Raw genomic sequence first — 57,671 nt, forward strand, 5'->3', positions numbered from 1 at the left:
GAGAACCTCCATCTGCCCTCGCCCAATACCTGCAAGCACATTGCTCAGCCGATAATTGTAGCCGATCTCACTGTGCTGATAGTGCTTAGCTTGATCTCTGGCCTGTGTCGCCCAAAAACGAGCTTTATTTAATGCTGCTTGATCCTCTGAAACCAGCATTCCACCACCAGAAGTGGTAATAATTTTGTTTCCATTAAACGAAAAGATACCAAATCGCCCAATTGTACCACTCATTTTCCCCTTATATGTAGCTCCCAAGGATTCTGCAGCATCTTCAATGATTGGCACTTCATATTCATCACAAATGTGCTTAATTGGATCATAGTCCGCACTTTGACCATACAAATTGACAACGATCACTGCTTTTGGTTTCTTGCCTTTATCTGCGTACTCCTTCATTGCACGCTCCAAAGCAAACGAAGACATGTTCAAACTTTCAGGCTCTGAATCAATAAATACAGGTGTCGCCTTTTGATACAGTATAGGGTTAGCGCTGGCAACAAAGGTTAATGAAGAGCAAAATACAATATCGCCTTCTTGTACATTCAACATCAGCAATGCCAAATGGATTGCCGCCGTCCCTGAATTTAAAGCAACAGCCCCCGCACTCCCAACGTACTCGGCCACTTCCTTCTCAAAAGCATCAACATTCGGCCCCAGAGGGGCAACCCAATTTGTTAGAAAAGCATCATTAACATATTTCTGTTCCAAACCGCTCATATGAGGAGAAGCTAAATAAATACGCTTATGTTCAGTCATCTGTTTTTTCATTCCCTACTCAATTGGAATTGTTTGATCACTTTAGCTGGACAGCCAACTGCCAAAACGTAGTCCGGAATATTACGAATCACACAGGCCCCCCCACCAATCACAGCTTCTCTTCCAACCTTAACTTGTGGAATTAAACATGCTGCAATTCCAACATGTGTGGAGGGACCGATCTCAACGCCTCCCGCCAAATGAACACCTGGTGACAGATGAACATAATCTTTTATACTACAGTCATGATCAACTGTCGCTGCCGTATTAATAATGGCATGTCTTCCTATAAAAGCATCCGCATTGACTACTGAGTTGGCCATAATTACGGTTCCTTCTCCGACGTGTGCATCACCACTAACTACGGCACTTGCGTGTATCGCCTTTCCGAAACGAACATTTCTTTGTTCAAACAATGTAGCTATTTTTTTTCTCACAGCATTTTGACCAATAGCTATAATATACAAGGAATCTGGATACTGCCTGATAATCTGGTCGAGTTGATCCAAACCGCCAAGAAACGGAACCCCCCTCCACAGTTTTTCAGACCATCGATCATCCATAATCCCAATAATATCATCACCGTTTGATCGCAGGTTATCTAGTATTACTTTTCCGTGTCCACCTGCCCCAAAGATAATATATCCCAAACAAAAGCCCCCTCATTTTCGTATCAAGGCTACCGACGCAAATTCCACAGATCAATACGTTATCGTTTTTTGAATCAACTTTTCACTATTCTTTATTTTTTTTAGAATATCAACAATTAAACGACTCGTATTATTCTTTGCGTAAACATTTTGAGTTGAGGACACAACCTTCTGGAAATGAGGAGAAGTCGCTTCTTCCAATGCCCTTTGAAGTTCTTCAGCACTTTCATCGATGTCTATTACATTAGAAGAGCGTTCCCTGCGACCTTGTCGTGTACCGATGTTAATAACAGGAATCTGGAAGGAAGCAGCCTCAATAACTCCTGAGGATGAATTTCCAACTAGGACTTCAGCATTTTTCAACATGACCAGATAATCAAATGGCTCAAAATTAGTCACCAATTGAACACCCTCTGTTTTAGCGAATTGATTGTACACCCCTATAAGTGCATCCGAACCCGCATCGGAGTTAGGCATAATACATATAATATCGTATTCGCTATTTGCCAATACATTTAACATATTATTCATCATCTGCATATCCGCAGACTCCGTAGTAACCGAATGATAAGCGAATAGAATGTAACCTTTAGAATGAATCCGGATACTATATTTATCCATTGTTTTTTGTATATCTGGGAGAACGGTATTCATTATCGTCTCAAGTCTTGGAGCACCTACGACATGAATTCTCCATGGATCTTCACCCAGTTTAAGCAGCCTTTTTTCACTTTGTACAGTGGCCACGAGATGAATATGAGCCAATTTACTGATTGCATGGCGAACAGACTCATCTATCGTTCCTGTAACTTCTCCACCGTGTAGGTGTACAAGTGGAATATTCATATGTGCGGCAACCACTGCTGCTGCGAGCATTTCTCCTCGATCCCCCAATACGACCACTATATCAGGCTGAAGGGATTCCAGCGCCTGTGTCATGCCCAATATAGCTAATCCTATTGAACGGGACATGTTCCCATGCGTCGCGCCTTGCAAAAGGCAATCCACCTGCGCAGATATTCGGAATCCATCCTTTCGTATTAATTCCATGGTATTACCGAATTGAGGGGATAGGTGCATTCCCGTTGCAAAAAGATGCAATTCTAGCGTCTTGTCTTCTTCAATTGCTTTCAGAACAGGATAGTATATCCCATAATCTGCACGAGTCCCGGTGACAACAGCTATCTTTTTCATTGAAAGTCTTCCCTTGACAAAAGTTGGTCCTCTTCTACATCTCTTGAAAGTATTTTGCCAACAACTTCGAAATAATATTTGGGTGGAATCCCTGTTCCAGGACGCTTGATGACTACATCCTGCTCTTGTATTTGTTCACCAGCTTGCATCGCTCGTCCGGCAACAAGGCTTTTTCTAGCAACTGACTTTGTGCTTTCTTCGGAAGGCATACAGCGTTTAACCCCATCCCCCATTGATTGTTCAATTGTACGAATCGCCTTCACAAGAGCAGCAAATTCATCTGGCTCCAGGGACGCCTGATGATCCGGGCCGGGAAGAGAACGATCCAGGGTGAAGTGTTTTTCTATAATCTGGGCACCTACTGCTACAGCAGCAATGGAGACTTCGATTCCCTTTGTATGATCTGAATAACCAATATTTTTTTTGAATTCAGATGCCATAGTATGGATTGCAAGGAGATTCACGTCCTCAACAGGAGCAGGGTAATTTGAAGTACAGTGAAGCAAAGAAACATCACTTTTAGTAATAACCTCTAACGACTCTCTGATCTCGTTCAAATCCGCCATTCCCGTTGAAAGAATAATCGGACGTTCATATTGATCAATCTTTTGTAGAAAAGGGATGTTATTCATATCTCCAGAGCTTATTTTAAACGCATTAACTTGGATCGAATTGAGAAAATCGGCACTCTCGTCATCAAAAGGAGTGGATAAAAAGTCAATCTCTCTCTTGTCGCAATAACGCTTAATCTCTATAAAATCCGAATAACTTAGCTCAAGCTGCTGTAACATTTCCAGTTGACTCCCGCAATCACCAGTGTTTTCTGTTTGATATTCTGCTTTTTGAGCATGCTTGGTTACTAGCTTCTTGCTGTTAAACGTTTGAAATTTGACTGCATCTGCTCCGCATAAAACAGCCTCGTCTACACATTCGAGTGCTCGATCTAATGAGCCATTATGGTTAACTCCTACTTCAGCAATAATGTAAACAGCGCCTCCGCTGATTCTCGAATGAAACTTGCTCATTTCTCTTGTTTCCCCCTCAACAGGATTTTCCGCGCTATTTTGAGATCTGTATAAGAAATTCAGCCCATTTTAAATCCAGTTCGTTATCTATATCAACAGATCGTTCTTGTGGCATAAGATATCCGTAATTATTCGAACCGGTCATCGTATTCTGGATCATTAATAAATCTCTTTTAACAATATAAATCGCACCGTTCAGTACATATAACTCAGACAAGTCCTGTCTCCTAAGATTATCGGTCTGTTCCTTCAAATACGACTCAAGCTTCCCAAAATTCCACTCTCTTAGTAAATAAGGATGAGTATCAGCTACAGTAATACTTTGTAATGAATCTCCCTCATTATTTATAAACATTTGATAAGCCTCATCAATATCATTAGCATTTCGCAATGGAGAAGTTGGTTGAAGCAACATAACATGTTCAAAAGAGGTGTTCCTCTCCTGTTCATAATATAGGACGACATGCTTTAGAACATCAATGCTTGCAGCTTGGTCTGTTGCCAACTCAACGGGACGGATAAAAGGTACTTCAGCACCAGCCGACTTAGCAACACGGGCTATTTCTTCACTATCCGTAGAGACAACTACCTCATCAATATAATGACTGTTCAGAGCCGCTTCAATCGTGTAATTAATTAACGGTTTAAGATTCAACAATCTTATATTTTTATGAAGCAAGCCCTTTGATCCTCCTCTAGCAGGGATCACAGCCAAACATTTCGTTGACTCCTTCATATCAACACCTTAGAGAAACCTAACCTGTTAACCTCAATTAGGTCCCTAATTTCAGATGTATGCATTTGCCTCGCTGTTCTTGAAGAATATTCCTGATGTATGGCTTTTTTGAATCCAGTGTAATCATATTCTTGTGTATTAAACACGGACGGAATAATGTACATTTGCTCGTTTTCCTGAGCCCTCTCTGATTCTTCAAGTGTCATAAGTTCCTCATATAATTTCTCTCCAGGTCGAATCCCCGTCTCAATGACTTTACCTGAGAAACTTCTGCCCTCAGACTGTTCATAAGAATCAATAAGGCACTTGGCCAAGTCTGTAATTTTGAGGATCGGCATCTTCAGGACAAATACTTCTCCACCTTGAGAGTATTTTGCGGCATCAATTACCAATTGGGCAGCCTGTGGAATCGACATCATAAAGCGAGTCATTTCCGAATGTGTAACCGTTACAGATTTCCCCTCTGCAATTTGATTTCTGAACAGTGGAATTACGGATCCCCTTGAACCCATCACATTCCCAAACCGTACACATGCAAATATCGTGCGTTTGCTACCTTTATAAAAACCTGCGGCCGAAATCAACTTTTCAGACAGCAATTTAGTAGCTCCCATTGTATTAGTTGGATTGACCACTTTATCCGTGCTTATGGCTATGACCTTCTCAACATTATGCTCAATGGCTGTTTCAATAAGATTCTGTACACCAATAACATTGGTTTTTACCGCTTCCATGGGATTATATTCGCATGAAGGGACATGTTTTAAAGCTGCTGCATGAAAAATAACATCCACATCCTCCATAGCATATCCAAGTCTCTGTTTATCTCTTATATCCCCTATTAAATACCTGATATTATCATATTCTTTGAGTTCTTGTTGCAATTCAAATTGCTTACTTTCATCACGGCTGAAAATTCGAATTGCTTTTGGCCGATAGGTTAATAGATTTCGTACAATCTCACTTCCAATAGACCCGGTGCCACCCGTAACCAGCACAACTTTATCGGTAAACATATATTCAAACCTCCGGTTCAAAAAGATTGATTAATTATTTTGTTTTTATGAACCTAGGCATCCATTATATTGTGAATAATATCCATTCTTCTCCCACTTTCCAACAATAGCTCTTCCAAGTGAGAAAGTTGTGCTTCCAACTCCTCCAAAATTCCACCAAGATATTCCCTTATATAGCTTGCTTTGAGAATAATATTCTGTTCAACAACAATTGTAGGCAGCATCCGATCAAAACGTGCAAGCTGTAGCGGAATCAAAGATTCAAAAATTGGTGCAAACCATTCTCTGTTTACTATGCTTCCCCACTTTTGTTCTATATCGAATATCACATTATGACATTTTAATGGCTTAGTTCTACTAAGTCCTTCAATATTGTTTATTAATTTACGAATAGCTCTGATCTCTGGTTTTAAATGGACTACATCTGTTACTACGAGTTCTATCCTCGCCTTTACACTTGCGAATTGTTCATGGTTTACTGCTACTGGATGATCGTTCATCCAGTTTTCTATTATATCTTTCTCTATCATTTTGTCCTTAAGACCTTCATAAATTTCTTCTATAGGTTGGAAAGGGGCTCCTTCAATAACTGCTCCAAGGCGAGTCGAGTTATAGAAATCAATATGATCGAAGTACTTGATCAAACTTTCAATTGATTCCTTCATGGACATAAAACTTGCGTCGGTCGAATTCATACCACCCTGTACGTTCTCGATTTGTCTAACAGCCCTTTGCAGCATTTCAACTTTAGTATCCTGGGAAAAGTGCTCCACTCCATCGCTATACACCTTCTGTCCTGGATAAGATAAATCTTGTCCGGCAAACACAACCTGTGTCGCCCCCAAAAATATGGCAGTCTGAATCGCCGTTCCGGCTACAGTTGGTGTAGGCCTCATTAAGACATTGCTTTTATTTATTTGCAGAAAGTATTGAGAAACCTGGTCATTTTCCATAATGCTATAAATTTTATTTTTCTCTTTTCGCTCAGAAATTCCATAATATGACGATGAAGTGAATAATAACGTAGGATGGAGTGTTTCTTCATTAGAGAAAATTTTATTATTTACTTCATGGCCATCCATGATAACACATAAATGAGGCTCAATTCCGTATTTGACCAGAGCCTGAACACTCGAACCAGCTGCAATAATCAATGCATGTTTTGAGACTTTCCTAATCCATTCTATATCCTCTGTCAAGGAGGGACCTGACGATACAATAATAGCCGTTATCCCTTTAAATGCTCCATACATTTTTTCAATAGATTGTGTTGTCAGAGACTCATGCAAATGATAAAGATAGTTTTGTGTCCACTCGTTCCTAAACCGATTTTCTACATATTTATTGGAGTGGTAGTCATTTTTGTAGGTCAGAAACTCTTTTTTCACATCATGAAGCACTTCAATCTGATCTTCCAAAAACCTGCGCAGTCCAATAAAAGCGAGCTTCTCTTGCATGTAACTGCACAATAAATGAAACAGCATTCTCAGTTGGTCATCACCAACAGAAATCCAATATAGATTAGGATGACTTAATAATAGGCTAATATCATATTCTGTCATAGCCGTTTTAAAGGAGGCTTCATCCGGTTCATACACAAACAGCCACCGGTCAGGGAATTCCTCTAAAAGGTCAGCGATACTTAATCCCTGCCCAAAACCATATATAAATATAATTTTGGATTCTTCTACAAGTTCCCTTATGGCTTGCAACCACACCTCATCTTTGTCAAATATCTCATACGTAACTCGATCTTGTCCTATTTCTGATGGATTGGCATACTTCATTTTTTCCGCTATATGCGGAAACCTGTGCTCCAATACTTCAAGATTAGCCTCATTCATAACTCATCCACCCATCTGCTTTTTCTTCATATTTATTATTATCGGCCTATCTTTGTCAATAATGAAGCAAAATAGAAAAAGCATCGGTCTTTAACCGACGCTCTACTCTACCTATTTTCGATAATCTATAAAGACGCTGTCTGCAGAATAGGATTGCTGATATGCAGTTTGTTGCGATCGAATATTTCCTCTTTTCTCCAGCCATTCCGCTGCTTCTTTTTTAATTTCTAGCATTCGTTCAAAAATAACTCTTTCCTCAACAATCAACTCATTAATCCGGATCTTTATTTCATCGGTTATCAGCGAGCGATAGGCTTTCATTTCGTTAACAATATATTCTCTTTGCTCAGCATAATTCAGCAATTGATCTTCATCCAATTCCGAAATATTCGCTATGGCGGAATGGGATAATTGACTATATTCATTAACGAAGAGCTGTAATTTTTCTTGATCCGTCATAAAGCAAATCCTGCTCCCAAAGATTTACTTGCTTCCACCCATGCTTCTCTTAACTCTTTCAAGTATTCCAACACTTCTATCGCTGGAATAGCAATTTTATTTACATTGGACTCAATTAAACGGTGCAACATATATTCATATACTGAAACTAAATTATTGGCCAATGAATACTCAAAATCTAATGATGAGATCAGTTCGTGAACTATTGCTTGGGCCTTACACAAATTACGATTTGCCATCTCATAATTTTTTTGCTCAATCCCCTCAATACCTGCTTGGACAAATCGAATAGCTCCATCGTATAACATAATCAATAATTTCGGTTTTGAGGCAGTTTGAGTCTGAGCCTGTTGATATTTCTGGTATGGAGAATTAATCAATTTGCTGTCCTCCTCACATAAAACTGGACAAACTTGATGAAGTATTATTGTACTTGTTAATGGCTGTTTCCATTGCTGTGAACTTTTTAAAATAGTTAGTTTCTTTCATATTTAATCTGGATGTGAAATCGCTTATGCGGATATCAAGCAGCCTCAATGACTCCCCCATGCTGCTACTGACATTAAATGAAGCAGTAAGTTCAGTACTGACTCTAGAAGTACCTGCTGTATTTGCTAGACTATCCAACGTTTTATTGGATATTTTACGTAGTCGGGAAAATATTCCGTCAGAAGCACTATATTCGTTATTGAGATATGAAGAAGAATAATTATTCCCCAAGTAACTACTAACAATATCAGGATTCTCTTCTAGTGCGGATCTCAATTTATCAGTATCCAGAATCAATTTCCCCTTAGTTTCATAGGTGCCTGTAGTAATTCCAATGTGAGTCATGTTAATTTCACTTGTTGTCTTAGTCCCATTTTCTAATGTAATTGGGCTATCCAACTTGACTGTCTGGACAAGCGCAGTACGCATTTGCGAGATAGCCCCTTCTAAAAGACTATCGCGCTTTAGCATACCACTTTTAGCTTTTCCTTCCCACAGTTTAACCTCATCATCTGACATGTCGCTTTTTTGATCGCTTGTTAATGGAGTATACTTCGAGTAACGTTCTTCATTGACTTTACCATTCAAGAAAGATATAAGTTCGTTGTAGGAATCCACAAAGTTTTGAACCGTCTCCACGATTTTGTCAATATCTTTTGTAACCGCAACACGTGTAGTTTCGCCGTTACTCAACGTATTAAGTGTGATATCAACACCATTCATCGTGAAACTATTGGAAGCTTTAGTCACTTCAAGACCATTGATGTTAACTTTCGCATCAACACCCCCAGAAAGTTGGCTAGTTAGCTTAAAAGCTGTGAAAACATCTCCATTAAGAGTTATGTTATTGGAATCAACACCTGTTGTTTTGCTAGTGATCGACATATTTCCCGTTGCTGAATCATATATAGCTGTTACACCAGCTTTGGTATTGGCATTAATTTTTTTTGCGAAAGAATCCAGAGTCTCTGTTGCGCCATCAATCGCAATATCAACTCCATTAATTTGAACGTTTAAAGTTCCGCTACTAGGTACCCCCGACCCACTAATATCAGATAGTAGTACCTTGCCCCAATCGGTCTCTGAACCCGCCTTTGTTGGTACTGATGAAGACTTGGTTGAAGCAGCCTTTGCCAATTGTGTAACTTCGAGTTCCATATTACCTGCTGCAGATGTAGATGCCTTTGCGGTTACTGCATTTGCGTTTCCGCTAATGGAAGCTTTTTGAGCATTTAAAGAAGTTAACTTACTGAATGTATCATTGATTTTATTTTGAGCAAATGTAACTAATTTCACACTAGTTTCACGGTATCCTTCACGTTTCCATTCCATAAGTTGCTTGTTCTGAGTAAGCTTGTTCAATGGTTGGCTCTCTGCCTGCATTAGCTTTTTAACCATTGCATCAATATCCATACCGGAAGCTAAACCAGATATTCTTGTAACTGCCATCTCAACCACCCTTTCACACTATATTTTTTTATCAACCATTAAACCAGCAAATTCCATCATTTTTGCAGCTACATCCAAAAGTTTTTCAGGGGGAACCTCACGAATAAGTTCTCCTGTTTCTTTGTTCATAACTTTAATCATAACAGCATGTGTTTCTTTGTGAATTGAGAACTCAAGAGCCCTTTGTGGTCCTTGAATCGCGTTTATAGCTTTATTCAGTTCTTTAATAGCCTTCTCCTGATTCTGAATTGAATCATTGGGTGGGTGTCCGTTTCCTGAGAGTATTAAAGGAAAATCGGAAGAAGTAGCTTTTTCTTTTAAATCTTTCATTGGGGAAACAGAGGTATGCGACAAAACAGCCTTTGTCATTGGCACTGTCGATTTAACTGGCTCCATTTAAATCCTCCATAATCTTATATTTATTTATTCTTTATCTATAACCCAGTTCGTTCATTACTATATATATCGGCTAAAGACATGGGAACTTTTATGCCAAATCCAAAATAAAAAAAGCCCTGTATAAAAAATACAGGACTTTAAAACACATTTGATAATTAACGAAGCAAGGACAGAACGCCTTGTGGAGCAGAGTTTGCTTGGGAAAGCATGGATTGGGAAGCTTGCAGCAAGATGTTGTTTTTGGACAAAGCAACCATTTCTTTAGCCATATCAGTATCACGGATACGTGACTCGGATGCAGTCAAGTTCTCAACAGTTGTACCCAAGTTGTTGGAAGTATACTCCAGACGGTTTTGTACAGCACCCAGTTTAGCACGTTGTTTTGCAACAGTTTCAATGGCGCTTGTAGCGCTAGCCAGAGTAACAGCAGAAGTCATTCCTTTGAAACCACTCGTATTGACACCACTAATGGTAATTGTGAAATTATCATCGTCAGCTTGGATTGATACACTCGAAGTGATTTGAATACCATTGAACTTCGTATTGGATGTAATTGCGTCAATCTGAGCACCCAATTGGCCAAGTTCCATTTTGATATTGGATTTATCGCTATCTTGGTAAGTTCCGTTCTCGGATTGAACCAGAAGCTCTTTCATACGAGTCAGCATGGAAGATACTTCGTTCATTGCGCCCTCAGCTGTTTGTGCGAATGAGATACCGTCTTGAACGTTACGTTGCGCTTGCTCCAAACCACGGATTTGACCGCGCATTTTTTCGGAGATGGAGAGACCAGCAGCATCGTCAGCTGCACGGTTGATACGCAGACCGGAAGACAGTTTCTCCATATTTTTGCTTGCTGCTGAGTTGTTCAGACCCATATTACGGTGTGTGTTTATCGCTGGTAAGTTGTGATTGATAATCATTGTTTATTTCCTCCCTGAAATGGTTATATGCCCACATCCATGTGGTAGTAGCGTCTTCACAGGTCGGCCGCCCTGAAGAATTACCGCCTTAATATATATATCGACGCCATACCATAATTTGTTTATAGCCATCTCAATTTTTTTTCTATTTTCTATTATAATTTTTAGGACTGAAGTAACTCTTCAATATTAATCAGTTATTTTCCCAAATCCTTTTATCGTTTTTTGCAATATCTCCAGATTCATCGCTGCATTTTGATTATTTTGCTCTATAGCGTCGAGAACTTCCTTACGATAAATCTCAATATCCCTAGGAGCTGTTATACCAAGTTTAACATTCTCCCCATCTACGGATAGCACTGTCAGTATGATATCATCTGAAATAACTATGGATTCACCCTTTTTACGTGTAAGTACCAGCATCAGATGTCACCATCCTTATTGAGAGAATCTTCGTCTCTCCATAATGCATGTCTGGTTTTGTACTCAGTATTTTGCAGTACAATTTGTTTGCCCCATTTTTTTTGTTTGTTGAACACAATTGGGGCAAGTAAGTTTGCTGTCGCATTTCGAAGATCGTCGTTTAGCGTAACAATACAACGTACCCCAACATCACCTGGATCGGTTATACCAAGATCTTCTACGTTCTCAGGGGAGAGTTCAAACTCATAATCTGGATGAAAATTAAATGGATTTACGGTTACAAAGGCTACAGCTGGTTCTTCTGCGGAACTAAAGAGACTAAACACTTCATCATGCTGCTGCAAATCAAAGGACTTTAGTTCCTCAAAACCTGGGATTCCTTTAGGAAATGTATATGTTTCTTTGATCATTTGTTCTTCGTTAGTATTAATATCATTTTGCTGAGTCATTTTATTTACCCTCCCTAATTAGTAAAAAAAGCTACGGACTGTTCTGTCCATAGCTTACTTTGTATACAAGATTAAAATCAATTATTACCTCATAAAGTCCATAAGAGATGGTTGCATGATTTGCGCTGAAGATTTAAGCGCTGCTTCATAGATCGTCTGTGCAGAAGTAGCCTGAATCATGAGACTAGCCACATCGGCATCCTCTGTCTTGGATTGGAGAGTAGTGAAGTTCAGGTCCTGATCCTGCAAACGATTTTGAACCAACTCGATTCGATTAGTTCGTGCACCGACCTCTGAGAGAGAAGCTTGCATTTTAGTTGAACGGGACTCAATGTTTTTCAATTGCTGCTGTACTCCGGTCTGATCACCACTGTTTAATGCTGCAGATAAATTATCGATAATTGTGAAAATATTATCCGTAGCTCCTTTATCACCAAAAAAATCTGATCCAGAGGTATTAATTTGGAATGTGACCTGTTCACTTATGGAATAAAGGACTCCCTGCTTATCCGTCTCCACATCCGCATAATCGGTTACCGCTCCTGACAATTCATATGGTGCCTTATCGTAGGTTTGGCCATTAAAAATAAATTTCCCGCGGATTTGAGTGTTACCAATATCCACAAGATGTTTCTTTAGTTCCTCTACTTCCAGATTAACAGCTTCAAGATCAGAGTCAGACAAGGTCCCGTTGGATCCTTGAACTGCCAGTTCCTTCAACCTTTTTGCTACATCCAGAGCTTGTTGCATATTTGAATCCGTCGCATCTAGCCAACTTACAGCCGCATCCGTGTTTGATTGGTATTGCTCATTTGCTGCGAGTTCTGCGCGGTAACGGAGTGCATATGTTACTCCAACGGGATCATCGGAAGGTTTGTTAATTTTGCGCCCTGTGGAAATCTGGTTGGACATCGTATCCATACGGTTCAGGTTGCGGTTCAGGTTGCTAAGCATCTGAGTGCTCATCATACCTGAGGTTACGCGAATAGCCATTATTGGTTACCCCTTTCTATATTTTAGCGCCCGACCACACCGGTACTGTTAATGAGTTTGTTAAGCAGTTCATCATAAGCAGTCATAAAACGGGCAGCTGCACTATATGCGTGCTGAAACTTGATCAGATTGCTCATTTCTTCATCGAGCGAGACTCCGCTTACCGATTGACGATTCAGGTCAACCTGTTCTGTGAGGAGTTGGGCATTCTGTGCTTGACGGTTAGCCTCTTGAGTCTGAACACCTAACTGGCCTACAATTGCGCCAAAAAAGTCATCAACCGTGGTTGGTTTGGATAATGCTGATCCAAAATCAAATTTGGCATCTTTTAACCCAGCAAGAGCAAGTGCGAGACTGTTGTTCCCAAGGACTACACTTTCACCAGTACCTGTTCCAGTAGTACGCATCGAAGTAGCTATCTTATTCGGATCGTTCTGGATATCCGTACTTAATGTGATATTTCCTGCTGTAATCGTTCCTGTCCCGTCTTTGGTTGTAAAGAAATCTCCACCCGCTGTTGGTGTATCACCACTAAGGGTATACCCCAGCTTGTGCAAACCATTAATACCTTGAACGGTAACTTTCAAATCTGATGTTAACGTTCTATTGTTATTGGCATCAGAATAGGTCACATTGTTGAAAACGGTGCCGCTAGGCAATACGGATCCAGCAGGAATGGTAATCTCAATGTCCCCTGTTGCGAGCGTATTAGCCAGTTGATTGATCTGATTGCGATAATCTGCTACATATTGATCACGGGAGTGAATCATTCCGTAGACTTCGCCACCGGTTAAAGTACCTGCTTGGTAGGCAGTCTCCAAAATATCAGCCGTAACCGGAACAACTGCAGCCCCTGTGACTGATACCTGACCTGCAATGGTCACCTGGTAACCACTATCCAGTTCTGTTACTTGAACGCCTGCAATCTTGGATAGCTGGTCTACCGCATAATCACGTTGGTCACGTAAATCATTCGCATTATCTCCAAGTCGTTCTACTTTCACAATACTATTATTAAGGTCAGCAATAGATTGCAAATATGAGTTAATCTCTGTCGTTTTTAACGAAACGTTGTTAGTCAGATCGCTAGTTAATGCATCCAGTTGATAACTAATTTGATTCAATCCATCTGTTAACGCTAACGTTGTTTCTTTTACAATTTTCCGGTTAGTCACATCCTGTGGATCTTGGCTCAGATCTGACCATGAATTCCAGAAATTATTAAGTACTGTGCGAATACCCGTATCGGAAGGTTCGTTCATAATGGTTTCCAGTTTTTCAAGCGTACTGTTACGGACAGTCCATCCTCCGAGCGAAGTGTTCTCATTACGAAATTGTCCATCCAGAAAAGATTCACGCACACGCATAATAGAGTTAAACTCCACACCCGTTCCGAGTTGACCGGGGGCTGTTGTACGGTAAAATGCCACTGCATCAATCGGATCTGCTGCTGTCATATTCACAACTTGACGTGAGTAACCCGGTGTATTCGCATTGGCTACGTTATGCCCTGTTGTATTCAAAGCGGCTGTTTGTGTTATTAGGCTGCGCTTGGCCGTTTCAATTGAATGAAATGTTGAAGCCATAGTAATTTTCCCCCATTGTTAACCACGAGTATCGAAAAGTCCAGAGCGAGCTATACCGTAAGCCTTCTCTGTAGGATTTTGATAAGTGGCTTCTGATTCTGCATGAAATGACATTGTCTCAATAAAAAAGTCGATGTACGAAATTGACTGCTTAATTAGTTGTTGATTGACTTCATTAAGATGTTTCACCTCTTGCAACACATCTGTTAAAGAGACTTGAGCTTGGAAAAGCCTTCTCTTCTCATTCGTATCAAAAACGAGTCTAGCTATCTCAGTAATTGTTAGATTGAGTTTTGACTTGATCCCTCGCTCTTCAAGAAATTGATGAACGGCCCGCAATCTTTGCTGATCAATTAGCTCAATTCTTTTGAGAAGCTTTGATTCCTGATTAATTAGAGTAATCAGTGTATCCACTTTGTTGGCAACAACAGCTTCCTTCTTCTGGTTCCCCAACTCGAGCATTTCCACATGTGCGGCGTGCAGCTGTTCCAGTACATCAATTATCGATTCAATGGCCATGTATCCTCCTATTGATCAGGGAAGTTCTTAAAGTATGGAGCGAGCTTCTCGGCAAGCTTCTTACTGTCTACTTGGTAAGTTCCCGAGTTAACTTGTTCTTTTAATTCTTGAATGCGCTGTGTGCGGCCAGCATCCTGTGTACGACCTTGTTCCTCAAGCATCTTCATCGCCTCCGGAGAAATGGATACTTCGTCCTTACGGCGGCTCTTCTTGGCATCAGCCTGCTGATTGGATTCAACGTTCCTTTGATATGAATTGATGGCGCCAATTCTACTCGGTTCATTGATTTTCATTTCAATTGCACTTCCTTCCACATTAGGGTTTTACGACGATATACGTTTTTCTTACTTTATCTTTATGTTATCAAAATGATTAGGAAAATAAAAAAACCGATAATCTTTAATAAGTTTATCGGTACGTTTCAAAACATTTGTTATAGCAAAACATGTATTTGAGCCCTCGCTCCTATTAATCACGTAGTTTGTCGACAGCATTGTAGGTTCGTCCGCCTACATTGTTGTTATCCTTCTGACCTACTTCACGAGCTGCTCCTGCCAAGTCTTTCGTTAAACGATTACGGCAAGAGTCACACATATGACCTTCACGAATCAACGTTCCGCATACTTCACAAGGATACATCATATTCGGGGCGTTCTCGATGGAAATTCGTCCCTCACGGATGAACTTGGTAATGTTTTTAATTGAAACTTCTGTTGCATCAGATAGTTCCTGTATGTTGGTACCCTTGTTTTCACGCAAATAATCTACACAGATCTGATATTCCTGCTCTATTTCCTTAATACAGTTCGAGCATACATCTCTAAAATTCAACGCATATAATTTACCACAGCGAGGACAATTACCTAGATTCATCGCTAAAACGCCCCTCTCAAACTTCCATTTCCGAATAGATAATAACTATACATTACCTTATTTTCTCTGATGAAGCCATAGTCTATTTCCAAAACAAAAGAGGGGACCAGGATGCATATATACGCAAGCCCACTCATGGCTACTTTAGTTAAAATATCACTTCAATCTCCTCCGTTGAACATATTATTCGTGTATCAAAAAGTGAAGCATTCCACAAATAGACAACAAGTCCATTTGTTAATTAGGATCTTGCCAGTGTCAGCGTGTAAACCTCGACCGGAATCTCCATTGAGAAGCATCTATTTAGGATAACTCGCCCACAAGCGTCCAAGGTGCTGCCAGTTGTATATATATCATCGATTAGGAGTAACTGTATGGGTTTGGCATGCGACATGCCCACCTGTGTTGGCAGATTAGATGCCCTGTATAGCTCTTCAATTAATTGTATGCCATCCGGGTTGATGGAAAAAGCGTTCTTCATCGTTTCGATACGCTCACCGCGTGATTTGAAGCTTTGTTTGGTGGTGTTGATCTGGCGCTGCAACAGATCAACGATGGGTAGACGGCAGGTGGTGGCGAGCCCAGCTGCCAGCCGCTCCGCCTGATTGAAGCCGCGCTCGGCCAGGCGCTCGCAGCTCACGGGAACATAGGTGACCGCGTCAGGCCGCCATTGCAGCTTCGTTTGTTGAGCAAGGGTGGCGGGATGAGCCACGGGGGCTGGGGTTTCTTTTGCCAAAGCAGAATTCTGTTCCTCGCTCATCGCTTGAAAGGCTTGAATCAACAGCGCGGTTAAGAGTGGCGCGTATCGTTCATGGCCTCTGAATTTGTACATGCCTATCCATTCTTTCATAAGAGGGTTGTATTGTACGGCGCTGCGGTTGAAGATAAAAGAGCGGTTTTGCATGTGTGGACGGGCACAGTCCGGGCATCCGACTCCCCGACCACAGCGCAGACAGCGGATGGAACGAATCCATGGAATCTGTTTCACACAACGTAGACATATACCTGGATAGAGTGGAGAAAGGGTCGCCCGAGTGCCACATGTCAGACAAGTCGCTCCCGGTGGGGCGAGCAGTTGGTGAAGGCGCTGAGTCAGGTACTGCGCGTGATCGGTGATGCTGCTGAGCCAGTTGAACATTAGGATGCAAACCTCCAGTCTTGGAAATGTATTGTGAAATGCGGACACGAACTTGCCAGATGACAATTATGATGAGGATGGCGGATGCAGGTAGCCTTTGCGACGAGCGATGGTGTTCATTTTCCGAATCTGTGCAACGGCCTTAACCTGGGAGCGTGTCCGACGAGATGATGCAAAGACTACTCTCCCCGCCGGGTCATCCATGGAACGCCCTGCTCTACCCGCCATCTGAACCAGCGATGCCTCATCAAAGAGACCATTGTCTGCATCCAATATAAAGACATCGCTTCGCGGAATGGTTACACCACGCTCCAGAATTGTGGTGGTTACGAGCAGACGAATCATACGTTCACGAAAGGCTGTAACTTTGCTAGCGCGATCGAGGTCCTGAGATGAAGTTCCTTCGATATGCATTCCAGGAAAGGTACGACGCATTAGATTCACAAACGCCTCAATTTGGGCAATGCGTGTCACAAAGACAAATACCTGAGCGTCACGCTCCAATGAAATTTGAATGTTAATCTTCAAGGCAGAAGGAAGAGTTCGTTTCTTAATACATTCAGCAACGGTTACCATCTTGACCAAGCGCGGGACAGGCAAAGGATGACGGTGAAAACGTACCGGGACTTTGGCATGGGCGAGCATCCCCTTCGCCGCTTCCTTCTGCAGCCGAGCTGGCGGTGTAGCAGACAGATAGACGAAATTCCCCTCCGGTTTACAGGAGGATGCCGCCGCGTGAGCGAGCATGGGATCGTTGTGATAAGGGTAGGCATCCAGTTCGTCGATGATAACGAGATCAAATCCCTGATAAAAACGCATCAGTTGATGTGTGGTCGCAAGCGTGAGCTGCGCGTCTTTCCAGCGTTCGTCACTGCCTCCGTAAAGAGTAGCGAGCGAGGTTTCCGGAAAAGCTTTGGCCAGACGCGGAGCCAGTTCCAGCACCACATCCCTTCGCGGCGTAGCGACCAGTGCTCGTCCGCCGCGATCCAGTGTATGTTGGAGCAGTGGGAATATCATCTCGGTCTTGCCGGCCCCGGTCACGGCCCACAGCAAGAACCGCCCCGGCCCATCCCCTGCGGGCGGCCGGGCCAAAAACGCAAGCGCCGCGGCTGCTGCCGCGCTCTGCGCTGCGCTAAGCCCCCACCGGGCGAGCCCGCCGCCGGTGGGGGCCAAGGCCGTGCCACGCGGTGCTTCGCCGCGTCGTGGCACGGCCCCTTGCGCTGCACTGCGTAGCAGCAGCGAACAGGCACGGCTGCGCCCCAGCGCGAGGCAAGCCTCGCAGTAGGCGCACGCCGCCAGGCCGCAGGCAGCGCAGGGCACGCGCTGCCTGGCTTCGCTGCCACAGCGGTGGCAGCGGGGCGCGCTTCGCGCGCGTCCAAGCCACGCGTGCCGACGGCGCGTGGCAGGCCCTTCGAGGGCGGCTGTGATGCTCAGCCGCCCATGCAAGCGCGCGAGCTGCGCAGCCGCGCGCCACTCCCTCGGCGGCTGGGCGGTATCCGCCAGCAACGCCTCCGCCTCGGCCGCCAGTAATTGGCGGCCGCTGATCCGCTCAGCCAGCAGGGCCGCGTCCCGCTCCAGCTGAGCCCACTGCCCGGCGGGATATGGCTCTGGCATCCCGCCTACCTGAATGCGACGCACAGCGACACTCCCCGCTTTGTCCGCTATACCTTTTCTGGCCTCTGTTTCACCCGAGGCCAGTTCATACACATCCAGCTTCCGTGCAAGGTAGCTCTGCCATTCGTGCTGGCCCCACTGATCCATACCTCGCTCCATCTCAAAATGTTCAACCAACCAGGATGCCTGACTCAAAGGCAACGCCTTATCTAACAGCAACCAGCGCAGCACATGTCGCCCACTTCCTCCCTCCAGCCACCAAGCCACATCCACTCGAACGTCGAGTGATAACATCATGCTCCACCCTTCCCCTACACGGCACACATATAAGGCAACCTTCATTTTCTCTCCTCCCCCATCGCACATTCTCCGAACGCAAAAAAAGCACATGCCAACCCGGCTGTTCGCCGGAGCATGTGCTTCATGTCCATATTTCATCTTCTTATGATCAATCTACTTATCACTATACCAATTGAACCTTTACATCACAAGGTTAGTACACAACATGATTTCATCATACAATTCTGCTAATAACCAGAATCTTTCTTTAAAATTGCGAAACTTTTTCCAATCTGAATCGTCTATACTTTTAAATTAAGAGTTCTGACTTCGAAAATCTTATTTCTGTGATCAAGAACTCCTTATCCCCAAGCAACAACCATAGATTGCATAAAAACCCATTTTTAATTTAAAAGCAGACTTGGCTACAATTACAAAAAAAGACTACAGCTTCTGCTGTAATCTTTTCACTGTAGATCTGCGAAATGCTAATCCCATTTCCCATTCACATCAAGATTTATTGCTCTGACTCACGCAAATCAATCAGGCGAAACGTGTGATCGGTCTGTGCTACCCGTTCAATATCAGCAGGGACAGCAGGCAGATAAGATGTCTCCATTCCTTGCCTTTGCATAAGCTTTTCAATAATCGTAATCGTTTCCGCTTCTGTACGATCAGCAACAACGGTTAATCTGAAGCTCTTTCCACGGTATAATAATTCCCGGCAAAGTTCTCTTACAATGCCTTCGATCCGCCCTGCCTGATTGGAAGGGATGAGCAGGATCTGCTCGAAACCTTCAGATTCCGGACGGGAAAGATGGCGCTGGTGCAAGGCATGAACGGCCATTGCCGCCAGGAAGTATATGAGCAGAATCATAGTCAGATGAGCAACCATGGCAACTGCACCTCCTCGGAAGGTCATGCTCACCCATGGCGAACATCCCTGTATACAGCAGTATATGCTTTACTTCCTGAAGGGTTACACTTGCGTCTCCTGACACTCATATTCCAATCTGATCGACATTGGACAAAGAAAGACAGGCCAGGTCATTCATTCACGCCTGCGTTTGAACATATGTTCCGCACAACCTTACACTTTGCTCATTTGCAGTGATAAAGTCCATTAACCCGCAGACCAATCCATCATTCTGGAAAGGGCGCGAGTGAACACCAATCTATACTTCATCAAGGTTGAACCAATCAAATGGAATGACTTACAGCAAGAATAATGCTTTAAGAAACAATAAGGTATTAGAGCGTAACCCAACCATATTTGATTGAGTTGATTACAGCTTGAGTACGGTCGTCCACTTCCATCTTCTGCAGAATACTGCTGACATGGTTTTTTACCGTTTTTTCACTAATGAACAGGAATTCACCAATCATTTTGTTGCTCTTGCCTTCTGCCATCAAGCGAAGTACTTCAGCCTCACGACGTGTGAGCGGGTTATTGTCGCCAGCGACAAATTTAACGCCTGCTTCCTTCGAAGCTCCTTCACTCATTGCCCCTGTTTCATTAAGATACGTCATACGACGCAGCTGCATGATCAGTTTGCCTGTTACTTTCGGATGTATGAACGCATGTCCTTCATGCACGGAACGAATCGCATTGATCAGAGACTCGGCCTCCATATCCTTCAGCAAGTATCCGTTAGCCCCTTTACGAAGCGTCTCAAATACATAACTTTCATCATCATGAATGGACAAGATAATGACTTTGACATCAGGGAACAGCTCACGCAATTTCTCCGTTGCCTCAACCCCGTTTTCAATCGGCATGTTAATATCCATCAACACGATATCAGGTTTATCCTGATTGCAGAATTCGAGCACTTGAATACCATCGCCACACTCGCCGATGACCTCAATGTCGTCCTCCATATTTAAAATGCGTTTCAGTCCCTCACGGAACAGCTGATGATCATCAGCCAAAAGAACTTTAATTGACGCTTTACCAGTATCACGGTTTTCCATCATCCTGCTACTCCTTTCCCTTATCCACGTTTGTCGGGATATGAATCACTATTTTGGTTCCTTGATTTTCTCCGGATTCAATCTCTATTCTTCCTTCTAACAGTTCAACCCGTTCTCTCATCCCAATCAGACCGAAGTGGGTATGATCCTTGCTTTTCTTCGCAAGAAGCTCCGGTTTGAACCCAAGCCCATTGTCCTGAACGACAATTTTGACGAGCTGAGCCTGGTATGTAATTTCCACTACAACATAAGTGGGATAAGCATGCTTTGCAGCATTCGACAGACCTTCCTGCACGAGGCGGTAGATCGCAGCCTCCATGGCTGAAGATAAACGATGTTCCTTGCCTCTCGTTTCAAAAAGCGACCGGATTTTCGTTTTTACTTCAAAATCCTGCACGTACTTCCGAAGCGTCGGAATCAGTCCCAGATCATCCAGTGCCATAGGACGCAGATTGAAAATTACTTTTCTCATTTCTTCAAGACTGGAACGAACCTGGCCTTTCAAATCTACTATTTCGGCCTGGACCATCTTAAAATCCTGCTTAATGAGCATTCTTTCTACAATTTCCGTCCTAAGCACTAGATTGGCGAGCATCTGCGCAGGCCCGTCATGAATCTCACGAGCAATGCGTTTCCGCTCTTCTTCCTGGGCCAAAATTATTTTCAAACCAATCATTTGTCGATTTTTGGCAGATTCGATGATCCGGGTCACTTGACCCAGTTCACCTGACAGGTACTCGAGTACAACCCCCATCTGCGAACCGATGGTCTCGGCACGCTCCACAGAAGCTTCCACATTTTTGGCACGCTTCTGCAGATCATCCCGACGAGCCTTCAGATACATTTCCTTCTCACGATAAATCATCAGATCCAGCTGCAGCTGTGTTGCTTTCTCGTACGCCTGCTTGATATCATGCTCGGAATAACGGACAAAGTCGCGGCTAACCTCCGTCAGCCGGATCCGGGAACGGCGGTAGTTCAGCTCCAATTGATCTACTTTCTCGATCGTTTCCGCCGTCTCCTTCAGCACTGACTTTAACTCCTCGTTGAGTGTTTTCAGCTCATCGCGAGTTGCGTCCATAATTTCGAACATTTGATATTTGCTGTTTTCCATGACTTGTATGGCGTTTTTAATGACGCGGTCTATGGCATCGGCTTGTAAATCCACGTTTGTTCGACTCCATTTCTATCGTTTCCGGTATATATCATACCATATCACGATGAGATGGTAACGGTCTTCGTTTTCTGTTCCCATTTTACAGTCAGACCAAGTTGCTCGGAAACGAGTCTAAGAGGGACTAAAGTCCTACCGCCCGTTACGTATGGTGCAACAGTTGCGCTCTGTCTTTTACCATTCAGAATGAATTCTTTCTGCCCTACAACCAGATCAATCAGCTTGCCACCGCGTAATACCGTGATCCGCTGATTTTGGCTATCCCAGCTTGCCTGACCACCAAAAGCATCCAAAACATGTTTGATTGGCACATACGTTGTACCATTTTTCAGGACCGGTGCTGCATCAATTGCTTTTTTCGATCCGTTCACCGTCATCGATTTCTGTCCAAGCACAAGCGAAGCTGTACCCGTAGGCAATCCAACTTCACTGGACTTGGAAGGCATCGTGAATGCGATGTTGTCAAAAGCAACCGTGCCTGATTTCGCACGCTCATCCTGACCCTCTTCCACGTTCACCACATAGACCCGCTTCAGCTTCGCTGGATAGGCGATGTTCAGTCCGTTCAGGTCCACGCTCAGCTTCTTCCACCCGTTCCAGTCAATCGCCTTGGCGAGATCAGCATATACCGTTTTGCCATTGGCATCCGTGAATTCGGCACGCAGCCAGTTCAGACTTTTATCTCCCATAACATCCATGGACATTGATGTAGCTGCTGCAGATACCTCTTTACCTGTGGAACCGTTCAGTTGTGCATAAGCATACATTTTGCCTGTTCCAGCAGTCATATCATAACCGAGTTGTAGCACATTGGAGCCAGCTTTTTCACCAGTTCCTGCCGTAACAGTTGCCGAACCGGTCACACCCGCTGCGTTCGTCGTGAAGTTGATCGGATAATTCACGTTTTCGAAATCCTCCCAGATCGTTTCGCTTGAAGAAGCCGAGAGTACTACGACTGTGCTGTAACCATCATAACGACCAATCGCATATCCCACTTGTGTACCAGAATTGACGGAAGATACGGTTAATTGGTCAGCAGTAACTTTACCTTTGAACCCGATAAATTCCCATGTCAGCGAGTCCGCGGGGACGGTAACACTTTGTCCGTTCTTCGTTGTTGCCGTTACCGGAATGGACATCGTTGTGCCCGCTTTGAGCGAACCCAGACCTGATCCAGCTGTCAGGGAAGACAATTCACTTCCACCCAGTACCGATACTTTAATGGAGGATGAAGCTCCATTGCTCGTTGCCGTCAGAGTTGCTGTGCCTGGCTTCATGCCTTTGATCGTTCCGTTGCTGACACTCACGATGCCGTTGTTGCTGGACTTCCAGGACACGCTGATATCGCCTGTTGCAATCGGGTTGTAGTAGGTGTCATATCCTTTGGCTGTATACTTGCCCTCTTGTCCCACCAGCAGCGTTTGGCTGCCACTCACAGCAAAGCCCTTCAGTTTACCTGCAGGAGCGGTAGAGAACACCCCCAGCGTGTTTACAACCTGACGTTGCTCGGTCCCATACTCTGTGTTGAACGTCAGACCGGCGGTTTGCTCACCTAACGGACGTGTTACCATTGTTGTGGAGCCGCCTCCGTCCAAGTTCATGCCTTTCCAGACACCCACACTGGTCATAAAGGATTGCAGTTCCGTCAGCGACATACCGCTGCTGTTACTGTTTTTCTCCGCTGCAATGATGTAGACATATCGACCATCCTGGGAGTATCCTACTGCCGTCCTTGCACGAATGCCACCGATACCTGAAGATGCAATATCACGGGAAAAGGAAGCCGCCTTTCCACCGTTCACCAAAATGGTGTGACCGCCAATCATCATCTCCAAGTTACTTGGATCTACCGATTGCCCAGTTGTTTTGGCTTTTAGTTTGTAATCCGTACTCAAGGTTTGTCCCACGGACAAGTGGCTCATGATCCATGTCGCCGCCGTTCCATGCGCACGCAAAATGTACCCATCCTTCGGCACTGTCATGTTCAACGCTTTTTTATCCGAGATTTGGGTAATAACTCCGTTCTGTACAAGTACCTCTGTCGGCGTTGTGGAAGGATCATTCGGACGTTTGGTGGAAGTCCATTCCGGTGTATAAATATACATCGAATTGGCATGACTATACTTCACCGCACCCGACTCTACCGTGTAATCCTCTTTATTTATCCCACGCAAAGCAAATGTTGAACCATCCTGCGCCTTCACAGTCCCATCAAAAGAATACTCGTCGATCATCGGCTTGCCATCCTTGGTCACCGTGAGAGCATACATGCCCGACAGTTCAGAAGGTGTGGAGACCAGTACGCCATCAGAGACTTGTCCACCAATGGGCGCGAGCTCCCCGGATACATTGAAGTAATCGCCGTTCACAGCGGCCACTGCACCATTTTCCTTAGCCATGGCACCTGTACTCTGTTTACTGTTCAGATTACCGCCCTTGCCTGTCATCACATCCAGCTTCACATACGGATTCTGCAGGTCCACCTGGATCACATCCGTCAGTACGTTGACCTTGGAACCGGAACGTGTTGTTGTATATCTGTATTTCATGATCTTCGCACCCGAAGTCAGAATCTCTTCACTCAACTTGCTTGTATTCGTAGATGCCGCTGCGGCCACCGATTGCCATGAAGTACCTGACCACATCTGTCCGCCTGCACTCATTACTGGTGCAATCCAGATTACACCTGCCAGCGTTACAATTGCCCATTTCTTCACCTTACTACCCTTAACGTCTTCCAGCTGTTTCCCATGTTTCCCCAGCATGTCTGAAACGTCTCTCCCATCTTGTATATCAATCTTAGACATCACGGACACTACCAAGTGGCAGTAGATAGCGAGATCTCTAGTATACTCTTCTATTAATAGACTGCTTTTTGTAGAAAAAGTTACGCCAATAGCTAACTTTGAGGGTATTCTTGGCAAAAAGAGCCCCTATTCTATCTAAAACTTCTACCTGGAGGAATTCTCTACATTTTTTTATGTAGCTCACATAATAAAGAAGCGGAGAGTGATCAGATAGAATAGCTTCTTCTGATCACTCTCCACTTCAATTCAATAAAATCAGGTTTTTACTTCTTTAATTACAAATATCCCAACTTAACCAAGACACGCTTCAGCATAACTGCTGCCTGCGCACGAGTTGCATTGCCCGTGGGTTGGAACATTGTCGATGTCATCCCTTGAATAATACTTTCTTGAACAGCTTTAGCAACCTCTTCCTTGGATTGAATATTCTTGTTATCCTTGAATTTTGATAATGTCGCAGCTGCAGATGTTTTGAGCGTAACTGATTTCCCCCCATACTCGAGGGCACGTGCCATCATAATAGCCATCTGTTCACGGGTGATCAGATTGTTGGGCTTAAATGTGCCATCTGTATTCCCCGTAATAATTCCTGCTTTGGCCGCGGCACCAATATATGCGCTAGTTGTTGTTCCATAAGCGACATCACTGAAGCGCTGGGCTGTTTCCTGGCTTCCTGTGAGTCCTAATCCTTTGGAGACCATGACTGCAAACTCTGCACGAGTGATGTTCGTATCGGGTTGATAATTTGTACCGGTTTGACCATCAATGATCCATTTCGCTGCAAGTTCTTCGAGAACTGTACCTGCCCAGTGAGAAGTTGTGTCTGAGAACCTAACAATATGTTGCGCAGCAACAACGGTCTGATTACCATTGAGCTTCCCTTTTAACACCAATGCTCCATTTAACTGCACTGATGTATGAGGAACATTGGATAAGCGTGCTATCGTTTTATCAAATTGAACATAGCCTGTGGTAGCACTTGTAGCTGTACCGGGAAGACGTATCCATAGTTCGCTGTCTACTTGTTGCTCTACAGATGTCTTGTAAGGACTGGAAGCTGTAATATAGACGTCCGTCAAAGCTGACAATTTCTGAGCATTGCCTCCAACTAGTGCACCATCCATTGTACCAGAAACTGTAGATGGAACGGGTTCGAGTTGAACGATAAGTTTCGCATCAGCAGTTGTACTGCCTACACTGTTGGCAATTGAAGTGAAGTTTATTTTGGATAATGGAATCATCCATAGCTGATCCGCCAGACGTATACCAATCACAGCATTTTTATCACGTGCATAACTATCTTCTAGACCTTTTAGCGGGAGCGCAACATAAGCCACTGTATCCGTCGTTGGAACATCAAAAGTTAGCATATGTGATACTCCGCCAAGGCTCGCTGCATACTGAAATCCTTGTGTTACCTTATCAGCATCCACAGTATATTGATGAGTAGACCGGCTGTATCTTGATTGAATAGAACTACTAGTAGCTGCTTCAGGACTTAACACATACATGGACTGTCCGAATAATGAAGCGTCACGCGTACTAAGCCAAGCAGGTAAGGTTGTGGAACCTATTGTGGAACCACTGCCATTGTTTGTTAATGTAATGGGTCCAAATGTCCCTACAACTTGACTTTGACTGTCTCTAAGCGGCACGTATTCGGGAGCATACGATAACGTCACCGTTTGGCCAGAAACAATAGACGTGGAGAGTTTTAGCACCGCCGTTGCACCTGAAGAAGATACTGTAAGCACATTAACTGAAGTTCCATTGGCTCTGACAACAAATTGCGAAGTTGTTAAGCCCGTTTGCGTGAGCAAATTCGAGTTAAAAGTTAGTGTAATCGTATCCCCTCGGACTACCGCAGATGTTATATTCCCCGTACCTGACGTAAGCGTAATTGGCACCAGATTAACATACCCGGCCGGATTACCGTTCAGATCCGTTACACGCAAGGCCCCAGGGACATAGGAAAATGTTGCAATTTGATTGGAAGTAATCGCTGAAGCAAGCGTCAGTGTAATCGTATCATCCTGAATGTCCACAGCAGTCACATATACTGGTGTATTGTTTACCAGTACGGAGAACTGGCTTTTCAGAGGCACGCTAGTTGTACTCAATGCTTCATTATATTTAATCATCAATTTCGTGCCGTTTACTTGTGCATTTTGGAATTCAGGAGCGACAGTATCCAGACTATTCCGCACATAAAAATCGCTGAAGCTGGCTAATGCCTGACTCCGTGAGTCTTTTAGCGGATAAGACCCTGGCGTGTAAGAGACCTTCACAACTTCGTTATAAGTAATACTGCGATTCAGATACAAAATAACTGTAGAGCTACTGCTTAATGAAATGGAGCTGATCCCAACGTTACTTCCATTTGCTTTAACAAAAAATTGATTTTTCGCATCTGTATTTGTCACGTATACACTTTCAGGAAAATATAATGTGAGAGTACTTCCATACACATAACCTTCCGTTGGTTTAGACATAACAGAATCCAAACTGTTCACTACTTCACGCCCTGACAACGCAACTGCAGAATTAAGCGATGTATCCTGTACCGGCCTCACGCCTGGCGTGTACGTTAAACGTACAATCTGACCCACAGCCACGCCCGTGTCTAACACAACATATACGCTATCTCCAGAAATATAGGCAGAGCTTACCGTTCTGGCTTCTCCGTTAACCGTTACCGTGTAGCTTGAAGTTAGGGGATAAACGGAACTGTTCAACGTCTCATTATATGTAAGCTTAATGATGTTATTGGTATACATTTTTGCTGTCTGAAGAACTGGAGCCGTCGTGTCCTTCGTATACGTTTTGAAACTCCAAGATGCCGTTCCAGTCAGACCAGAAAATATATTACCTGCCTTATCTCTGAATCCTCCTGCTGCAACATCTACATAGTAAATTGTATTGTTTTCCAGCGCCGTTTGTGGCACGATTCTTACTTGACGCAAATTTGAGGCATTAATAATGGGTGTAACAGCCACTGTGCTGCCACTTGCTTTACGCAGCGTAACTGTCCCCGTATAAGCGGTATCTAGCTCTTTATTGAATGTAATGGTCAATTCACTATTGATTGGAGCACTAGTTGCTCCATCTACAGGATAAAGCGATGATATCGTAAGAGTGGTAGTATCCGTTGAAACTGTAAACGCCCAGCCTCCTTTGGAAATTGCAGGTGATTCATTTTGTTGTGCATCCCGAAAAGCACCTGCTGTCAAAACGATATAATATTTAGTGTTGTTCACCAAATTATTTGCAGGATCGACGGTTATAATTGAAGTTCCTCCACCCGTAACTTGAGAAGAAGTCACCGGAATCGATTCAACCAATGTGTCGTCACTGTTTTTGTAAATATTGAAAGTTCCACTTGCCGGGTATACATCTTTACTGAAAGTTAATTTCAAATTTGCCGCAGGCAATACGCCTGTTGCTGAGTTAAGAGGAGATAACTGAGTGACTGTCGGTGCTCCAACCCCTGCTGTCCAGAAAGTCCATCGACTCGCATCTGAAATACCCGGAAAGGCCGTCTCGTCTGCATACATAAACGTGCCTTGATCAATAAGCACATAATATCCGCCTCCAGCAAGGTTTATACCGCTGATCGTCACGGTTGTTCCAAATGACGAGGAAGGATCTACACTATTATCAACAGCGACCGTACTGCTGGACACTGAAATAGGCGTGACGACTTCCTTATTATCCGATATACGCTTAATCGTAATACTTCCTGTTCCTTTTTTTACAGGTTGACTAAATTCAATCTTGATAGGCTGTGTACCATCTACACCTACCGCTCCCGCTGTTGGGGTTGTATCATTTATGCCTATGTCAGACATTCCGGAAGCAGCTTGGACATGATTCATTCCTCCCGTTGGCCATGCAGTAACTACAAGTAGTGCGGTCATCATCCACATCACATACTTCTTCATCAAAATCTGTACTTTCATTAAAATACTGTCCCCTTCCATCTTTATTTCCTAACCTTCTGACAGGTAGACCTCTTTATGTATGTCGGTTAAATGTCCTATTTTTTTTAGGATTGACAATACATTTATAATGACTGCTGTTATTAATCACATCCCCTTCTAAGATTCCAAATCGGTTCTTTTTCTCAAATCCGGAACAGCACGTGCTATAAACAGCAAAAAACCCCGAATCCTAAAGATTCAGGGTCTAACAACTGATTTCAATTACAGACCTGCTTGTGTTTTAAGCAAATCTACTTTGTCCACTTGCTCCCAAGGTACATCCAGGTCTGTACGGCCAAAGTGACCGTAAGCAGCTGTTTGTTTGTAGATTGGGCGACGCAGATCCAGCATACGGATGATGCCAGCCGGACGAAGATCGAAGTTGTTACGCACAAGCTCAACCAATTTCTCTTCGCTGACTTTGCCAGTTCCGTATGTATCCACATTAATCGATACCGGGTTGGCTACACCAATCGCGTAAGCGAGCTGGATTTCCACTTTGTCTGCAAGACCTGCAGCTACAAGGTTTTTCGCTACGTAACGAGCCGCATATGCTGCGGAGCGGTCTACTTTTGTCGGATCTTTACCAGAGAACGCACCACCGCCGTGACGTGCATAACCGCCGTAGGTATCTACGATGATTTTACGTCCAGTGAGGCCAGCATCTCCCTGAGGTCCGCCAATAACGAAGCGTCCTGTTGGGTTGATGAAATATTTAGTCTGCTCATCCAGCAATTCAGCTGGAACGACAGGCAAGATTACATGTTCTTTGATGTCTTTTTGGATCTGTTCCAATGTAGTCTCTTCAGCGTGCTGAGTAGACACAACGATTGTATCCACACGTACCGGCTTGTCACCGTCGTATTCAATCGTTACTTGCGTTTTACCATCCGGACGAAGATATTCCAATGTACCATTCTTACGCACTTCCGCCAGACGGCGTGCGATACGGTGGGATAATGCAATTGGCAAAGGCATGAGTTCCGGTGTTTCGTTCGTTGCAAAACCGAACATCAGACCTTGGTCACCTGCACCAATGTTTTCTGTTTCACGAGCGACTTGTTCCGGGTCACGGTTCTCAAGCGCTGCGTTAACGCCTTGGGCAATATCAGCGGACTGCTCATTCAGAGAAGTCAGAACTGCACAAGTGTTATAATCAAAACCGAACTTGGCACGTGTATAGCCAATGTCCTTAATTGTATTACGAACGATGGACGGGATGTCCACATATTCAGAAGCTGAACTGATTTCACCGATGACAAGCACTAAGCCTGTGGCTACGGAAACTTCGCAAGCTACGCGAGCATTGGGGTCGTTTGCAAGAAACGCGTCCAATACGGCGTCTGAGATCTGATCGCAGATTTTATCCGGATGTCCTTCGGTTACAGACTCCGATGTAAATAGATGCCGGCCTTTAACAGACATGAAGTTTCAACCTCCCATAACTAGTAGTATGGCGATTGCCCGAACAAAACATGACAGCGATTCGTTCACTGTACCCTCGAAGCTTTCCAAAATGGAATAAGGACGCAGGGTCCGCAGTACCGAAGATAAGGATTTTTCAGGTAATTGCCTCAAACGAAAATCAACCTTTCCCTAGTGGAAAAGGTTGCATACCTCAAGTGCCATCTTAACGTATTTGTCAAGACGTGTCAAACGAAATGGGGTAAGGAAAATGCCCTATAAGTGCTGTTCTGCCTGGCGAATTAGCCTTTTGGTGATCTCTCCACCAACGGATCCATTCTCGCGGGAAGTCAGATGTCCCCACCCTTTGTATTGCCCATAGGAGTGGTTACTTACTTCACCCAGTTCAGATCCAAATTCTGTATCCGCACCTGCCAGACCTCTGCCACCATAACCTACATTGAGACCAAACTCTGCAGCAATCTCATACTTCATCTGATCAAGCATTTGACGACTTTCGGGTACGACTCTGCGATTGCTTCTAGCCATGGTTCCTGCACCTCCGTTAATTGGTTGTCAACAGTTATAGAGTGAGCAGGAACAAGGCGGGCTAGCCGTATTAATGTTTGTTAGAACTGGGTAATCTGAGCAAATGAAATGCATGACTAATGAATAATTCTTTTAACAGAATCACAACCTATTTCAGAGTATATCCACCACGAACCATTACGGTTAGGCTATATTTATTTCCTTCCAATACCATGATCCCCCGTCCATCTCTTGGAAAAGAGAGCAGGTGATTGGTCGGCGCTGCCTGTCCATTCGTCAGGTCAATCCCGTCCGTCAGATCAGCTACACCATTCGTACCTTCACTGACGATCACAGCTTTACCGCTACGTACAATGAACTCCGCGCCAGACTTGCCGATCAGCTGTTGACCCGGCTTCACGGTTACGATCTCAACGGCATCCGAAGCGCCTGAGACCAATGGAGGAAGTGATGCATCTCCACCTGTGCTACCTGAGTTTCCGGTTCCGGTAGAGCCGTTACTGCTGCCAGATGAGTTGCCAGAACCCGTGCTAGCGCCTCCACCCAACACTTTTTGAATCTGCTGGTCTACATAGCTCTTCGTTACAACCGGATCGTCTGCTGTTCCTGGCTGACTTGTGCCTGCACCGATGGCTGTATTGCTGTATACCGACCCAATCCACACGCCAACACCAATGGCGAGCGCAGCAAGGGATACTTTCATATAAGGTTTCATGTGAATCATTTTCCTCCTCTGGTAATCTATTAACTTTAACTATAGAGAAAAAATAGGGATGCGACAAGCAAAACCTCGTATCCGTTGAATTGGAAACGAGGTCTTAAAGTATGAACTAATGCTTATTGAGGTTACTCTTCTTCTGGAAGTCTAGTACGGTCATATCCAAAGACTTGTTCCGCAAGTTGAATACGTTGACCCTGGAATTGATCGTATACCGTTAAGCGGTAAGAACCTCCACGTAATTGTTCAAAGAAAATATCCTCGACGCTCCAACTAAGGGTTTGCTTCGTACCTGTTTTCACATCAGTTCCCAAAACCAATTCTTTATCAAACGACTTACCCGCCTGGTCCGTCAGTGTAAGCAACAATTTGTGCTCATTCTCCCCCATCTCAACATCTTCATCCCGAGATAAATTGTAGTTCATCTCTACTTGTAAAGACGAACTTCCAGCAAGATATGCACGCACGCTATTTGCTGTCAACGTATATGGATATAAATCAATATTCGTTAAGTTACCTTGAACGCTAATTGAAGTTGGTGGTACTTCAAATGCCAGAGCATTCACATAAGCAGTCGCTTCTGCTTCACCGGTTACAAACTTACTGTCCGCAATGCCTTCACCCACAATTAGGCGCATATCCGAGAACATAACCGTCTTTGGAACCTTGGCCCAGAATGTCACAATCGATTTCTGACCAGGTCCTGAGAGACGCTCCGATTGTTTCGCGGTAGCGCGGTAATACTGGCCATCCGACGTTTTGAAGTACCCCACCAGTTTTCCTAGCCCACTTTGACGTAATGATTTATTCGTCATTTCAAACTCGGTATATACGATATCCGATGACGTTCCAGGGTAACGAATTGTTCTGCGCACACTCATTTCGGTCTCTTTATCCGCAGTACCAGAGGTGTATGTCTTGCCAGTTCCAACATACGATACCGGTGGAATTAATCCGGACGTATTTAACGTGATCCACTCATTCGTCTCTTCTTCACTAACTTTCTCGTTCAGACTTAGTTCCAGACGTCCCATACGTAATTCAGAAGGAATCTTGGTCAAAAGGTAAGCCTCGGTAGTCATGCCCGCTCCAAGTAGCTTGCCACTTTGTGTGTAGATCAGCTTTTTGTCTCCATCAATTTGGGCAGAATCAATCGTAAACATCGCTTCTAGCTCAGGAAGTTGCACCGTTTTGTTACCTGCATTACGAATGGTTACTTTTGCGGCAATAATATCACTATCGAGCCACGGCAACCGCTGTAACGATCCAAAAGACACACCAAATGTACCTTTGTTATTCTTAATGACCGTCTCCGTCGTCAATCCATCTCCGCTGGATACCGATTCAGGAATCGCGTAGACACCTACAGGATAGGAGAAGACAAATCCATTCGTTGGAGAAGACGTTGTGGATTCTGTGCTTTCACTTTTGTCTACGGGACTCATCACATACAGCTTGATCTTGCTTGTATCACCATCACCCTGAAGGGTTGCACTGAACTTAATTGTCTTGATATCGCCTGGGTTCAACTTCAATGTCTCCAATGCTTTGGTTTCAATCGGATAGACAGTTCCGTCTGTATTCCGTACTTCGAAGGTATACGTCGGCACCTTAATGGCTTTCTTGCCTTCATTCTTGAGCTTCATTTGAAGGTTAAGACTATACTCACCATCATCGATTCGGACTTTAGCGGATTCAAGCAATGTGGACAGTCGTTGTCCTTCAACAGAAATGATATTCGGTTGATTGGCAGCGACTTCTACATTCGTTTTGCTCGCTTCAGGCAATTGTAACGCAGCAACAGGAAGAACACTCTTCTCTTCCCCCTGTTCCTCTACAAGCAACAACTCAGACTTTTGCAGCTTCACTGATGTAGGAAGAGATGCCAGCAGGCTAAGCGCCTTGTTGGCCTGTGCCTGAATGCTGACATTCGTACTGTCTTTATCCGGAGTTAACGGATAGTTCGTACCACTTGGCGTACGCATGATCCATTTGATATTCGGATTTTCAAGTAACTTATAACTGATATTGTTTAAATTCACGCCAATTTTCACATACTGATTCTTATCTTCACCTGGAAATACTTTAATTCCTGATACTTTAACCTTCACAGCAGAATCGCTTAGACGAACCGTCTTCGGTTTGCCTACAGGTGTGGTAATGCTATAGGATGCGGGCACATTAAACTTACCCAGCGTACGTTCATAGTTAGCTTGACTGAAATCCCATTTCACGATGAGGAAGTTCAGATCACTCAGTTTCACTTCGCGACCCACTTTCATGACATAGGTCAAGTCAACTGTTGATCCAGGCGCGACCGTTTTCTTTTCCTGATCCTTAGCAATCAGTTTGGGTGAAAATAGCGTTCCGCCTTTTGTCTTTACCTTGCTCCAGTAATCGAGCATCATCATTGGGGTGCTGTCATTGTTCTTGTAAGACAATGTATACGTAACCACATTGCCATCGTCCTGCGCCAAGATATTCACATCTGTTATTCTTACGGAGCTTCGTGCTGTTACTTTAACAGCTGACAGGTTACCGAGTGTATGTACAACCTGTTTCGTGGTTGTTGTCGATTTCTTCGATGTACTGCTATTTGAACTGGTGGTAGCCGTTTTATTGGTTGTGCTCGCTGCCATGGCAATGCCAGCCGTTGAACTGATCAACATTGCACTCGCGAGCAAACTCACATACATTTTCTTTTGATCCACTTCCAAACCTCCCATAAGTTGCTTGTTGCATTTATAGTATAAACGTTTGGAAAGAGGAGAAAGTTACGATGTTGTTGCCTCATATAGAAGAAAACTATGCAAATAGCACCTACTTTGTTCGTTGTACTATTCCAATAAAATCGGGTAGGAGGCTACCCATTAGTTGAGTAGCCGACCTCCCACACCACCGTACGTACCGTTCGGTATACGGCGGTTCCTAAGTTTACGTCGTGACTTGTCGGTAATAATCAGAAAAGAATATAAATCCGAGGGTTTTGAGGCTATGGTTTCCGAGGGACTTGGAGAGGACAGGACTGTTGGATATTCTCCAATAGCCTTTTCTGGTGTTCGCGTATTCCCATGCCTGCTGAACCTGGATTCCACGTGCTTTCAGGTTTTCAAACCGGGTCCTTACTCGCTTCCATTGTTTCCAGTAGACCATACGAATTCGTCTTCTCATCCACGCATCCGTGGTTTGCATCAGACTTTTCATATCCGCTATCTTGAAGTAGTTTACCCAGCCTTGAATATAGCGTCTAAGCTTTTTGGCTCGGGCCTCATTTCCTTCTCCATTGCTCCGCGATGTCAGCTCTTTGATTCGTGCTTTCATCCTCACCATCGATTTGGGGTGGATTCTGACACGTGCCTCCCCTTTACGATGATAGAATGCGAAGCCCAGAAATCGGATTTTCGTTGCCTCGTCCACAACGGTTTTCTCCCGGTTCACTTGGAGAAAGAGTTTTCCCTCGATGAAAGGCAGGATATGGGCCAGCGTTCGTTCTGCGCTCTTTCTGCTTTTGCAGAAGATGAGCAGGTCGTCTGCGTAACGGACAAACCGGTGCCCTCTGTTTTCCAGTTCCTTATCCAATTCATTCAGCATGATGTTGCTCAATAAGGGACTCACATTTCCTCCCTGCGGTACGCCGATTTCGGTTTCCTCCATCTGGTGCTTCACCATGACACCCGCCTGCAGGAACTTGTGGATGAGCGAGATGACGCGTCCATCCTTCATCGTTCTCGACAGCACTTCCACCAGCTTGCTTTGGTTGACGGTATCGAAGTACTTTTCCAAATCCATATCGACGACATACGTGTATCCTTCCTGGATGTTAACTTGACTTTTCCGTATGGCATCCTGTGCACTCCGTTTGGGACGGAAACCGTAGCTGTTCTCGGAGAACTGCTTCTCATAAATTGGCGTGAGTATTTGGCTTATTGCTTGCTGAATGACTCGGTCCACGACCGTTGGAATGCCCAGATTTCTCTTCTTTCCGTTCTCCTTCGGTATTTCTACCCTTCGAACGGGATTCGGACGATATTTCCCGTCCAGGATCAATCGCCTGAGTGTCTCTCCGTTTTCTTGGAGATAGAGCAGAAGTTCATCTACTTTCATCCCGTCGATCCCATGAGATCCCTTGTTCGCGTTCACTCTCTTGAACGCTTCGTTCAAGTTGTGTCTGCTTACGATGTGCTCAAGCAATCTTTCCTCCGACTCGTTTACGTTGGTGCTATCCGTTTCAGCGATCCTCACAGGAACGTACACTCTCGCATATCCTTCGTGTTCCGCACTATTCTTCTGCGCAGAGCCCTCCGATTCCGAAGGTTGGCTGTACTTTTCTCCTCCTTCAGTCCCTTTCATTGACCCACACCTCCTTAGGTTCTGCCCTTCCGCAGGGTGTTGCAACACCTTGCGTACTATGGCGTCTGCTGACTTCTCATGATAAATCTTGTTTCAACCGTGATTCGAAATCCATCTCTTCACGTCCATGAGACCTCCCACGGTAAGACGACTCACTTTCCTTCCATATACCCGCACCATTTACATGGACATGTCCGTGTAGTTATTGGACTTTGCTTTGTTATGCAAGCTCATCCCATGTTCCATGCCTGATGATGTTCGTGTTCCTCGGGCCGGAATTTTGCCGCCAGCTTCCTTCAGATTCCACCTCGCGATGGACACCCTTGCTCTTGGCTAGTGGTTGGTAACTACAAACCCCCACAGCGGACTTTCACCGCCTAGTTAGTCGCCATGCATGGCGCACATAAAAAAAAGACTGTCAATAGACAGTCCCTTTAATTTGAAGCAAGTATAGATTAGTTTTGAATCAGTGCAGAATAGTAGGAAGTTGTTCCACTTACTACATTTCCTTCGATATCTCTCAGGAACTTCGCAGTTGGGTTCACACGAACTTTGACAATTTTGCCAACTTTCTCGGAAACGTCTACTGTTCCATCAACGATCACGATTTGTACTACGTTTGGAGTAGTACCTGCTTGAATCGTGAAGTCAGTTAACGGTTTCAGTGTAGTACCATCAACAGTTACGTCGAAGTCATACACTGCAGTTGCGAAATTAGTTGCATCAATATTTTCCGAGAAGTATACGGAAGTTGTAACAGTGTTGCTCGCCAGAGTTGCTTTTTGAGTAACGCTGGAGATTGAAGGTGCAATCTCGTCTGTTACAGATGCGTTAGGTACAGCTGTTGTGAATTTCAGTCCAGCTGGAGTAACCAGGTTTTTGTTAGCCAATACGTTGATTGTAACTGGAACATTTGAACCGTAAGTACCGTTAGCGTTCAGCTTGGAGCTGTCGGACAGGGTCAGAACTGCTTCATCGTCGTCTACAGTCACGGAAACAACAGACAGTTTAGTAGTTCCAGCATATACTTCGAAGTCGCTAGTGGAAGCCGCTTGAATTGTTTGGTTGAAGTCTACTTTGATTTTGTTAGTAGCTGTTGCGCGAGCACCAGCATCAAGTTGCAAAGCTTGTTCAGAAGTTACAGTCTCATCTTGTACCAAGTTAGCCAGTGTTACTCCACCAGCGCTTTGTACGTTAGTTACGCGCACTTTAGTGATGTCGGACGCAGTCACGCTGCTAGGGAATACGATGATTACCGATTTCCCGTTAGAGCTGATTGTCAGGTTCGCACCGCTAGGCAGGGATTTCCATACTCCACCTACTTCGTAGAGGTATTTAGTTTTATCCAGAGCACTGTAAGTTCCAGAAGTTGCCATTGCTTTATCAAAGCTTACAACCAAACGGTTGTTAGAAGTGTAGTAGGCACCTGTCACGTCTGGAGCAGTTACTTCTCCAACTTTAATAGTTGCAGAGTATGGCAACAATACATTTTTCAATGTTGTGCTGTCAGATACATTGTTGATGCTCAGAGTGTAAGTTTCACCTTCATCCAAAGCTTCGAACAAAGTGATGTTTACTTGTTTACCGTTGTCAGACAATACTACGTTTTTGAACTCGGAAACAACGTCACCGTCACTATCCTTGATCACATAGTTGTCAGCATCAGTAGCTGTATCTTCATCAAGAGACTTAGTGTACTTAACGATCAATTCGCTACTGGAGTCTTCAGCCAATTTTGCACTAACTACTTCAGGACGAGTTTGGTCAATAACAGGGTTCACAGTGATGCTGCTGCTGCTAGCGATAGTGTTTCCGGAGTAGTCTTGCACGCCGGATACAAACAGGCTAGTGGAGTAGATCAATTTGTTATCGCCAACAAATGTGAATTTATAAGTATCGTCAGATACTGCTTCGAAGGAATCAGCAGTTCTCTTAGCAGAACCTTGGTTCCAGTACACGTTACCTGCAGAAATTGTAGAAGGATCTACTGGCTCACTGAATTTCAAAGTAACTGTTTCGAAGCTAGCACTCACTACAGAAGCGATTGTAGGTGCAGCTGTATCTTCAACAACGTTGTATTTGAAATCTTTAGAGATGGACAGCAAACCAAAATAATCAGCTACGCCATCAACAGTAATTGTATGCTCGCCAGTGGACTGTGTGCTGTACAATTTCAGGATTACAGTGTTACCAGATACATCAGTAGTACCTACAACTGCATTACCATCGATTTTGAAGTTATTAGCATTAACAGTGCTTTTCACTGGCTCACTGAATGTAATTTTAACTGCTTTGTTACCCAGAGCTTCAACTGTGTTTGCTACTGGCAGAGCAGCATCAACCGGAGTAAAAGCAACATCAGAAGCAGTGATCACAGTAGAACCTGCACGTACGTTAGCAACATCAAGAGTGTATTCTTTTTGATTTGAGAAACCTGCATCAGTTGTAGATTCAACTGTCAATGTTACAGTCTTTTTGTCATCAGACAAAGCCGCACTTTTAACTGTTACAGCAGTACCTTCATCAGTATCGATTGTGTAGTTGCTCTCGTCAGTTGCAGTTGTTTCATCAACTTCACCGTCGAATGCTACTTTCACTTCACGAAGGTTATCAGCGGATACTGTTTGCAGCTTAGTTGCAGTAGTTACAACATAAGTTACTTTTTCAGTAAACTCTTTATCTTTGTAAGTGAATTTCACTTCAGTTTCTTTGTTAGCTTCGAGAGCTTTATCCAAAGTAACTTTAACGGATTCACCGTCGCTGATTTTGAAAGTAACAACTTTACCTTCTTCGCTTACTTCATAAGAAGAAACTTTAATGTTTTGAGCTTCATCGATAGAGTAAGCTGCACCTACCAACAATTCGCGGGAAGCATTACCAGAGAAGTTAGCGTTAGCGTCGATCAGACCTGCGTTGATCGCTGCTTGAACATAACCTTTAGCCCATGCTGCTGCATTGTTGTTAGTTTCTGTTGGGATTTCAAGATCAAGTGCACGAGTCAAGATTGTAGCCATTTCAGCTACTGTCACTTTACCGTTGAAGTCAAAGATTTTTTTCTCTACATTTTTACCTTCCATGATACCAGCAGCAGTTACTGCTTCGATGTAAGGTACAGCCCAGTTTTTAGCTGTGTAGTTTTGGTCGTTGTAAGAAAGAGTTCCTGTGATCTCTTTCAGACCAAGCAATTTAGTGATAACTTTTGCGAATTCAGCGCGAGTCATCTCTTTGTCAAGACCAGCAGATCCATCCGGATAGCCGTTGAAAATACCTTTTGCTTTCAAAGCATCAAACTGTTGTTGTGGTGTTACTGTTGTATCACCGAATGCTACAGATGCAAACATAGAGAATGCCATTGCTGTAGACAATGCTACGGATAAAATTTTCTTCATAACCTTTTTGTCTCCTCCTTGGGCGTTCATAACATTGGAATTTTCTTTAATAGGGTCGCTCGTGTTCCTCATACTATTGTCGCACCCCCTTTCCAGAGTCATGAGCAAGTTAATATAAATGATGTCTGTGAGCATATCACAGAAACTTGTAAACAAGGTTAGCAATAGATCCATACGAAAATAGAGTAGTTTCCTAATCCTACCTTACGTATTATACAATGGGTCTTCCTTGCCGTAAAGCAATTTTTTCTAAAAAATAGACAAGATTCTTCACGAGGTCATTCTTGGTAAGTTCCCCAATGTTTTTGACTCTACATCTTAAACGCAGCGGATTTAAAAAAGTTGCGGATTCCTCAAAAAAAGTTTTGAACTTATTTATGTATTGATGCAGCGCGGGTCTTTAATGCGTTCAAATCCTTTATTGCGGCGGTACTCTCACAACTTTTCTGAATTTCTTCTATATCTGGAATGTTGTGAACGTTTATTTATACCCGTTATTATCGACAATGAAGCGACAAGTTTTACAATATTGAAAATAAAAAAAGAGGGCCGATGAGGCGCCTCTTGCTAGATCCATTTCTATAACTTATCGAATCTTCATAGCCAATTCGATAATCTGAGCTCGCATATCCGGATCGCTATTCAGTCTTAGATACATATCATCAATTGGTTGTCTGTTCTCACGGTATGTCTTCTCATGTTTCATTGTCGTATGAGACCATTCAATCAATTCATTTTCGGCCAAAACCAGATTGTTATACGCATCATGAAAACCGGTGGTCTTAACGAGACCTTCCATGACTTCCTGGGAAACTTCCTGTGTCTTACGTGTATCTTCCAACTTTTTTTCCAAAATGACTGCCTGCTTCTCGAACTGTGTCTTTGCTTTCATGTAGCCCAGCTGGGCTCTTGAATATATCGGTTTCATTAGCTAACTTCACCCTCTAGATCATTGTTTATTTATCGTTATTGTATCTTAAACTCTAGCAAATTACAAAAATAGTTATTGGTAAAAAATATAATCCTTCTATTATAAAAGTACTCTTTAGCATTATAAAAGGACCTGCCCTATAGCACAAGGGACAGGTCCTTCCAATGATGTACAGATGATCTAACTCAATTAACTCAAGTTTTTAGGGAAGAGCTTCGTACTCTTCTTCAAGAGTTCTACTGCGATCTTGGATGCCTCTGCACGAGTCAAGTTCCCTTTAGGATTAAACTGGTACAATGGTTTGCTAGAGCCTGCAACTGTCACAGGATTCCCTTCCATGATTTTTTGCTTGTTCACTGCCTCAATAGCAGGACGAGCATAATAATCAATTGCTGTGGAATCTGTAAATGATTTTGCTAATTTGGCAGACAATTTACTGTCATTTGCAGACAGCTTTAAGCTCATTGCTCGTGCAATCATCACCGCTGCCTGTTCACGGGTGACTCTTTGATCAGCTCCAAAGAAGCCGTCACTGAGCCCTTGTATAATACCTGCACGGGCAGCCGTCTCAATAGAAGCATAATCCCATGTCGTTGATGTTGATGTCGGTACGATATCGTAGAACGTTTGATTGTTATCATAGTTCAATGGCAGACTCAGACCTTTAACCAGCAGTGTTGCAAACTCTCCGCGTGTTGTCTGATCATCCGAACCGAACTCGTTGTAACGAAGGTTGTTCATGATCCCTTTGGAGTATAGTGCATTCAGCAGGTTACGACCCCAAGGGTGATTGGTGATGTCTGTGTAACTCTTGCTCAATTTCATTACTTTGTAATATCCAAATTCATCAAAAGGTACGGTGATGGTGTGTTTTTTTGTATCCACTTCACCACCGATATTTTGCCATACTCCCTTATCCGTATATTTGAATACGGATATGGTTGACCCAACTTCATCAACAATTGTTGAATCATAGTTCAATTTCAGCGTTCCGCGATTGGATGGTACCAATTTGCGTTCTGCTGGAATCTGGGTGAAGTACAACTGATCCAAGTAATAAGGAGGCAAACCATTTGTACCAGCTTTGTAGCCAGTATTCCCTTTATTTCCTTGCTCACCTATTCCACCATTAATCCAGTAAATATCCGATACTAATGTAAAATTGCTTGTATTCAAGGTGGAGTTAAAGTACAGAACCAAATTATCTGGGATAATAATTGTACTTTCTCCATTTTCACTTCTTCCATCAGCGTTAACATTGATGATATTACCATAATCATTTCTGCGTTCTACTACGCCATCTTTTGGATCCGCAATACCAAACAACAATTTATTGTCCGGATAAAATTTGGTTACTCCCCCTCCAACTTGACTTGCAGACTGTAGCAAGGTTCCTTTAGGGAAAGATAACTCTAAATTTTTATTGAACACACTGTATTTGGTAGCTACTTTCGGTGCCATGTATTGACTGTCAATCGTTGCAGTGCTTGTGTAGTAGACACTAATTACATCATCAATAGTGCCTCCATCACGAATAACTTGAATTTTAATATCTGTCTTTTTATCGGCTTTAAGACCTACGTAGTCGTATACAAACCGATCTTCAATATCCGAACGAGGGGTTGCTGGTTCTTTGTCAATAAGTACCTGTGTTGCTCCCTCCGCTTCAATATCAAATCGTACAAAGTTTTTGTTTACTACAATCTGGTCTCCTACAGTTGGCTGTGGAGCCAAGATACGGTAGGAAGATGCTTCACGCAAAATTTCAAGACGTTGAGTTGATCTCGCACCTGTACTGTTAATCAATTCAAGAGTATAAATATGGCTGCCCGGTGCTTCGAATTCTAGATCTTTGATACGAAGAATGAATTCATCCTGGTCCCCAGCATAATCGAAATTATAGCTTTTCCCATTAAAAGAGAAAGTATTCGAGTATCTTGAGGCCGTACCGTTTTTATTCATATCCGGAAAATCAGTACTGGTAAACATCTGGTCAGATCCAAACTTCAAATTAATAATCTGCGCTCCCCCACCACGAAGAACCAGATCGTAAGTCTCTTCACCCGTTACATATTTATCGGTTCGATATGCAAATTCTGGTGTTACCGAGAAAATATTAGACAATTCCGTTTTCGTATACTCTGATACCTCATCATGAGTAAATTGCTGACGTGCATCATTCGGTATCAATACCGGCATAAAGGCATCAATATTCGATACGTTGGAATCAATAATGTAAATGCGCAGCTCTTTACGAATCTCGATGAGATTCCCTCCTGCATCAGCAGAAGTCCCCGTTAAAACAATAGTGTTTTCACCATAGACAATTGGACCTGCACGATCAATGGGGAAGTGAAGGTTAAAAGTGCGTATCTTCTTCCCATTGCTGTCCTCATCAAGAGGTAACCAAGTCAAATCTCCGCTAACATGCTGATCAACTCCGTTTACAAATACTTGAGCACTAAATTGGGCATCATCAATTCCTTCAAATCCAATATACTGTCCAATAACGTCCAGGTTATTCGATTCTGTGTTGGAGTTAAACGTGTAGGTTTGTCCATCATACAGATTGGATACATAAATATAATTTTTGGATGAATAGGATATGCTCGCATTATACGAAGAACTAGCACCAGCAAAGTTAAATTTAACCTGTTGCTGACCTGTTGCAAAACCACTGATTTTCCAAACCTGTGTCTTTCCATCCGTGCTCTGAACTTCCATGCTTAATTTCTTGGTTGCTAGGGGGAGATATGCCCCTTCAAGCACAGCACCTGCAAGATCAGTATCCGATTCAACCATAATGTAGAATTCAGATTCCTCTACTTGTGCACCACTCAACGAAACCTTGGACACAACTTTGTCATCATAATCCGGGAGGTAATACATGTTTGTAATCAATTTATCCCCAGGAAGATACTTGAAGTTCCCTGTAAACGTTGCTGTAAACGTACCATAAGTCACTGTAAGAGAAGCTCTTTGTTCTGTTTGAATATCACCCGTACCGTCAACATTCTCCGTACGGAAGTCGTATGCGGACGTTGTAAATGTAACCAACCGGTACATTGGTGTAACACCATCCGGCCCTGGAATAATTACTTCAGGTTCAGTTGTCGATACTGTGGGAGTTAAAGTTGTCGATTTATCTATATTGTTCACACTAACTGTTCCTACCGATGAAAAAGAACTTGAACTTGCACTGTAAGGAAGCAGCATTTGAACTGCAAAACTTCCCTGTTTCCCGCCAGATTCAGATGTCAGCGTCGGCTTATTATCAACGATGGAATATTTGCTGCCTCCATGCACCACTTCCAGTTTACTAAAAGGCTGTTCTGCATTGTAGTAATACGCATTTCGTTCAATCGTAATGGAATCGGAAGCATTACTGATTACGAATTTGACCGAGTTCAAACCGGACTTCAGATTCATCTGAGGAGTAAAGAACTTTCCATCATCAAGTAATGAAGTGAGCAGCGGAGTTTCCCCGTTAACTGAAACCGTAACCTTAGTTGCATTCTGAACTGCACCCTGAACGGAAACAGACTGCGTTGTAACAACTGTCTGTGCGCCCTCATTCATATTATATGAATTGGTACCGGAGAAAACTTCCAAACTTTCAACAAACGGTACTTTATCATATAAAACATAGAACGTTTCTGATCTTTCAACACTACCTTGGTTACCGTAGAAGGTAATTTTATTAAAGCCTGAGAATAGGTTCAAGTTATTCGCTTCAAATTTATTCGAAGATGTTGTACTCGCAGTTACAGTACCTGTTGTAAAGTGTGTACTATCCGTTTCCCAAACTGTAGAACCTTTGGACACCGAGTTAAGTTGTTCAATTTTGACACTCATTGTATCTTTTGATACATAAGAAAACGTACCTGTGACACTAAGAGTTGGATTTGTTGTTTTGTAAACATTATCACGGCTTAGCGTTGTGCCACTCGTTGTGAGAGACAGTCCTGAGGTCTTACTCAAGCTAGAAATATCTGGAATGAAATAGGTAGCTATAGATTCAGGTCCACCCGCAGCGGAAACCATGGCCCCACTGAACAGGCCCTGTGGGAACAATGTGAGCACCATGGTGACCAACATGATCCAGATCAACGGCCGTTTCTTTTGTTGCATTACGTATCATCTCTCCTCTTTTTAAGTCAGTTACCTTTATATATCGGCAAAAGGTTCCAATTATTTAGTAAAAATCTCAAAATAAACAAAAAACCTTATCCACAAGGGACAAGGTTGGGTCTGGAATAATATTCAAGAATAGCTGTAACCATTACATTTATCTATTTATGATTTCGAACGAGTCTCCGGATTCAACTTGACGCGCATGCGCATCAGGAAGTTAATAACCGGTCTTCTCGTTTTACTAACAAGTCCGATGACTTCTGCTCCCACCTGGAGGAAGAACATCATGATACAGATGACCACGAACGTTACCCAGTTCGCTTCGAACATGGCAGCGGAAGATTGGATAATCGCCAGAACTCCGAAGAAAGCCGCAATTCCATAAATGATCAGTACCGTCTGACGGTGACTGAATCCAAGTTCACGCAAGCAGTGATGCAGGTGACCTTTATCCGGTGCGAAAATCGGTTTCCGCTGTACCGCACGACGGATAATCGCGAAGAAGGTATCCGAGAGCGGCACACCGATAATGATCAGCGGTGTAATAAAGGACACGATAGCAATTTGTTTGAATCCCAGCATGGACAGCATCGCCAGAGAGAAACCAAGGAATAGCGATCCGGTATCCCCCATGAAGATCTTGGCTGGGTGGAAGTTGAAAAACAGGAATCCAATGATGCTACCCAACAACACAAGGCACATCAAAGCGATCATCATGTTCCCCATCAGGAAGGACATTACGGCAATGGTACCAATTGCAATACCAGATACACCGGCAGCTAGACCATCCAGACCATCAATCAGGTTAATCGCATTCGTTACACCAACGATCCAGAAGATCGTCAGGGGAATGGATACCCAAGCTTCGAGTGAAGAGTAGGAATCCTGAAACGGAATGTTAACGAAATCTACCCGGATATTAAATCCGAATACAACGACAGAAGCAGCAACGATCTGACCAAGCAGCTTCACTTTGGCCGATAGTTCAAACCGATCATCGAGTGCGCCGATCAGTACAATAATCGTTCCACCAATCAGAAACGCACTTACAAAACTCATGTCCCGAGTTGTGAACCATGCAGATACAAACGGAAGCAATGCAGCTACCGTAATAATAAAGGCCAGGAATATTCCCAGACCGCCAAGACGTGGCATGATCCGTGTGTGTACTTTACGTGCATTCGGCGTATCCATCGCGCCAATGCGGACTGCGAACTTTTTGACAAGTGGTGTCAGGGCAAGAGCCAGTCCCATTGACACGATAAATCCAATGATAAAGATCGCTACCATTTGAACATTCGACCCCCAATTATAATACCTGTACGAAATTATAAATCCCCTGATCTCTTTTTATATAAAAATTATTTGTTAGTCACTTTTGATGAAAAATGCCATTTGCAGCAGAACGGAGAGGGCAGAAATAACCTGTAGAAGCGAAGCGTTCGCCTACAAGCTTTCTGAAAGAAAGCTACATCGTAAGCATATGCTATCGCGGGATTTCAACCTTGCAAAGGTGGATAAAAGAAATCCAGAGATAACAGCGATCAAAAGGTTATTCTGACATCGAAGTGGCCGTATGCAACAACTTCCGTTTTTCATGGAGTGGCACACATGTAATCCGGAATGAATTATACGCTCATCACACCCGAAAAGCCATCCTCAATTTCTAGCAAAAACACGCATTTATCTCGCAATTACCTGTTTTTAACGGGCTTTCGTCACGTTTTCTTTGTCACGCATCACCTTAACAGCGAATTTCGGGAGCGCAAGCATCCGGCCAGCCCGGCTTGGTTCACGCAATAAGCGATAGAACCACTCCAGTCTTAACTTTTGAAACAGAATAGGCGCACGTTTGGTTTTGCCCGAAATCACATCAAAGCTGCCGCCAACGCCCATGGTTACGGGAACCTGTAATGCATCTTTGTGCTTATGAATCCACGGTTCTTGGGTGTCGGCCCCACGTGCTACAAACAACAGATCAGGTGCCGCTTCCCGAATGGAAGCGATGACCTGTTCATCCTCAGCCGGACCAAAATAACCGTCGCGATAACCCACAATTCGAATCGCCGGATACTGCTGTTGTAACCGAACTGCCGTTTCTTGAATCACCTCAGGAGTAGAACCAAGCAGATATACGCCCCATTGATAGTTTTCTCCAACACGCAGCAATTCATGTAAAAGCTCAAATCCGGGCACTCGCTCAGCTACAGGATCTCCACAATAGTTTGCAGCCCATACGACACCTGTTCCATCAGGAACAATCAAATCCGCAGCTTGCATGACTTCCATGATTGCGGGATTTTCCAATGCGGCCATAACCATAATCGGGTTGGCTGTGATGACCTGGTGCGGTTGCCTGGACAGCACAGCTTCCTGGAGAACCTTTACCGTTTCTTTCATCGTCAGTTTGGAAAAAGGAATGCCGTAGATTGAAACGGTAGGTATTGATCCAGTCTGACTCATCTTTATCTCATCCTTTGCGGCCTAAATAGTTAATAATCTGCTGTGCAGGCACTCTGGCTTCCTGCTTCAGTTGGGTGATGCCTTCTTCATGTTCCTTCAACCACTGCGAACGTTGATCCAGCAGTCCAACGACAGTCTTGGCGAGCTTGTCGCCATCGAGTGTATCCGTATTGCCTGCCGGTTCACTATCCAGACGAAGCAGGAATTGATCGATTTTCGGATCATACGAGATGCCCACCGGAGGCACATACTGCGAAGCCGCATAGATCAGACTGTGCAGACGCATACCGATGACGAGATCACACTTGCTGACTTCCTCCAGCATAAGCTGAGGATCGGTCAGATCCGGTGTGATGCTAATCTCGCTGCCTTTGCTGGTCACGTCACCGAGCATTTCCATAAGGAATCGTGATGCCTGTTCATCAATCGGCAAATGAAATGGCAGAAAACGCAAGTGCACGGCTCTTTTGGAGCACAGCTTTTTCAATCCGGCAGCAATAGCAGTAAGCTCCTTGCGGTCTGACTCCCAGAACCTTACCGATATGCCGATCACAGGAAGCTTGGTATGTCCTCCAGATGAAGGTTCCACCCGATTAGCTTGAGTAGCAACATCTGCTGAAACAGCACCTGCCCCACTCTCCACTTTTGCTTCAGGTAATGGCAAGCCCATTACTGGGTCGGGTACGACATGGATCTGATTCCACTGTAACCCGAGCCCACGCAGGTAGTCTGCAGATTGTTCATCCCGAACGGATACATAGGTGCAGGCCTTAAAGACCGATTTGATCATTGGATTAAAAATTCTACGCTTCACAGGGCCAATCCCCTGTGCATAGATAAACGTTGGTTTTTTCAACCACTGGGCCAGCTTGATCACACCCAGATAATAAGGAATGGATTTCAGTCCGGTTGCATCTTGCAACAGACTTCCTCCGCCACTGATTAGTCCGTCGCTCTCCTTGAGCGCTTCACGGACTTCCTTCAATTTCATACGATGCACGGAGCGTACACCGTACATGGAGGTTGTCCACTCGGGATCACCCGAGAGTACAATCGGTTCAATGGTGACGTTCGACCTTTGACTTTCCTCTTCCAGCGCTGTCAAAATCGACTTTAGCACCGCTTCGTCTCCGCTGTTGCGGAATCCGTAATACCCCGAGATGACTAACTTTTGAGAAGTGGTGACCATTTTTTCCAACATCCTTCCGCTACTTGCCACACACCCACAGCAATGATACCGAAGATTAAGCCAAGTCCCAATCCCATCACTCCACGAATGAGTGACAATACAGCCGGTGTATGAATATGCGCGAACGTATCCACCATGGACAATTGTCCAATCGCTGCAATAATGAGCACAAAGATGACTTTACGATATTTTAAAGCGGCGAACACGCCAACGATAAACAGCGGGTGTCCCAGCACAAATTCTTTGAATCTCGGCCGCACACCGAACGTATCTTCCAACGTGGTACGCAGGAACATCTCGAATGGTGTTACTGCACCCGAGTTGCCTGTACGGGTCAAATAATAATAACCAACCGCGGCAGCAAAAACACCTAACACAACCATTAATACATTAATCGGTGTACGCAGCAGATCCTTGACTTGCTTGACAGAGAACGAACCTGAGCCACGGTAAAACACAATATAGATCGCTACCAACGCCATAGGTGCAAAGTGCAACAGACTTACGCCACGGAACTGGTTAATGACCAGACTGTACGTAATACTGTTAAGCAACGCGATGACAAAAGGTACCGCCAGGAACGACAGAATTGACGTTCTTACATATAACACCAACGTTTGCTTCAAACGACGACCCGCAGATGCGTTTGGTTGACGCTGTTGCTGGTAGTTCACTGTACGAACAGCCAGCACCATCGCTATGGTCGGCGCAGCTATGGCCACAAGCAAGGCAATTCCTTGCTCCAGCAGAGTTGGTTTCAAAAGGAACAATCCGGCACTGCCCACCAGAGCAACTACAAATGTGATCAATGTCAGTAGTGGGATAAAATAAGAAACCATAAGTGCAATCATGGCAATTGCACCAACAAGAGCAACCAGCTTGGCATAACGCTGAATCGAAGAATCCTTAACTGTAAATGCTTCAGCTTGTCCTAGCTCGAATCCATGCTTCGCCATGCGTTCTACCGCATGACCCGGCTCACCCAGGCTGTTGATCAGATTCTCAATTGGATCTGTAATCATGGCCTTGGCTGTATTCCGGCTAGGGGAAGCATTCATATAGAGCATACGAATGTTGCGATCCTTGGTTGCCAGAACAAAACGGTCAGCAATGACATCGACGTCCAAGTTGGCATCACCGTCACTAAGCGAGTACAGACGCGTAACGTTGTAATCCGTTTTATACGCAAGGGTCTGGAATCCAGACTGCGGTTTCTTCAAGTTCTCGATGGCTGCAAGACCAATATTGTGCTTGTTCAGCAACTGTGCGAACTGGTCGAGACTTTTCATCTCTGCATTATCATTGTACCCTTTCACAGCATCACCATCAAACAAGATACGCTTCACGCCATTTTCTTCGAAGAAAGTAAGCAAGCGCTCCATCGATTCCTGGCTGTAAGGTACACTGTCTGAAATCCGCGGCAAAATGTAGAAACCCTTATCACGCAGCATCTTCACGGCAACCGGATCGGGCTGCAAAGGCTGCATGTTGGCATTCTCCGGAGGAGTCTGCAATATTAAGCCGCTACGACCTTCATATTCCCATGGTACTACCGGAATCTGCCGATCAGCGAACGTTTGTTCAATTATAGGGGTATACGTCTGTGCGTTTTCCTCCGATGTAAATAACACATACGTGTAATTTGCATTAGAAGGGATCACATCTTTGGTCAGGTTCGCGAGGTCCTGGCCGTTATATACCATTAGTCGGCGTGTCTTTCTCAGCTCGTCCAATGTACTTTCGAACACAGCCATGGTCGTTACGCCTGCGTCTTTCAGACGAGTCAATTGTTCATTCATGAAATCTTGTGGATGTGCCTGATAGGCGGAAATATCCAGCAGACCCCGATAGTTGAAGACAAGCTCCACCTTATTGGCAGAAGATTCTGTCTGCACCCGATCACTGATCACAGGGATGGACGCAACCAGACCGATAATAACGACGAGCCACAACCACTTCCGAGAAGCGTTATTCCAATAAAGCCATTTTTGACGCACTACATGTACCTCCTCAAGTGTTGGAACCAAATGCACGTTCAGCTCAAGTAATTCGTTCATTTAACATTCATACATAGATTACAAACAGCTTGTGTCAACAAGCCCTCTTATATGCTATATAGATTGAACTAAAGCATTATTTACACTTGCCACTTCGATGACAGAACAACCTTCCGATCGCTGTTATCCCCCGATTTTTTTGATTCACTTTTAATACAGGTGAAAATCTGGTGATAAAGGCGAACGTTTCACTTCTTCAGGTTATTTCTGCCCTCTACGTTCTCGTGTAAATGTTCAGTTCAATTTATATAGATCCATCTGTAAAATTATTTCAAAGAAAAACCCCTCCGCCAACCAACCTTACGGTGCGGAGAGGCCTTCTCATGTCCTTACTTGTTGCTTCATTCGTATTATTGTGCGTCTACACGCGACATCACTGTAGTCACCAGACGCTCGATCCGGCTTTCCGCATCTTCCAGGTTCTCTCCACGCACGGCGAAGTATACTTTGATCTTCGGTTCTGTTCCTGAAGGGCGCAAGCAGAACCATGAACCGTCTGCCAAAATGAACTTCAGCACGTTTCCCTTCGGAAGACCGTCCAGACCAAGGGAATAGTCCAGTACATCTTGTACCGCAATTCCCGCTACTTCTTGTGGTGGATTGGAACGCCAGTCCGTCATTTTGGCCTGAATCTGCGCTACGCCGTCTTTGCCTTTCAGCGTACGGGACTCCAGCTTCTCCAGGAAGTATCCGAATTGGTTGTACAACTCTTGCAAGACATCATAGAGCGTCTTGCCTTGACTCTTATAATAAGCAGCAGCTTCAGCAATCAGCATCGAGGCAAGCACAGCATCCTTGTCACGGGCATAGTTGCCTGAAAGGTAGCCATAACTCTCTTCATAGCCGAACAAGAATGTATGACTGCCTGTTGCTTCGAACTGGTTCATTTTTTCACCGATATATTTGAAGCCTGTCAGTGTGTTCATCACTTCTGCACCGTAATGTTCAGCAATGACCGCACCCATCTCACTTGTTACGATCGTTTTGACAACCGCGCCGTTGCTTGGTAGTGTACCCGTCTCTTGCAGGCGGCTCAATAGGTAATGTACCATAACGGCACCAGACTGGTTTCCGGACAAGACGAAATATTTGCCATCGTTGTCTTTCACGACAGCACCCATACGGTCTGCATCCGGATCTGTTCCGATCAGAATGTCAGCGCCTACGGATTCTCCTAGCTTCATTGCGAGCGTAAACGCTTCGCGTTCTTCCGGGTTAGGGGACTTCACTGTAGAGAACTCAGCATCCGGCTGTTCCTGTTCAGCTACAATGTGCACTTGCTCGAATCCGATCTGCTCCAGTACGCTACGTACAGGGATATTGCCTGTTCCGTGCAACGGTGTGTAGACGATTTTGAACTCACTACCTATGCCGGATTGGATCAGTTCGCGGCTCAGGCTACGGCTTGCAACGGTATCCACGAATGCTTGGTCCTGCTCTTCACCCAACCAGATCAGGAGCCCTTGAGCTTCTGCTTCTTCTTGCGTCAGCTTCTTCACATCAGCAAGGGAAGGTACTTCTTGAATGTACCGAATGACTTTTTCCGCTTCATTCGGTACCAATTGACCGCCCTCATGATTGTATACTTTGTATCCGTTATATTCCGGTGGGTTATGGCTCGCTGTTACGACGATTCCGCCAGTGGCCTTCTGATGACGCACTGCAAATGACAATTCCGGAGTCGAACGCAGGGATGGGAACAGCTTGGCTACAATGCCGTTTCCAGCCAGTACAAGCGCAGCATCCAGTGTGAATTCAGGTGAGAAATGACGGGAATCATGGGCAATGACAACCGAAGGTTTGCCTTCTTGGTCACCATGCTCCTCAAGTAGATAACGCGCAAATCCTTGAGTTGCCCGACCTACGGTGTAACGGTTCATCCGATTGCTTCCGGCACCAATAACTCCACGCAATCCGCCTGTACCGAACTCCAGGTTTCTGTAAAAACGTTCCTCCAGCTCTTTCGGCTGATCCTGCAAGTCACGAAGCTCCTGTTTCGTTGCTTCATCAATCGAAGCATCCTCCAACCATTGCTGCAACGTCTCTGCTGCTGTTGTGCTTAACTGTTCCATTCCGGTAAACCCCTTCCGTCTATATAAATTCAGGTGTGCTGAGATACTTCAGCATCTTGCATCATTCGGCCCGATTAAGTTCCTGCATGATGTAAATGCTCAATTATGTAATCAGCTTGGGTCAGACAGTGCAAACATGATTTCGCCTTCAGCGACCACTTTGTCGCCCACTCGGGCTGTTGCTTTACCTTTACCGATAGAACCCTTCAGACGCGTAATCTCCACTTCCAACATCAACGTATCTCCGGGCACAACTTGTCCACGGAATCGGAAGTTATCCAGTCCCGCCAAAAAGCCGATTTTGCCTCTATTGCCTTCCATATTCAGAATGGCTACTGCACCAACTTGAGCCAGCGCTTCTGTAATCAGTACACCCGGCATTACCGGATACTCTGGAAAATGACCAATGAAGAAAGGTTCGTTAATGGTTACGTTCTTCAGACCAACGGCACGTTTGCCATCCTCAATCTCTAGAATCTTGTCCACCAGCAGAAACGGGGGGCGGTGTGGGATAATTTCTTGAATCTGTTTGATATCGAGCACAGTGTAATCTCCTCTCAGGATGTTTATATGAGCATTCTTCATCATGGATTTTTCATGTGCGCATAGGTGACCGTTACGGTTACGGATCGTTCTTTCGATCGCTGTTGTTTCCTAATGTTTCTGAACATTTTTCAGATGGATAACATTCGGAAACAAAGGCGAGCGCTTCGCTTCTTTCGAACGATTCCGTTCCCTTCACTGACTTTAGTGCGGACATGGAAAACCTGATTATGATCAAGTCGAAGCTCATATACATGGGTTTTTAATTTTTAAATTTTGTATGGAAAGCATATTTTCGGTTAACACTAGTTATATCCTTCATGACTGCAGTAGTGAAGGTTAAGATAAGGGGTCTCTCTTCGCGATGACGAATGTCTTTCGCAGGGGAGGCCTCTTTTGCCTATGAAACGTCATCCATCATTATACTGTTTTCAACGTCAAAAAGAAAACTCCTGCCTGCGCAGGAGTTTTCGCTGAACTCGTTACATTATGGAGCGAACACCAGATTATATACATGTTCCCATGTACTCCATTGCCATACGGAACCGATATCCTGTTTGCCCAGTACCACATATCCAGCTACCATTCCGCCAGCGAGGGCAAGAACAAGCAGGACAGGAACCAGAAACCATCTTGCGATGTGCCATCCACTCTTCTTCTTCTTGACTTCCTTCTTCTCCGGCTTACTGTTCTGCTGCTGTGTTTCTGTCATCACATTCACCTTTTACGCTCTCATATTGTTGGCAAGACCCAACATGGAATCACTTGAAGTCAGCGCTCGTGCTGCCAGCTGGTATGTCCGCTGTCCTTGCATAAGCAAAGACATCTCCTGTGTCAGATCTACATTGGATTGCTCCAGATAACCTGGACGGATCATGGCAACCGCTTGACGTGTAGCCGCGTTGGCCCCAAATACATCATCCTCAGTCAATCCCGCATCCAGACCGAACAGGTTATCCGCATACTGTACCAGACCCTCAGGGCGTTCAATGTCTACCACTTGCAGCTGTGCTCCAATGGTTGCATTCGCCTCATTACCGCGTCTGATTAGCAAGTTGCCATTTTCATCAAAAGCAACTTTGCTATTAGTCGGTGCCGTAATACGGTTGCCTAGACGATCCAGGGCAAAGTGACCTTCGCCGTTAACCATGACCATCATATCTGGTGCATTCGGAGCAGGCTTTGGTCTTGTATCCGGTACAAAATGAAATGCACCCTGACGTGTCCACATTTTCTCCCCATTTGCTTCAACCGCAAACATGGCATTTCCCTCAATGGCCAGATCGGTCGGAAGGCCAGTCTCGTTCAAGCTACCTTGAGACATATCCTTCGTTACATTCGCCAAACGCGCACCAAAACCCAGGTTATATCCCATTGGTGTGGAACGTCCGTCGAGTTTGTACTTGTCGTGTTGTTGTTGCACCCGTGTCAGCACATCCTCGAAAGCCGCTTGCTTGCTCTTATAGCCTGCCGTATTCACGTTGGCAATATTATCGGAAATGACATCCAGACGCTGCTGTATAGCGGTCATGGAAACCTTGGCACTAATCATGGAATTATTCATATGGTGGATTACCCTCCCTTGTGTCCTGTCCACCCTCCCAAACCCTCCCTAGTAGGGAGGGCCCCAGATGGCGCTGCCCTCTGGACTCCCGAAACAGGCGGATTAGGTAAGTGGGGTACGATCTTGCTAAGTGACGATGGTGTGTGTGCGCCGCGACCGCCCGACTATGATTCACGCCATAACTTCACATGGCTGAATCATAGTCGGGCACGCTCTTTATGCGGTGGGTAGCTCCGCGTGGTCTCTTCCTTGCTTTGCTCCGCAAAGGGCTGTCGAGACCATCGCTACGCTTAGGTACTGCAACGCAATCCTCGCATAGGCTCGGATGCGTCTTGGCTCTTGGCTCCGCGTGGTCTCTCCCTGCTTTGCTTCGCAAAGGACTGTCGAGACCGTCGCTGTGCTCAGGTACTGCTGCGCAATCCTCGCATGGCTCGGCTGCGTCTGGGCTCTTGCGCTCCGCGTGGTCTCTCCCTGCTTTGCTTCGCAAAGGACTGTTGAGACCGTCGCTGCGCTCAGGTACTGCTGCGCAATCCTCGCATAGGCTCGGTTGCGTTTGTTTTGCGCTTCGCGTGAGCCTCTCTGCTTTGCTACGCAAAGGACGTTTGGCTCTCTGCTGCGCGGTTATATTTAAACGTCGGCGTTATACGCGCCCGACTTCATTGACGGCTTTATCCAAACTGCGGTCGTAGAATTGTACGATCTTCTGGTTTGCTTCATACGCGCGGAATGCGGCGTTCATATCGACTGTGGCCTGTGAAGCATCCACATTCGAGCCTTCCAGGTAACCCTGACGGATCTGCACATTATCACCTGCAGCCATCATCCGAGAGGTTGCCCCGTTTGCATCACTAAGACTGAAATTGCCATCACCTTGACGAACCAGCTGATTCGGTTGGTCAATGACACTGATCCCGAGTGTTACACCTGTCGGTGCACCTGTTGCTGCGTCCACAAGACGACCTTGCTCATCCACTTTAAATTGCTCCACAGAACCTGTCAACACTACAGGTTGTCCATTATTATCCAACACTTGTGAACCTGTTGAACTCAGCAATTGTCCTGTTCCTGTAATATCAAAGTGACCATCGCGTGTATATCTCGTGTTACCTTCTGCATCCTGAACTGTAAAATACGCCTGAGGCTGGTAAGTCACCGTGCCATCGGCCCGTACAAATTTGCCCGAAGCGTCAAACGGGACAGGTTGTCCAGTCTGCGGATCATTGACAGTCATATTGGATGAGATGGAAAAATCATTTTTCTGTCCCGTCTCCATAATAGTCCCCTGCAAATTCATGGACAAACTCTCTTCCGCGAACACTCCCGTGTTCAGCTTGCCCAGCCGCTTTGTTGGAAGATTTGCATCTCCGCCTACCAAAGTAATGAGCATTTCCGGGAAGGAACGGCTTACGCTGTTCACCTGTTTATATCCCGTCGTGTTCGCATTTACAATATTCTGTGTTGCTGTGTCATGGCGGCGTTGTTGCGTAATCATTCCCGCAGTAGCGGTGTACAGACCTCTTAACATGAATTAACCCCTCTCCTCAAGCGCTTGTCCTGCATCACAGGTTTGCTGCTTGTCCGTTCTGCTTCCCGAGCATGGCGAACCTTTGCTATTTATATCGGCAGATTAGAACTTTTTCTTAACCACCTGATCCAAATTATTAAGCATAATGCCTGTCCCCTTCACGACACAATGCATTGGATCTTCCGCAACCCATACCGGTACATGCAATTCATTGGACAAAAGCTCGTCTAGTCCTTTAAGTAATGCGCCTCCACCAGTCAACACTACACCGCGGTCGATAATGTCCGCTGACAATTCCGGCGGTGTACGTTCCAATACCGACTTCGCTGCAACGATGATGGATTGCACTGAATCCCAGAGTGCTTCCTGTACTTCTTTTCCCGATACCGTTACGGTAACTGGCAGACCGGATACCATATCGCGCCCGCGAATATCCATCTCGGACTGATGTCCACCTGGTGTCACGGAACCAATCGCAATCTTGATATCTTCCGCGGTCCGTTCGCCGATCATGAGCTTGTACTTGGCTTTGATAAACTTGATAATGGCTTCGTCAAACTTGTCCCCTGCGACTTTAATAGAAGAGGCGGTGACCACGTCGCCCATAGAAAGGACTGCAACGTCAGTCGTGCCGCCGCCGATATCCACGACCATATTGCCGCTCGGCTGAAAAATATCCATTCCCGCACCGATCGCTGCCGCTTTCGGCTCTTCTTCCAGAAACACTTCTTTGGCACCACTGCGCTCCGCCGCCTCGCGGATGGCCTTCTGCTCCACGGAAGTAATGTTCGTTGGTGCACAGATCAGAATTCGAGGGTGGCTGTACCAGCTTCTTGCACCTACACGATTAATGAAATGTCTGAGCATCGCTTCTGTAATCTCGAAATCCGCAATAACGCCGTCGCGCAACGGTCTAATGGCAACAATGTTACCTGGAGTACGCCCCACCATACGACGCGCTTCTTCCCCAACAGCAAGGACACGCTTCGTATCTCTTTCAATGGTCACGACGGAAGGTTCATCGAGGACAACCCCACTTCCTTTCACGTGAATAAGCACGTTCGCCGTGCCAAGATCAATACCGATATCCTTGCTAAACATAAAAGAGCCCCCAAAGTGATATTATTTGGTCAGCGTATCCTGTGAAAAAGAGTCCCTTATCACGTCACCGCTCGTTCGACAAAGTGCAACATATATATGTAAAAATCGGGCTGATAAGATGTCATAATTCGATCCTGTACCAGCTTTTAACATATCATACTTCAGGGGAGGGATTCAATGCATGTGTGAGCTTTTTGGCCTACGTCTTTGAGAAGAAGCTTACAATTTGGCGGAAGCCAACACCTCACGTTTCTTGCCACTCGTTTTTTTGTATTTAATTTTGGTCGCTTCACCGCCCCGCAAATGGCGGATTGACTTATGATACTCCAAAATGTGTTTCACCTGGTCAGCAAGATCAGGGTTGATTTCCGGCAGACGCTCCGTCAGATCCTTATGCACAGTACTCTTTGACACGCCGAATTCCTTGGCTATGGTACGGACCGTATTCCTCGTCTCAACAATGCAGCGACCAATTTTGATGGTCCGTTCCTTGATGTAATCGTGCACGCTCCCGCCTCCCTACTGTGTGGATAGTTTGGTACATTATATGAGGAGCATGCCTATATATTCGCGGTTTAGAGGTATGACAAGCTTCGAAGGTCCCATTATTTTCTGAAAAGCACAAAAAGAGCAGAGGTTTAACCCTCTGCCCGTCATGTTGCTGCGGTAAAAATCATTTATTTTTCCGGAAGATATCCTTGCGGGTTAACCGGCTGTCCGTCTTCGTACACTTCAAAGTGAAGGTGGTTGCCGAGCGTTTTACCCAATTCATTGACGCCAGCAGATGCAATCGCATCTCCCTGTTTCACTTCGTCGTCCTGTTTCACTTTGACGTCTGCCAGGCTTTGGTATACCGTCTTCAGGTTATCGCTGTGTGTGATTTCCACAACTTGACCTGTGAGCGGATTTTGCTCCACCCGTGTAACTTTA

Annotated in this window: 47 protein-coding genes (2 of these 47 only partly in view); all 47 read right to left on the bottom strand. The window is 44.6% G+C overall.

The genetic code is table 11. The features are described from left to right. Nucleotides 1–759, bottom strand: partial view of an aminotransferase class I/II-fold pyridoxal phosphate-dependent enzyme gene (locus AC1S8V_RS27105; RefSeq protein WP_482074594.1) — the 5' portion only. The gene continues 387 nt to the left of window position 1, outside the view; 759 of the gene's 1,146 nt are visible here — the first part of the coding sequence; it begins with the start codon at nt 757–759; the stop codon falls past the left edge of the window. An 8-nt stretch (nt 760–767) separates the two neighbouring features. Further along, nucleotides 768–1,409, bottom strand: coding sequence for an acetyltransferase (locus tag AC1S8V_RS27110; protein ID WP_482071453.1), 642 nt, complete (start codon nt 1,407–1,409; stop codon nt 768–770). Between the two features lie 51 nt (nt 1,410–1,460). Then, nucleotides 1,461–2,603 (bottom strand): UDP-N-acetylglucosamine 2-epimerase, encoded by a 1,143-nt coding sequence (gene neuC / locus AC1S8V_RS27115; protein WP_482071454.1) that lies wholly within the window; start codon nt 2,601–2,603, stop codon nt 1,461–1,463. Beyond that, nucleotides 2,600–3,628, bottom strand: a complete 1,029-nt coding sequence (gene neuB / locus AC1S8V_RS27120) for an N-acetylneuraminate synthase (protein WP_482071455.1) — start codon at nt 3,626–3,628, stop codon at nt 2,600–2,602. Before neuB ends, neuC begins: the two co-directional genes overlap by 4 nt. A gap of 34 nt (nt 3,629–3,662) precedes the next feature. Further along, nucleotides 3,663–4,364, bottom strand: a complete 702-nt coding sequence (locus tag AC1S8V_RS27125; RefSeq protein WP_482071456.1) for an acylneuraminate cytidylyltransferase family protein — start codon at nt 4,362–4,364, stop codon at nt 3,663–3,665. After that, nucleotides 4,361–5,380: a UDP-N-acetylglucosamine 4,6-dehydratase family protein gene (locus tag AC1S8V_RS27130; protein WP_482071457.1), complete on the bottom strand. Its 1,020-nt coding sequence runs from the start codon at nt 5,378–5,380 to the stop codon at nt 4,361–4,363. Before AC1S8V_RS27130 ends, AC1S8V_RS27125 begins: the two co-directional genes overlap by 4 nt. 53 nt (nt 5,381–5,433) lie before the next feature. Next, nucleotides 5,434–7,224: a motility associated factor glycosyltransferase family protein gene (locus tag AC1S8V_RS27135; protein WP_482071458.1), complete on the bottom strand. Its 1,791-nt coding sequence runs from the start codon at nt 7,222–7,224 to the stop codon at nt 5,434–5,436. A gap of 111 nt (nt 7,225–7,335) precedes the next feature. Next, nucleotides 7,336–7,683, bottom strand: coding sequence for a hypothetical protein (locus AC1S8V_RS27140; RefSeq protein ID WP_482071459.1), 348 nt, complete (start codon nt 7,681–7,683; stop codon nt 7,336–7,338). After that, entirely contained in the window at nt 7,680–8,063 is a 384-nt protein-coding gene (gene fliS, locus AC1S8V_RS27145; protein ID WP_482071460.1) for a flagellar export chaperone FliS, read from the bottom strand. The genes AC1S8V_RS27140 and fliS overlap by 4 nt, the downstream gene beginning before the upstream one ends. A 13-nt stretch (nt 8,064–8,076) precedes the next feature. After that, nucleotides 8,077–9,621, bottom strand: coding sequence for a flagellar filament capping protein FliD (fliD, locus tag AC1S8V_RS27150; RefSeq protein WP_482071461.1), 1,545 nt, complete (start codon nt 9,619–9,621; stop codon nt 8,077–8,079). Between the two features lie 18 nt (nt 9,622–9,639). Further along, nucleotides 9,640–10,017 carry a flagellar protein FlaG gene (locus AC1S8V_RS27155; RefSeq protein WP_482071462.1) on the bottom strand — a complete coding sequence of 126 codons (378 nt, stop codon included), beginning with the start codon at nt 10,015–10,017 and terminating at the stop codon, nt 9,640–9,642. A 158-nt stretch (nt 10,018–10,175) separates the two neighbouring features. Further along, nucleotides 10,176–10,943, bottom strand: coding sequence for a flagellin N-terminal helical domain-containing protein (locus AC1S8V_RS27160; RefSeq protein WP_482071463.1), 768 nt, complete (start codon nt 10,941–10,943; stop codon nt 10,176–10,178). 189 nt (nt 10,944–11,132) lie between these two features. After that, the gene (gene csrA, locus AC1S8V_RS27165) at nt 11,133–11,366 is read right to left on the bottom strand and encodes a carbon storage regulator CsrA (RefSeq protein ID WP_482071464.1); all 234 of its coding nucleotides are present in this window, start codon (nt 11,364–11,366) and stop codon (nt 11,133–11,135) included. Further along, complete coding sequence (gene fliW / locus AC1S8V_RS27170; protein WP_482071465.1) at nt 11,366–11,815, bottom strand: flagellar assembly protein FliW; 450 nt, start codon at nt 11,813–11,815, stop codon at nt 11,366–11,368. The genes csrA and fliW overlap by 1 nt, the downstream gene beginning before the upstream one ends. An 84-nt stretch (nt 11,816–11,899) precedes the next feature. Next, entirely contained in the window at nt 11,900–12,808 is a 909-nt protein-coding gene (flgL, locus tag AC1S8V_RS27175) for a flagellar hook-associated protein FlgL (protein ID WP_482071466.1), read from the bottom strand. Between the two features lie 23 nt (nt 12,809–12,831). After that, entirely contained in the window at nt 12,832–14,394 is a 1,563-nt protein-coding gene (gene flgK, locus AC1S8V_RS27180) for a flagellar hook-associated protein FlgK (protein ID WP_482071467.1), read from the bottom strand. An 18-nt stretch (nt 14,395–14,412) separates the two neighbouring features. Next, a complete protein-coding gene (locus AC1S8V_RS27185; protein WP_482071468.1) occupies nt 14,413–14,913 on the bottom strand; it encodes a flagellar protein FlgN in 501 nt (166 codons plus the stop codon). Between the two features lie 8 nt (nt 14,914–14,921). Further along, nucleotides 14,922–15,206, bottom strand: coding sequence for a flagellar biosynthesis anti-sigma factor FlgM (flgM, locus tag AC1S8V_RS27190; protein ID WP_482071469.1), 285 nt, complete (start codon nt 15,204–15,206; stop codon nt 14,922–14,924). Nucleotides 15,207–15,381: 175 nt separating this feature from the next. Beyond that, nucleotides 15,382–15,786: a TIGR03826 family flagellar region protein gene (locus AC1S8V_RS27195; protein WP_062836993.1), complete on the bottom strand. Its 405-nt coding sequence runs from the start codon at nt 15,784–15,786 to the stop codon at nt 15,382–15,384. A gap of 241 nt (nt 15,787–16,027) precedes the next feature. Then, the gene (locus AC1S8V_RS27200) at nt 16,028–16,690 is read right to left on the bottom strand and encodes a ComF family protein (RefSeq protein WP_482071470.1); all 663 of its coding nucleotides are present in this window, start codon (nt 16,688–16,690) and stop codon (nt 16,028–16,030) included. A 300-nt stretch (nt 16,691–16,990) separates the two neighbouring features. Beyond that, nucleotides 16,991–18,880: a helicase-related protein gene (locus AC1S8V_RS27205; RefSeq protein WP_482071471.1), complete on the bottom strand. Its 1,890-nt coding sequence runs from the start codon at nt 18,878–18,880 to the stop codon at nt 16,991–16,993. Between the two features lie 454 nt (nt 18,881–19,334). Further along, on the bottom strand, nt 19,335–19,739 hold the full coding sequence (locus AC1S8V_RS27210; protein ID WP_482071472.1) for a hypothetical protein: 405 nt from the start codon (nt 19,737–19,739) through the stop codon (nt 19,335–19,337). A 329-nt stretch (nt 19,740–20,068) separates the two neighbouring features. Beyond that, nucleotides 20,069–20,791 (bottom strand): response regulator transcription factor, encoded by a 723-nt coding sequence (locus tag AC1S8V_RS27215; protein WP_026081439.1) that lies wholly within the window; start codon nt 20,789–20,791, stop codon nt 20,069–20,071. A gap of 7 nt (nt 20,792–20,798) precedes the next feature. Further along, nucleotides 20,799–21,959 (bottom strand): sensor histidine kinase, encoded by a 1,161-nt coding sequence (locus AC1S8V_RS27220; RefSeq protein ID WP_074092506.1) that lies wholly within the window; start codon nt 21,957–21,959, stop codon nt 20,799–20,801. 47 nt (nt 21,960–22,006) lie between these two features. Then, nucleotides 22,007–24,730, bottom strand: a complete 2,724-nt coding sequence (locus tag AC1S8V_RS27225; protein WP_482071473.1) for a stalk domain-containing protein — start codon at nt 24,728–24,730, stop codon at nt 22,007–22,009. 317 nt (nt 24,731–25,047) lie between these two features. Then, nucleotides 25,048–28,731 (bottom strand): Ig-like domain-containing protein, encoded by a 3,684-nt coding sequence (locus tag AC1S8V_RS27230; protein WP_482071474.1) that lies wholly within the window; start codon nt 28,729–28,731, stop codon nt 25,048–25,050. Between the two features lie 243 nt (nt 28,732–28,974). Next, entirely contained in the window at nt 28,975–30,177 is a 1,203-nt protein-coding gene (gene metK, locus AC1S8V_RS27235; RefSeq protein WP_105600112.1) for a methionine adenosyltransferase, read from the bottom strand. A gap of 255 nt (nt 30,178–30,432) precedes the next feature. Then, nucleotides 30,433–30,705, bottom strand: coding sequence for an alpha/beta-type small acid-soluble spore protein (locus tag AC1S8V_RS27240; RefSeq protein ID WP_482071475.1), 273 nt, complete (start codon nt 30,703–30,705; stop codon nt 30,433–30,435). 148 nt (nt 30,706–30,853) lie between these two features. Beyond that, nucleotides 30,854–31,420 (bottom strand): hypothetical protein, encoded by a 567-nt coding sequence (locus AC1S8V_RS27245; protein ID WP_482071476.1) that lies wholly within the window; start codon nt 31,418–31,420, stop codon nt 30,854–30,856. A 131-nt stretch (nt 31,421–31,551) separates the two neighbouring features. Beyond that, nucleotides 31,552–34,134, bottom strand: a complete 2,583-nt coding sequence (locus AC1S8V_RS27250) for a hypothetical protein (RefSeq protein ID WP_482071477.1) — start codon at nt 34,132–34,134, stop codon at nt 31,552–31,554. A gap of 223 nt (nt 34,135–34,357) precedes the next feature. Next, on the bottom strand, nt 34,358–35,773 hold the full coding sequence (ltrA, locus tag AC1S8V_RS27255; RefSeq protein ID WP_482071478.1) for a group II intron reverse transcriptase/maturase: 1,416 nt from the start codon (nt 35,771–35,773) through the stop codon (nt 34,358–34,360). 180 nt (nt 35,774–35,953) lie between these two features. After that, nucleotides 35,954–36,094, bottom strand: a complete 141-nt coding sequence (locus AC1S8V_RS27260; RefSeq protein ID WP_482071479.1) for a hypothetical protein — start codon at nt 36,092–36,094, stop codon at nt 35,954–35,956. A 134-nt stretch (nt 36,095–36,228) separates the two neighbouring features. Beyond that, nucleotides 36,229–39,162 carry an Ig-like domain-containing protein gene (locus AC1S8V_RS27265; protein WP_482071480.1) on the bottom strand — a complete coding sequence of 978 codons (2,934 nt, stop codon included), beginning with the start codon at nt 39,160–39,162 and terminating at the stop codon, nt 36,229–36,231. A 586-nt stretch (nt 39,163–39,748) separates the two neighbouring features. Further along, entirely contained in the window at nt 39,749–40,090 is a 342-nt protein-coding gene (locus tag AC1S8V_RS27270; RefSeq protein ID WP_482071481.1) for a hypothetical protein, read from the bottom strand. Nucleotides 40,091–40,282: 192 nt separating this feature from the next. Further along, a complete protein-coding gene (locus tag AC1S8V_RS27275; protein ID WP_482071482.1) occupies nt 40,283–44,224 on the bottom strand; it encodes an S-layer homology domain-containing protein in 3,942 nt (1,313 codons plus the stop codon). A gap of 165 nt (nt 44,225–44,389) precedes the next feature. Next, the gene (locus AC1S8V_RS27280; RefSeq protein WP_036667762.1) at nt 44,390–45,517 is read right to left on the bottom strand and encodes a glycosyltransferase family 4 protein; all 1,128 of its coding nucleotides are present in this window, start codon (nt 45,515–45,517) and stop codon (nt 44,390–44,392) included. Between the two features lie 414 nt (nt 45,518–45,931). Beyond that, on the bottom strand, nt 45,932–46,690 hold the full coding sequence (locus AC1S8V_RS27285; RefSeq protein WP_482071483.1) for a WecB/TagA/CpsF family glycosyltransferase: 759 nt from the start codon (nt 46,688–46,690) through the stop codon (nt 45,932–45,934). Between the two features lie 7 nt (nt 46,691–46,697). Continuing rightward, nucleotides 46,698–47,879 carry a polysaccharide pyruvyl transferase CsaB gene (csaB, locus tag AC1S8V_RS27290; RefSeq protein WP_482071484.1) on the bottom strand — a complete coding sequence of 394 codons (1,182 nt, stop codon included), beginning with the start codon at nt 47,877–47,879 and terminating at the stop codon, nt 46,698–46,700. Beyond that, on the bottom strand, nt 47,855–49,876 hold the full coding sequence (locus tag AC1S8V_RS27295; protein WP_482071485.1) for a DUF5693 family protein: 2,022 nt from the start codon (nt 49,874–49,876) through the stop codon (nt 47,855–47,857). Before AC1S8V_RS27295 ends, csaB begins: the two co-directional genes overlap by 25 nt. A 410-nt stretch (nt 49,877–50,286) precedes the next feature. Next, entirely contained in the window at nt 50,287–52,008 is a 1,722-nt protein-coding gene (locus AC1S8V_RS27300; RefSeq protein WP_482071486.1) for a phospho-sugar mutase, read from the bottom strand. A gap of 111 nt (nt 52,009–52,119) precedes the next feature. Continuing rightward, nucleotides 52,120–52,551 (bottom strand): 3-hydroxyacyl-ACP dehydratase FabZ, encoded by a 432-nt coding sequence (fabZ, locus tag AC1S8V_RS27305; protein WP_482071487.1) that lies wholly within the window; start codon nt 52,549–52,551, stop codon nt 52,120–52,122. 487 nt (nt 52,552–53,038) lie between these two features. Then, on the bottom strand, nt 53,039–53,263 hold the full coding sequence (locus AC1S8V_RS27310) for a DNA-directed RNA polymerase subunit beta (protein ID WP_482071488.1): 225 nt from the start codon (nt 53,261–53,263) through the stop codon (nt 53,039–53,041). A gap of 12 nt (nt 53,264–53,275) precedes the next feature. Next, nucleotides 53,276–54,115 carry a flagellar hook-basal body protein gene (locus tag AC1S8V_RS27315; protein WP_482071489.1) on the bottom strand — a complete coding sequence of 280 codons (840 nt, stop codon included), beginning with the start codon at nt 54,113–54,115 and terminating at the stop codon, nt 53,276–53,278. Between the two features lie 640 nt (nt 54,116–54,755). Next, nucleotides 54,756–55,640, bottom strand: coding sequence for a flagellar hook-basal body protein (locus AC1S8V_RS27320; protein WP_482071490.1), 885 nt, complete (start codon nt 55,638–55,640; stop codon nt 54,756–54,758). Nucleotides 55,641–55,742: 102 nt separating this feature from the next. Continuing rightward, nucleotides 55,743–56,741 carry a rod shape-determining protein gene (mreB, locus tag AC1S8V_RS27325; protein ID WP_145324412.1) on the bottom strand — a complete coding sequence of 333 codons (999 nt, stop codon included), beginning with the start codon at nt 56,739–56,741 and terminating at the stop codon, nt 55,743–55,745. Nucleotides 56,742–56,960: 219 nt separating this feature from the next. Beyond that, on the bottom strand, nt 56,961–57,248 hold the full coding sequence (gene spoIIID / locus AC1S8V_RS27330; RefSeq protein WP_017691945.1) for a sporulation transcriptional regulator SpoIIID: 288 nt from the start codon (nt 57,246–57,248) through the stop codon (nt 56,961–56,963). Between the two features lie 170 nt (nt 57,249–57,418). After that, nucleotides 57,419–57,671, bottom strand: partial view of a peptidoglycan DD-metalloendopeptidase family protein gene (locus tag AC1S8V_RS27335; RefSeq protein WP_482071491.1) — the 3' end only. It continues 488 nt past the right edge of the window; 253 of the gene's 741 nt are visible here — the last part of the coding sequence; its start codon lies beyond the right edge, outside the window; its stop codon occupies nt 57,419–57,421.

Source organism: Paenibacillus sp. B46(2026) (genome assembly GCF_056786355.1).

Coding starts and splice junctions, on each gene's coding strand:
- AC1S8V_RS27230 (WP_482071474.1), bottom strand. CDS start 28,731: ATGAAAGTACAGATTTTGATGAAGAAGTATGTGATGTGGATGATGACC.
- flgL (WP_482071466.1), bottom strand. CDS start 12,808: ATGGCTATTCGCGTAACCTCAGGTATGATGAGCACTCAGATGCTTAGC.
- AC1S8V_RS27240 (WP_482071475.1), bottom strand. CDS start 30,705: ATGGCTAGAAGCAATCGCAGAGTCGTACCCGAAAGTCGTCAAATGCTT.
- AC1S8V_RS27200 (WP_482071470.1), bottom strand. CDS start 16,690: ATGCAAAACCGCTCTTTTATCTTCAACCGCAGCGCCGTACAATACAAC.
- AC1S8V_RS27135 (WP_482071458.1), bottom strand. CDS start 7,224: ATGAATGAGGCTAATCTTGAAGTATTGGAGCACAGGTTTCCGCATATA.
- AC1S8V_RS27285 (WP_482071483.1), bottom strand. CDS start 46,690: ATGAGTCAGACTGGATCAATACCTACCGTTTCAATCTACGGCATTCCT.
- csaB (WP_482071484.1), bottom strand. CDS start 47,879: ATGGTCACCACTTCTCAAAAGTTAGTCATCTCGGGGTATTACGGATTC.
- AC1S8V_RS27270 (WP_482071481.1), bottom strand. CDS start 40,090: ATGAAACCGATATATTCAAGAGCCCAGCTGGGCTACATGAAAGCAAAG.
- neuC (WP_482071454.1), bottom strand. CDS start 2,603: ATGAAAAAGATAGCTGTTGTCACCGGGACTCGTGCAGATTATGGGATA.
- ltrA (WP_482071478.1), bottom strand. CDS start 35,773: ATGAAAGGGACTGAAGGAGGAGAAAAGTACAGCCAACCTTCGGAATCG.
- metK (WP_105600112.1), bottom strand. CDS start 30,177: ATGTCTGTTAAAGGCCGGCATCTATTTACATCGGAGTCTGTAACCGAA.
- AC1S8V_RS27310 (WP_482071488.1), bottom strand. CDS start 53,263: ATGACAGAAACACAGCAGCAGAACAGTAAGCCGGAGAAGAAGGAAGTC.
- mreB (WP_145324412.1), bottom strand. CDS start 56,741: ATGTTTAGCAAGGATATCGGTATTGATCTTGGCACGGCGAACGTGCTT.
- AC1S8V_RS27280 (WP_036667762.1), bottom strand. CDS start 45,517: ATGGTAGCGATCTTTATCATTGGATTTATCGTGTCAATGGGACTGGCT.
- flgK (WP_482071467.1), bottom strand. CDS start 14,394: ATGGCTTCAACATTTCATTCAATTGAAACGGCCAAGCGCAGCCTAATA.
- AC1S8V_RS27125 (WP_482071456.1), bottom strand. CDS start 4,364: ATGAAGGAGTCAACGAAATGTTTGGCTGTGATCCCTGCTAGAGGAGGA.
- AC1S8V_RS27140 (WP_482071459.1), bottom strand. CDS start 7,683: ATGACGGATCAAGAAAAATTACAGCTCTTCGTTAATGAATATAGTCAA.
- AC1S8V_RS27275 (WP_482071482.1), bottom strand. CDS start 44,224: ATGCAACAAAAGAAACGGCCGTTGATCTGGATCATGTTGGTCACCATG.
- AC1S8V_RS27300 (WP_482071486.1), bottom strand. CDS start 52,008: ATGGAACAGTTAAGCACAACAGCAGCAGAGACGTTGCAGCAATGGTTG.
- AC1S8V_RS27130 (WP_482071457.1), bottom strand. CDS start 5,380: ATGTTTACCGATAAAGTTGTGCTGGTTACGGGTGGCACCGGGTCTATT.
- neuB (WP_482071455.1), bottom strand. CDS start 3,628: ATGAGCAAGTTTCATTCGAGAATCAGCGGAGGCGCTGTTTACATTATT.
- AC1S8V_RS27315 (WP_482071489.1), bottom strand. CDS start 54,115: ATGAATAATTCCATGATTAGTGCCAAGGTTTCCATGACCGCTATACAG.
- AC1S8V_RS27160 (WP_482071463.1), bottom strand. CDS start 10,943: ATGATTATCAATCACAACTTACCAGCGATAAACACACACCGTAATATG.
- AC1S8V_RS27320 (WP_482071490.1), bottom strand. CDS start 55,640: ATGTTAAGAGGTCTGTACACCGCTACTGCGGGAATGATTACGCAACAA.
- AC1S8V_RS27195 (WP_062836993.1), bottom strand. CDS start 15,786: ATGAATCTAGGTAATTGTCCTCGCTGTGGTAAATTATATGCGTTGAAT.
- AC1S8V_RS27215 (WP_026081439.1), bottom strand. CDS start 20,791: ATGGAAAACCGTGATACTGGTAAAGCGTCAATTAAAGTTCTTTTGGCT.
- AC1S8V_RS27210 (WP_482071472.1), bottom strand. CDS start 19,739: ATGACCTTCCGAGGAGGTGCAGTTGCCATGGTTGCTCATCTGACTATG.
- AC1S8V_RS27205 (WP_482071471.1), bottom strand. CDS start 18,880: ATGAAGGTTGCCTTATATGTGTGCCGTGTAGGGGAAGGGTGGAGCATG.
- AC1S8V_RS27155 (WP_482071462.1), bottom strand. CDS start 10,017: ATGGAGCCAGTTAAATCGACAGTGCCAATGACAAAGGCTGTTTTGTCG.
- flgM (WP_482071469.1), bottom strand. CDS start 15,206: ATGAAAATCAATGAACCGAGTAGAATTGGCGCCATCAATTCATATCAA.
- fliW (WP_482071465.1), bottom strand. CDS start 11,815: ATGACTCAGCAAAATGATATTAATACTAACGAAGAACAAATGATCAAA.
- AC1S8V_RS27185 (WP_482071468.1), bottom strand. CDS start 14,913: ATGGCCATTGAATCGATAATTGATGTACTGGAACAGCTGCACGCCGCA.
- AC1S8V_RS27265 (WP_482071480.1), bottom strand. CDS start 39,162: ATGAAGAAAATTTTATCCGTAGCATTGTCTACAGCAATGGCATTCTCT.
- AC1S8V_RS27245 (WP_482071476.1), bottom strand. CDS start 31,420: ATGAAACCTTATATGAAAGTATCCCTTGCTGCGCTCGCCATTGGTGTT.
- AC1S8V_RS27225 (WP_482071473.1), bottom strand. CDS start 24,730: ATGCTGGGGAAACATGGGAAACAGCTGGAAGACGTTAAGGGTAGTAAG.
- fliD (WP_482071461.1), bottom strand. CDS start 9,621: ATGGCAGTTACAAGAATATCTGGTTTAGCTTCCGGTATGGATATTGAT.
- csrA (WP_482071464.1), bottom strand. CDS start 11,366: ATGCTGGTACTTACACGTAAAAAGGGTGAATCCATAGTTATTTCAGAT.